At 67.7% G+C, this 41,092-nt stretch carries 36 protein-coding genes and 1 pseudogene (1 of these 37 running past the window's edge); 13 read left to right on the top strand and 24 right to left on the bottom strand.

All coding sequences use genetic code 11. The features are described from left to right. Positions 1 to 112 precede the first annotated feature (112 nt). Positions 113 to 748 carry an antibiotic biosynthesis monooxygenase gene (locus tag AB0M15_RS39420; RefSeq protein WP_363831485.1) on the bottom strand — a complete coding sequence of 212 codons (636 nt, stop codon included), beginning with the start codon at positions 746 to 748 and terminating at the stop codon, positions 113 to 115. Positions 749 to 955: 207 nt separating this feature from the next. Then, complete coding sequence (locus AB0M15_RS39415) at positions 956 to 2,146, bottom strand: homogentisate 1,2-dioxygenase (RefSeq protein ID WP_363831482.1); 1,191 nt, start codon at positions 2,144 to 2,146, stop codon at positions 956 to 958. Positions 2,147 to 2,215: 69 nt separating this feature from the next. Here AB0M15_RS39415 and AB0M15_RS39410 point away from each other — a divergent pair, with 69 nt between their 5' ends. Beyond that, a complete protein-coding gene (locus AB0M15_RS39410) occupies positions 2,216 to 3,067 on the top strand; it encodes a hypothetical protein (protein ID WP_363831479.1) in 852 nt (283 codons plus the stop codon). After that, the gene (gene fahA / locus AB0M15_RS39405; protein WP_363831476.1) at positions 3,064 to 4,266 is read left to right on the top strand and encodes a fumarylacetoacetase; all 1,203 of its coding nucleotides are present in this window, start codon (positions 3,064 to 3,066) and stop codon (positions 4,264 to 4,266) included. Before AB0M15_RS39410 ends, fahA begins: the two co-directional genes overlap by 4 nt. 51 nt (positions 4,267 to 4,317) lie before the next feature. On the opposite strand, the gene AB0M15_RS39400 is transcribed toward fahA, so the two are convergent. Next, the gene (locus AB0M15_RS39400; protein ID WP_363831474.1) at positions 4,318 to 7,926 is read right to left on the bottom strand and encodes a S8 family serine peptidase; all 3,609 of its coding nucleotides are present in this window, start codon (positions 7,924 to 7,926) and stop codon (positions 4,318 to 4,320) included. 197 nt (positions 7,927 to 8,123) lie between these two features. Here AB0M15_RS39400 and AB0M15_RS39395 point away from each other — a divergent pair, with 197 nt between their 5' ends. After that, positions 8,124 to 11,897 (top strand): endo-alpha-N-acetylgalactosaminidase family protein, encoded by a 3,774-nt coding sequence (locus AB0M15_RS39395; protein WP_363831470.1) that lies wholly within the window; start codon positions 8,124 to 8,126, stop codon positions 11,895 to 11,897. A gap of 217 nt (positions 11,898 to 12,114) precedes the next feature. On the opposite strand, the gene AB0M15_RS39390 is transcribed toward AB0M15_RS39395, so the two are convergent. From AB0M15_RS39390 to hppD, 7 genes are all read right to left on the bottom strand, one after another. Continuing rightward, positions 12,115 to 12,537, bottom strand: a complete 423-nt coding sequence (locus tag AB0M15_RS39390) for a hypothetical protein (protein ID WP_363831466.1) — start codon at positions 12,535 to 12,537, stop codon at positions 12,115 to 12,117. Between the two features lie 81 nt (positions 12,538 to 12,618). Further along, a complete protein-coding gene (locus AB0M15_RS39385; protein ID WP_363831463.1) occupies positions 12,619 to 13,863 on the bottom strand; it encodes a HAMP domain-containing sensor histidine kinase in 1,245 nt (414 codons plus the stop codon). After that, complete coding sequence (cseB, locus tag AB0M15_RS39380; RefSeq protein WP_363831460.1) at positions 13,863 to 14,528, bottom strand: two-component system response regulator CseB; 666 nt, start codon at positions 14,526 to 14,528, stop codon at positions 13,863 to 13,865. Before cseB ends, AB0M15_RS39385 begins: the two co-directional genes overlap by 1 nt. Before the next feature lie 39 nt (positions 14,529 to 14,567). After that, a complete protein-coding gene (locus AB0M15_RS39375) occupies positions 14,568 to 15,182 on the bottom strand; it encodes a hypothetical protein (RefSeq protein ID WP_363831457.1) in 615 nt (204 codons plus the stop codon). A gap of 150 nt (positions 15,183 to 15,332) precedes the next feature. After that, the gene (locus tag AB0M15_RS39370) at positions 15,333 to 16,706 is read right to left on the bottom strand and encodes an FAD-linked oxidase C-terminal domain-containing protein (RefSeq protein ID WP_363831454.1); all 1,374 of its coding nucleotides are present in this window, start codon (positions 16,704 to 16,706) and stop codon (positions 15,333 to 15,335) included. A 40-nt stretch (positions 16,707 to 16,746) separates the two neighbouring features. Further along, a complete protein-coding gene (locus AB0M15_RS39365) occupies positions 16,747 to 17,217 on the bottom strand; it encodes a hypothetical protein (RefSeq protein WP_363831451.1) in 471 nt (156 codons plus the stop codon). A 155-nt stretch (positions 17,218 to 17,372) separates the two neighbouring features. Then, positions 17,373 to 18,575, bottom strand: coding sequence for a 4-hydroxyphenylpyruvate dioxygenase (gene hppD / locus AB0M15_RS39360; protein ID WP_363831448.1), 1,203 nt, complete (start codon positions 18,573 to 18,575; stop codon positions 17,373 to 17,375). Between the two features lie 154 nt (positions 18,576 to 18,729). Between hppD and AB0M15_RS39355 the strand changes: the two genes are divergently transcribed. Further along, the gene (locus tag AB0M15_RS39355) at positions 18,730 to 19,203 is read left to right on the top strand and encodes an Lrp/AsnC family transcriptional regulator (protein WP_328320444.1); all 474 of its coding nucleotides are present in this window, start codon (positions 18,730 to 18,732) and stop codon (positions 19,201 to 19,203) included. Positions 19,204 to 19,465: 262 nt separating this feature from the next. Here the strand turns inward: AB0M15_RS39355 and AB0M15_RS39350 are convergent, their stop codons facing one another. Beyond that, positions 19,466 to 20,110, bottom strand: a complete 645-nt coding sequence (locus AB0M15_RS39350) for a helix-turn-helix domain-containing protein (RefSeq protein WP_343980335.1) — start codon at positions 20,108 to 20,110, stop codon at positions 19,466 to 19,468. A 55-nt stretch (positions 20,111 to 20,165) separates the two neighbouring features. Here AB0M15_RS39350 and AB0M15_RS39345 point away from each other — a divergent pair, with 55 nt between their 5' ends. Further along, complete coding sequence (locus AB0M15_RS39345) at positions 20,166 to 20,900, top strand: hypothetical protein (RefSeq protein WP_363831441.1); 735 nt, start codon at positions 20,166 to 20,168, stop codon at positions 20,898 to 20,900. A 15-nt stretch (positions 20,901 to 20,915) separates the two neighbouring features. Here the strand turns inward: AB0M15_RS39345 and AB0M15_RS39340 are convergent, their stop codons facing one another. From AB0M15_RS39340 to AB0M15_RS39330, 3 genes are all read right to left on the bottom strand, one after another. Continuing rightward, positions 20,916 to 22,151, bottom strand: coding sequence for an MFS transporter (locus tag AB0M15_RS39340; RefSeq protein ID WP_363831438.1), 1,236 nt, complete (start codon positions 22,149 to 22,151; stop codon positions 20,916 to 20,918). A 65-nt stretch (positions 22,152 to 22,216) separates the two neighbouring features. Next, complete coding sequence (locus AB0M15_RS39335) at positions 22,217 to 24,013, bottom strand: DEAD/DEAH box helicase (protein ID WP_363831435.1); 1,797 nt, start codon at positions 24,011 to 24,013, stop codon at positions 22,217 to 22,219. 51 nt (positions 24,014 to 24,064) lie between these two features. Further along, positions 24,065 to 24,634, bottom strand: coding sequence for a Uma2 family endonuclease (locus AB0M15_RS39330; protein WP_363831430.1), 570 nt, complete (start codon positions 24,632 to 24,634; stop codon positions 24,065 to 24,067). A gap of 141 nt (positions 24,635 to 24,775) precedes the next feature. Between AB0M15_RS39330 and AB0M15_RS39325 the strand changes: the two genes are divergently transcribed. Continuing rightward, entirely contained in the window at positions 24,776 to 25,036 is a 261-nt protein-coding gene (locus AB0M15_RS39325) for a DUF3039 domain-containing protein (protein WP_328320430.1), read from the top strand. A gap of 3 nt (positions 25,037 to 25,039) precedes the next feature. Here the strand turns inward: AB0M15_RS39325 and AB0M15_RS39320 are convergent, their stop codons facing one another. The 3 genes from AB0M15_RS39320 to AB0M15_RS39310 are packed head-to-tail and all read right to left on the bottom strand — an operon-like array spanning position 25,040 to position 27,453. Beyond that, on the bottom strand, positions 25,040 to 25,597 hold the full coding sequence (locus AB0M15_RS39320) for a YqgE/AlgH family protein (RefSeq protein ID WP_343980313.1): 558 nt from the start codon (positions 25,595 to 25,597) through the stop codon (positions 25,040 to 25,042). 7 nt (positions 25,598 to 25,604) lie between these two features. Continuing rightward, positions 25,605 to 26,006 carry a VanZ family protein gene (locus AB0M15_RS39315; protein WP_363831423.1) on the bottom strand — a complete coding sequence of 134 codons (402 nt, stop codon included), beginning with the start codon at positions 26,004 to 26,006 and terminating at the stop codon, positions 25,605 to 25,607. A gap of 10 nt (positions 26,007 to 26,016) precedes the next feature. Next, positions 26,017 to 27,453 carry an NAD-dependent malic enzyme gene (locus AB0M15_RS39310; RefSeq protein WP_363831420.1) on the bottom strand — a complete coding sequence of 479 codons (1,437 nt, stop codon included), beginning with the start codon at positions 27,451 to 27,453 and terminating at the stop codon, positions 26,017 to 26,019. A gap of 119 nt (positions 27,454 to 27,572) precedes the next feature. On the opposite strand from AB0M15_RS39310, the pseudogene AB0M15_RS39305 reads away from it, so the two are divergent. Both AB0M15_RS39305 and AB0M15_RS39300 read left to right on the top strand, forming a co-directional pair. Further along, positions 27,573 to 27,713 (top strand): annotated as a pseudogene (locus AB0M15_RS39305) (LacI family DNA-binding transcriptional regulator); the annotation flags it as partial. A gap of 27 nt (positions 27,714 to 27,740) precedes the next feature. Beyond that, on the top strand, positions 27,741 to 28,574 hold the full coding sequence (locus tag AB0M15_RS39300) for a substrate-binding domain-containing protein (protein WP_363831491.1): 834 nt from the start codon (positions 27,741 to 27,743) through the stop codon (positions 28,572 to 28,574). 6 nt (positions 28,575 to 28,580) lie between these two features. Here AB0M15_RS39300 and AB0M15_RS39295 read toward each other — a convergent pair whose 3' ends face one another. The 4 genes from AB0M15_RS39295 to AB0M15_RS39280 form a co-directional block, all read right to left on the bottom strand. Continuing rightward, on the bottom strand, positions 28,581 to 29,588 hold the full coding sequence (locus tag AB0M15_RS39295; RefSeq protein ID WP_363831417.1) for a substrate-binding domain-containing protein: 1,008 nt from the start codon (positions 29,586 to 29,588) through the stop codon (positions 28,581 to 28,583). A 13-nt stretch (positions 29,589 to 29,601) separates the two neighbouring features. Continuing rightward, positions 29,602 to 30,636 carry an ABC transporter permease gene (locus AB0M15_RS39290; RefSeq protein WP_363831414.1) on the bottom strand — a complete coding sequence of 345 codons (1,035 nt, stop codon included), beginning with the start codon at positions 30,634 to 30,636 and terminating at the stop codon, positions 29,602 to 29,604. Continuing rightward, positions 30,633 to 32,168 carry a sugar ABC transporter ATP-binding protein gene (locus AB0M15_RS39285; protein WP_363831411.1) on the bottom strand — a complete coding sequence of 512 codons (1,536 nt, stop codon included), beginning with the start codon at positions 32,166 to 32,168 and terminating at the stop codon, positions 30,633 to 30,635. The genes AB0M15_RS39290 and AB0M15_RS39285 overlap by 4 nt, the downstream gene beginning before the upstream one ends. Before the next feature lie 302 nt (positions 32,169 to 32,470). Further along, positions 32,471 to 33,616, bottom strand: coding sequence for a CoA transferase (locus AB0M15_RS39280; protein WP_363831407.1), 1,146 nt, complete (start codon positions 33,614 to 33,616; stop codon positions 32,471 to 32,473). A gap of 44 nt (positions 33,617 to 33,660) precedes the next feature. Here AB0M15_RS39280 and AB0M15_RS39275 point away from each other — a divergent pair, with 44 nt between their 5' ends. Next, a complete protein-coding gene (locus tag AB0M15_RS39275) occupies positions 33,661 to 34,059 on the top strand; it encodes a DUF6855 family protein (RefSeq protein ID WP_363831401.1) in 399 nt (132 codons plus the stop codon). 160 nt (positions 34,060 to 34,219) lie between these two features. Here AB0M15_RS39275 and AB0M15_RS39270 read toward each other — a convergent pair whose 3' ends face one another. Genes AB0M15_RS39270 through AB0M15_RS39260 form a run of 3 tightly spaced genes read right to left on the bottom strand, consistent with a single transcriptional unit; the run spans position 34,220 to position 37,775 of the window. After that, complete coding sequence (locus tag AB0M15_RS39270; RefSeq protein ID WP_363831398.1) at positions 34,220 to 35,146, bottom strand: alpha/beta hydrolase; 927 nt, start codon at positions 35,144 to 35,146, stop codon at positions 34,220 to 34,222. Between the two features lie 2 nt (positions 35,147 to 35,148). Beyond that, positions 35,149 to 35,967 (bottom strand): SDR family NAD(P)-dependent oxidoreductase, encoded by an 819-nt coding sequence (locus AB0M15_RS39265; RefSeq protein ID WP_363831395.1) that lies wholly within the window; start codon positions 35,965 to 35,967, stop codon positions 35,149 to 35,151. Next, entirely contained in the window at positions 35,964 to 37,775 is a 1,812-nt protein-coding gene (locus AB0M15_RS39260; protein ID WP_363831392.1) for a hypothetical protein, read from the bottom strand. Before AB0M15_RS39260 ends, AB0M15_RS39265 begins: the two co-directional genes overlap by 4 nt. 85 nt (positions 37,776 to 37,860) lie before the next feature. Between AB0M15_RS39260 and AB0M15_RS39255 the strand changes: the two genes are divergently transcribed. From AB0M15_RS39255 to AB0M15_RS39240, 4 genes are all read left to right on the top strand, one after another. Then, complete coding sequence (locus AB0M15_RS39255) at positions 37,861 to 38,619, top strand: MerR family transcriptional regulator (protein ID WP_363831389.1); 759 nt, start codon at positions 37,861 to 37,863, stop codon at positions 38,617 to 38,619. Between the two features lie 14 nt (positions 38,620 to 38,633). After that, on the top strand, positions 38,634 to 39,194 hold the full coding sequence (locus AB0M15_RS39250) for a GNAT family N-acetyltransferase (protein WP_363831386.1): 561 nt from the start codon (positions 38,634 to 38,636) through the stop codon (positions 39,192 to 39,194). Between the two features lie 19 nt (positions 39,195 to 39,213). Continuing rightward, positions 39,214 to 39,918 (top strand): hypothetical protein, encoded by a 705-nt coding sequence (locus AB0M15_RS39245; RefSeq protein ID WP_363831383.1) that lies wholly within the window; start codon positions 39,214 to 39,216, stop codon positions 39,916 to 39,918. Between the two features lie 86 nt (positions 39,919 to 40,004). Continuing rightward, positions 40,005 to 41,092, top strand: the 5' portion of a protein-coding gene (locus AB0M15_RS39240) for a fibronectin type III domain-containing protein (RefSeq protein WP_363831380.1). The gene runs 442 nt beyond the window's last position; 1,088 of the gene's 1,530 nt are visible here — the first part of the coding sequence; it begins with the start codon at positions 40,005 to 40,007; the stop codon falls past the right edge of the window.

Below are 41,092 nucleotides of genomic sequence, written 5' to 3'. Positions count from 1 at the left end.
GGAGCAGAAGGAGTCGCAAAGCGCTCCAGCATCCCGACCCGCCAACACCAAGTCTACGAACCCTCCGGCAGCTTGACATCCCTTAGGAACTCAGTCCCCCCAAGCCCGCGAATCAACTGGAGCGGGGTTGGTGGTAGAGCCAGGGGTGGAGGAGCTTGGTGGTGGCGGGGAGGATCAGGTAGGTCAGGAGGAGGGCGATCAGGGCGTTCGTCAGGATGTTGGTGGCGAAGAAGGACCAGGTTTCGGGCAGTACGGCTCGCTCGATCGGGATGATGATCGCGGTCAGGGCGTAGACGATCACAAAGGTGAGAAGGGCCATCTTCCAGCGCGGGGGTACCGCGGGTGATGACGGGCCGCTGAGGGTGAACCAAGCCTCCATACCGGTCGCTACCTGGCGGTGCAGGGTTGAGAAGGCTTCGGCCTCGGTCAGGAGTGAGCGGAGGGTGTCGGAGTGCTCCCACGCCGCCAGCGATGCCTCGTCGGCGAAGCGGTGGACGAAGCTGAAGACGTTCGATGCCGACGCTTCCGGGCTCAGCACGACCACGCCGAGATTGTTCGGTGCTGCTTCGGCCGCGGTGATCATCCGGATCAGCCAGCGCCGGTAGTCGTCCTCGCGCCCAGGGGTGACGGCTCGCGAGCACGGACCGGCGGACAGGTAGTAGTTGGCGCCAACTAGTGCACTTGAGCGTGTTGCGCTTCCTCGCGTACAGCGTAAATGAGGTGCACTACCTGTCCTTCGGTACGTCACCTAGAGGCACTTGCACCGCCGGATCGGGGTGACCATGGCGGCTCGCGTGGGAGTCAGGGCAGAGGTCCACCGAGAGCACGGACAGTCCTCCCGCCCGCAGGTGGTCATGCCAAGCGGGCGGCGCAGCAAGCCCGCGCCCGGGGTGGACGGGAGCCTGGCGGTGAGTGAGTGACGTAGGAGCGAGCGGGGCGGCTGGCGTGGGGAGTGCTACAGGCGGCGGCCGGCCCAGGTCCAGGCGTAGACGCCGTCGTCGACCGCAGCGCCGCCCTCACCCAGTTCCAAGGGGCGGAAGGTGTCGACCATGACTGCCAGTTCCTCGAAGGATTCGGCGCCGAGGGAGGCTTCGATGGCGGACGGTTGGGGGCCGTGGGCGTAGCCGCCGGGGTGGAGGGAGATGGAGCCTAGGGCTATGCCGGAGCCCTTGCGGGCTTCGTAGTCGCCGCCGCAGTAGAACATGACCTCGTCGGAGTCGACGTTCGAGTGGTAGTACGGCACCGGCACCGACAGCGGGTGGTAGTCGACCTTGCGCGGCACGAAGTTGCAGATGACGAAGTTGTTGGCTTCGAAGACCTGGTGCACGGGTGGCGGCTGGTGGATGCGGCCGGTGATCGGCTCGAAGTCGCTCACGTTGAAGGTGTACGGGTAGAGGCAACCGTCCCAGCCGACGACATCGAAGGGATGCGTCGCGTACGTCATCCGGCTGCCGACGATGCCGCCGGCCCCGTTGCCGCGATGCTTCACCAGCACCTCGACATCGTTGTCCTCGACAACAAACACCGACGCGGGCGCATGCAGATCGCGCTCGCAGTACGGTGCGTGCTCGAGGAACTGCCCGAATCGGCTCAGATACCGTTTAGGCGGCGCGATGTGGCTGTTCGCTTCGATGCAATAGGCCTGTACGCCGTCCGCCCCCGGCAGCCACCGATGCGTGGTGGCCCGCGGGATGATCACGTAATCGCCCTCGACCGCCGACAGCACCCCGAAGACGGTCTCGACCGTAGCCGACCCCCGCTCGATGTACACACACTCGTCACCGATCGCATTGCGATAGTACGGCGAGACCTCAGAAGCGATGACGTACGAGATCCGGACATCCCCATTGCCCAGCACCAGCCGGCGATGCTCGACGACGTTGTTGCCCTCGCCGCTCAGGAAGAGGTCGTGCAGCTTGAGATGCCGCGGCGTGAGCGGATGGTTCGCGACAGTCGCCAGGTCCGGCAACTCCCAAACGACAGAGTCGACGATCGCCGACGGCACCCCCGCGTGGTACAGCAGCGACGAGTCCGACGAGAACCCCTCCTCGCCCATCAGCTCCTCGTAGTACAGCCCGCCGTCCGGGTTGCGGAACTGCGTGTGCCGCTTCGGCGGAATCTGACCTGCCTGCCGGTAGTACGCCATAACACCCAACCTATCCGATATCCGAACACAAGTGTCCGCTTACCGAAAGCATCCGTTAGGCTCGGAGCCATGTCAACCATCCCTGCCCTGTTCCGGCACCTGGTCGACGACGCGGCGATGTTCCCGCCCGGCGACCTTCCCCTGGTCGAGGCCGTGAGCGCGCACCGGGCCCACCGCCAGGCGCCGTACGCCGAACTCGTCGGCCCACTGATCTGTACCGACGACAACCTGATGAAGGTCGCCGCCGAAGCCGCGAAGGCCGGCGATCCGCTCGAAGTCTCGGTCGTGATCACCGGCGGCGCGGGCGGGATCGAACCGGCCATCCGGTACGGCGACCGCTCGCCCGACCTCGTCGTGGAGTCGATCGAGGTGCGGCTGCGCGACGAGGACGACCTGTCCCGCAACGCACTGCGCGTGGTCCGCGCCTGCGATGATTGCGTGGACGAGGAGAGCGCCTTCGTCGAGATCGGCCTGGACGGCGCCTGGGAGCGCGCGCTCGACGTCGTCGCCGACGCCGGGTACTACGCCAAGCTGCGTACCGGCGGCCTCGACGCCTCCCTCTTCCCGACGGCCGACCAGGTCGCCGCCTTCATCACCGCCTGCCTTGACCGCGAGGTCGCCTTCAAGTGCACGGCCGGACTGCACAATGCCGTCCGCCACACCGCCGAGGACACCGGCTTCGAGCATCACGGCTTCCTCAACGTCCTGCTCGCCACCCGCGCCTCACTCGACGGCGCCGGCCAGGACGAGGTCGCCGCGATCCTCGAGAACCGCAACGGCGAAGACCTGGCAACCACGGCAGCCCAACTGTCCGAGGAGCAGGCCAACGGGACCAGGCGCTGGTTCACGAGCTTCGGCTCCTGCAGCATCGACGAACCCCGCCACGACTTGACCGCACTGAAGCTTCTGGAGACCTCGTGACCTGGATCGACATCCCCGCGAACGCAGCGTTCGGACCGGAGACCCTGCCGCTCGGCATCTTCCGGACCGGCGACGAGGAGCCGAGGGTCGGCGCGGCGATCGGCGACCACGTGATCGACCTCGCCCCGGTCGCGTCCGCGCAGATGCTCGACGGTGCCCAGATCTTCACCGAGCCGACGCTGAACGCGTTCCTCAAGCAAGGGCGGCCGGCCTGGCACGCGACCCGGGAGTGGCTGCTCGATCTGGTCCGCAACGAGAACAACCGCGACGCCGTCGAACCACATCTGATCCCGCTGGATCAGGTGACGATGCAGTTGCCGTTCGAGGTCGCCGACTACGTCGACTTCTACGCCTCGGAGCACCACGCGAGCAACGTCGGCAAGCTGTTCCGCCCGGATGCCGAACCGCTGCTGCCGAACTGGAAACACCTCCCGGTCGGGTACCACGGCCGCGCCGGTACGATCGTTGCCAGCGGCACCGACATCATCCGCCCGAGCGGTCAGCGCAAGGCGCCGGGCGACGACAATCCGACGTACGGACCGTCCCAGCGGCTCGACATCGAGGTCGAGCTCGGGTACGTCGTCGGCAAGCCGTCCCAGCTCGGCAGCCGCGTCGGCGTCGAGGACTTCAAGGATCATGTGTACGGCGTGGTGCTGCTCAACGACTGGTCGGCGCGCGACATCCAGGCCTGGGAGTACGTCCCGCTCGGCCCGTTCCTGGGCAAGTCGTTCGCCACCTCGATCTCCCCGTGGGTCATCCCGCTGGAGGCGCTCGAGTCGGCCGAGGTCGCTCTCAGCAAGCAAGACCCCCAGGTGCTGGACTACCTGGCCAGCGAGAACCTGACCAACCTCGACATCACCTTCGAGGTCTACTGGAACGGCGAGCTGGTGAGCAGCCCGCCGTACCGCGAGATGTACTGGTCACCCGCCCAGATGCTGGCCCACTTGTCGGTCAACGGCGCCTCCGTCCGCACCGGCGACCTGTACGCCTCCGGCACCGTCTGCGGCGCCGACAAGAACCAGCGCGGCTCCTTCCTCGAGCTCAGCTGGGGCGGCCGCGAGCCCGTCACTGTCAAGGGCGAGGACCGCACCTTCCTCCAGGACGGCGACGAGGTCACCATCACCGCCTCCGCCGCCACCTCGGCCGGCGCGACCATCACCCTCGGCTCGGTAACCGGCCGCATCCTCCCCGCCAGCTGACTCCGCCGACTGACTGGCTGCGGGCGGCCGAAAGACCGCCCGCAGACCAGCTCACTTCAGTCGGTATGCGCGGATGGTGGTCTGAACCACGCTGTTGCCCTTGGCATCCATCGCGCTGGAACGCAGCGACACGAACCCGCTAGCCGGGTGCTTGATCGTCGCCGTCCACCCCGATCCCGCCTTGCGCAGGACAGCAGCCTGCCAGGTCGCGCCATCGTCGTACGACGCCTCGACACTCTTCAACCGACCACCAGGAACGCCGACCGGGATCGCAAACCGGCGACCGCCCGGCGCATAGTCCAGCAGGTCAAGCCGAGGATCAAGCCGCACAGCAAGCAACGGCAGCGCCTCCGGCCCACCAGTCGTCGACGACCGGAACGCCCACTCCGCCGACACCTGAGTAGCCAACGGCCACCCCGGATTGTCCCGCCGCACAGACGTCACCAGCTTGTACGCCGCATCCCCGGTCGGCACCTTGAACACGCCATCCCCCGGTACGTCGCTCTGCCCGACCACCTTGCCATCGGCGGACAGCGTGGTCGTCCCCTTGTCAGCAAAGCTGTACGACTCCGGCCGGGTAATCCCCGTGTGGTTGGCCGAATCGCTGAACAACGGCAGCAGAACGTCGATCGCATCGCCGTCCCGGTACGCCTGCAACGGCCGGTCCCGATCGCTCGCTGCCAACGCCCCGAAGCCAGGCCCGAAGACCGGTTTGGCCCAGTCGACCGAGATCTTCTCGCCCGGCTTGTAGACGTGCGGTAACCCGAGATAGCCCTGCTCGCTCTGCTCGGACCCCGCCGCCGCACGAAGCGAGGTCCCCCACCGAACGCCGGGTGAGTAGTACTCGGTCCGTGCCGTCGGCAACTTCACCACCCCCGACCACAGGGAGCCGCCCATGTCGAGATTGCCCGCGACGGTGTCGTAGTCGAGGTACCCGACACCACCAGGACCGAACGCGTGGTACTTCGCCTGAACAGCACCGAGGCCGCGGTTCGGCAACCGATAGGCCAGACTGCCCGGGCTCTTCCCGAACGACGGCAGCGCGATCTCGTACCGGTAAGGACTCCCCGCATTCCCGGCCAGCGTGACCCGCTGCCCCGCAAGGCGACCGGCCGACGCGTCGTCGAGAAGCAGCGTCGGGAGCTTGGTGCCATCCGTCGACACCCGCACCTCGTCCTTGAGGTAGAACAGCGCCGCAGCGGCCCCAGCCTCTCGCAGCAGTTCGACCCGCTCATCGAAGCTCGCCCCTTCTTCACCCGACAGCGTGAACAGAGCGAGCTTGCCCAACAGATCCTTGCCCGCCAGATCCTCCGGTCGCGCATGCCCGGCGTCGACCACTGTCAGCTTCTTGACCCCGACAAGCTGCGCTGTGGACGGCACCCAAGACGCTCCGACGTCCTTGCTCCCGGCCGTCAGCCGGACCAGCGGACGCTCGAACTGAGCGCGGGTGTAGTACCCGAAATGCTGCACCGATCCCTTGGTGGGGACCGCGTAGAGATCGCGCACCATCGGGTTGATGAAGAGAGAGTCGACAGTGCCGGTATGGATGTCCTGACCCGCCGTCCCGGCCACCACCTTCGCATCCTTGGCGTCGAGGGCGATGCTGGTTCGCTTGCCCCGCCGAGCGTCGAACGGTACGACGGTGTCGTGGTGCAGGTCGATCTCCGGCTCAGAGGCCGACGTGACGGAGGGCTCCAGCCGGCCGGGTACCGGAGTGTTCATCGAGCCCAGCACCGCGTACCGGCCGGCCGGCAACCGCAGCTTGTCCCCCGGCAACACCGGGAAGTACTGCAGGTCCTGGTCCTCGAGGCTGACCACGACCGCGATTCCGTTCCCGGTCGACGGATCGATCGGCGTACCCGTCCGGTCTTTCATCGTCAGGCTGAGGTCGTAGCTCTCGGGCTCGACATAGACGCCGAGCGGCGTCTGCACGACCGTCTTGCCATCGGCCGACGAAGCAACCAGCCGGCCACCGTAGGTCTCCGGCGCGACGTTGCCAGGAGCAACCGAAACATCCACCGCTGCCTGCCCGCCAGCCGGTACCACGACCTGCTCCGCAGACGCCTTGAACAGACCGGCCGGCGCCTCGGCTCCAGCCGAGTTCCGCACGTCGAGCCGCAGCGCCAACGTGACCGCCGCCTGGCCGTCGTTGCGATAGACAACCTGCTTGCTCTGATCCTGCGGCTTGTCGTGTGGCCAGGACGCGGCCGCGAAGCTCAAGCTCGCCGGCTCAGCCAGCACCTGCTGACCGATCCCCCGGGCCAGATCAAGCCGCCCCGCACCCTGCGCGTACACATCGGCCGAGATCGGATGCGCGCTGGCCATCAGCGCTGCCTTCAACTGCGGCGCCTTCCATCCCGGGTGCTCCCCAGCGAGGATCGCAGCACCACCGGCGACGTGCGGCGTCGCCATCGACGTACCGGAGATGCGGGCGTAGTACTCGTCGACCGCCTCGTCCGCAAGCGTCCCGGCGGCGCGGGCCGCGACGATGTCCGAGCCGGGAGCCGCCAGGTCGGGCTTCATCGCGTGGTCGCCGACCCGCGGGCCGATCGACGAGAAGTCGCTCAACTCGTCCAGCTTGGTGACCGATGCAACCGCCAGCGCGGCATCAGCTGTAGCCGGGCTGGAGACCCGACCGGCCGGCCCGTCGTTGCCCGCCGCGATCACGAACAGCGTGCCGGTCGCGGCGGTGAGCCGGTTCACCTCTGCCGACAACGGATCGGTACCGTCGGTAGGCCCGCCGCCGAGACTGAGATTCACCACCTTCGCACCACTGGCCGCCGCCCACTGCATGCCCGCGATGATCGCGTCGTACGGACAGCCGTCGACGCCGCAGACCTTGCCGATCAGTAGGTCGGCGCCCTTGGCGACACCGGTGTATCTGCCGCCCGACGCAGTACCGCGACCCGCCACCGTCGACGCGACATGCGTCCCGTGGCCGACCTCGTCCTTCATCCCGCTGCCGTCACCGAGGAAGTCCTTCGAACCCTTCACAACCCCCTGGAGATCGGGGTGCGCGGCGTCGTACCCGGTGTCCAGTACTGCGACCTGCACCCCTGCGCCGGTGTAGCCGGCCTGCCAGGCGGCGGGAGCGCCGACCTGCGGGACACTGACGTCGAGCGTCGGCTTCGCCCGTCCGTTCAGCCAGATCTTCGTCTTCCCGGTGAGCTTCGACAGCTCGAAAGGCTTCGAGACAGAGACGGCCGCGAGCTTGGCGGCCGGCAGCTGCCGGGTCACCTTGCCGAAGGTTGCCGCGGCTCGCGTGTTGCTGCTCTGGACCAGCAGCGGCAACTCCTTGCTGTGGGCGTCGTCCAGTTTCTGGCCGATCAGGCCGGTGACGTCGAAGAGCGCACGATCCAGTACGCCGGACCGCACGAACGGCAGCGCGCTCGCCGGGATCACGGTGACCCCGGCCGGTGTGATCTGCCGGAAGAATCCTTCCGGCCGGCCGACCCGCCGGGCCGGCTCGACGCTGACGGTCCAGGACTTGCCTTGCGGGGTGACGGTCACCTTGTCACCCGTGATCAGGGTGACCGTCGACGACGGTTTCGCCGACGGTCCACTAGTGGGCGGTGTCGCGGCCTGCGACGGAGCTGCGACCAGGCCTGCGGCCATCGTCGTGCACACGGCCGTGATCAACCAGTGCTTCCTGCGCACCATTGGTCTCCTCCGGTTGCTCGGTTACGGAAGGGACACACCTCCCACCACGGAAAAGTTGCATCGCCAAGGCAGGCAAAACGGAGCAGCGGGCTGAAACGTTCACCAATCTTGTTCATTAGTGTTCGTTTCTCTTGACTAATTAGCGGTTATGTACGCAGAATCCGTGACACAGTGACCCGCCCGTCAGGAGTCCTACCGTGTCTCGACCCGTACTTCCGTCCCTAGCGGCAGCCGCGCTGACCGCCGGTCTGCTCGTCGCCCTACCGACGTCTGCTGCCACCGCAAGCCCCGCGGCAGCCACCGACCTCACGCTCACCTCACCCGAGCTGACCGTCACCGTCGCCGCCGATTTCCCCCGCGTCATCCGGTACGCCGACAACGCCACCGGCCAGGCCCTGGGTGGCCAGCCCGACGCCATCTCGACCGTCACCGTCAACGGAGTCGCCCGCGCGGCCCACCTGACCGGACCGCCGAACGTGACCGCCGGCAAAGCGCAGTACAAGCTGGCCTTCGACGCGCTCCCCGGCGTCGAGCTGGACGCCAGCCTCGCGCTGACCGGCCGGGTGATCACCTTCAGCATCGACGCGATCCGCGACACCGCGACCAGCAAGGTGAACACGCTCGACATCCCCAACCAGGACCTGGTCTCCGTCGCCAGCACGGACCCGGGCGCGACCACCGCCTTCACCACGCTCGACCCCGACTCCACCCGGACCGCGGACAAGATCACCCCGGTGACCGCGGCGACGGCAGCGGAGCCGGCCGCCACCGGAGCGGCGTACGCGTTCGTGAACACGAACGGTCTGGCCGCCGGGATCGAGTCCAACTCGACGTACGACAAGCCGTCCGGGCAGTCCGTCGACGACGGCGCGCGCTTCTGGCACCAGGCCCGCAAGGCGGCCGACGGGACCAGCCGGGTCGGGGTGTGGAGTGGCCAGTGGACCTACCGCGCCGACACCTCGCCGTACACCGAGCCCCTGCCGTGGGCGAAGGTCGTCGTGACTCCCGACGCGAACAACGACAAGACCGTCGACTGGCAGGACGGCGCGATCGCGTTCCGCTCGATCATGGTCGAGCCGAAGGGTGGCGACCAGGTCAAGGACCGGGTGATCACCCACATCCCGTTCAACTTCGCCAGCCAGGCGACGCATCCGTTCCTGCGCACCCTGGACGACGTCAAGCGGATCTCCCTCGCGACCGACGGCCTCGGCCAGATGGCGCTGCTCAAGGGCTACGGCTCGGAAGGCCATGACTCGGCCCACCCGGACTACGGCGGCAACTACAACCTCCGGGCCGGCGGGCTCACCGACCTCAACACGCTGCTGAAGCAGGGCAAGGACTACAACGCCGCGTTCGGCGTCCACGTGAACGCGACAGAGTCCTACCCCGAGGCCAACGCGTTCAGCGAGGACCTGGTCGACAAGTCGAGCAAGGGCTGGAACTGGCTGAACCAGAGCTACTACATCAAGCAGCGCCCTGACCTTGCCTCCGGCAACATCGTCAAGCGGTTCCAGCAACTGCGCGATGAGACGGACAAGAACCTGCAGGAGCTGTACATCGACGTGTACTACCAGTCCGGCTGGCTGGCCGACGGCCTGACCCGACAGCTCGCCGACCAGGGCTGGCAGATCGCCACCGAGTGGGCCGACCGGCACGAGCGCACCTCGCTGTGGTCGCACTGGGCCAACGACCTCGACTACGGCGGCCCCACCAACAAGGGGCTGAACAGCAAGATCATCCGGTTCGTCCGCAACCACGAGAAGGACGTCTGGAACGCCGACCCGATCCTCGGCCAGTCGTCGATCGTCGAGTTCGAGGGCTGGACCGGCGAGACCGGCTGGAACAAGTTCTACGCCAACATCTGGCAGAAGAACCTGCCGGCCAAGTTCCTGCAGCAGCAGAAGATCGTCGACTGGAACCCGAACCAGATCACCTTCACCGGCAGTGTCAGCGGAGCCGTCGCCAACGGCAAGCGCAGCATCAGTGTCGGCGACGCGAAGGTCCTGGACGGCGACAAGTACCTGCTGCCCTGGGACGGCAACAAGAAGCTCTACCACTACAACCCGGCCGGCGGCACGACGACCTGGCAGGTCCCGTCGGCCTTCACCACCGACCGCTTCACCGTCTACAAGCTCACCGACACCGGCCGCGTCCGGATCGGTACCGCGCCCGTCCGCAACGGCTCCGTGACACTCACCGCCACAGCCGGACAGCCGTACGTCCTGTACCCGACCCAGGCCCCGCGGCTGGCCGACCCGCAGTGGGGTCAGGGCAGCCACCTCGAGGACCCCGGCTTCAACGCCGGTGACCTGCGAGCCTGGAAGCCGACCGGCAACGCCTCGATCGCCACCCTCGAGAACGGCCAGCACGTCGCCGAACTCGGCGCGGAGCAGACCACGCTCAACCAGCGCATCCGTGATCTCACGCCGGGCAAGACCTACAGCGCCTCCGCCTGGATCGAGGTCGAGCCGGGCGAGACCCGCCCGACCACCCTCGACGTCAACGGCACCTCGGTGGTCGTCAATCGCTCGACCGCAATGAACCGAGTCGCCTCCGACGACAAGCAGGACCTGTACTACCAACGCGCCCGCGTGGTCTTCGAGGCCAAGGGCACGACGGCCGATCTCACCGTGAGCGCGCCGGCCGGAGCAGCCCGGGTCCGGCTGGACGACGTCCGAGTCGTCGAGACGAAGCGCCCGGCGGCCGGACTCGTCGACGACTTCGAGAACGTCGACCAGGGCTGGGGTCCGTTCGTGAAGGGTGACGCGGGTGGCACGACCGACCCGCGGACCGTACTCGCGAAGAAGCACGCGCCGTACACGCAAGCCGGCTGGAACGGGAAGCTCGTCGACGACGTGCTCGACGGTGACTGGTCGCTGAAGTCCCACGAGGAGAACGAGGGGCTTGTTTACCGGACGACGCCGGCGAGCGTTCCGTTCACGCCGGGCCACAAGTACAAGGTCAGCTTCGACTACGAGAACGGCGTGGCTGGTCAGTACACGTGGGTGCAGGGCGTGGATCGCCCCGACTCCGTCGAGGTCAAGGCGACGCCGATCGGAGTGCAGCGGACGAAGGCGACGTTCAGCCAGGAGTTCGTGGCCGGTTGCGGCGGCGACTACTGGGTCGGTCTGCGCAAGCTCTCCTCCGGTGGCGACCAGGCCGACTTCGTGATCGACGACTTCGCCGTCACGGATCTCGGCGCGTCGACCGAAGCAGCGGACTGTACTTCGCTGAGCCTCAGCGGCGCCGGCCTGAACGGCATGGTCTCCGGCGAGGAGAACACCGTCGTCAGCACCTTCACCAACGACGATGTGGTTGCCGTCGACAACATCACGCTGGCGCTCACCGCTCCGGCGGGCTGGACGGTCACCGCCACCACGCCGGCGACGCACGCGACGGTGGCCGCCGGCGCAAGCGTGACCACGAATTGGTCGGTCATTCCGCCGGCCGGTACGCCGGAGGGCAAGTACGTGCTCACGGCAACCGGTGGCCAGGCGACCACTTCGGCGGAGGCGACGTTGCTGCCGCCGGGGATCGTGCCGCAGTCGCGGATCACGGTGGCCGATGTGAGCAGCGAGGACGTCGCCACGGACGGCGGCGCGACGGAGGCGCTGGACGGAAACCCTTCCACCGTTTGGCATTCGGCCTGGTCGCAGGTGTCCACGCCGGCCACTTATCCGCATCACATCACATTGGACCTCGGTACGGCGTACCAGGTGAACGGGTTCAGCTACCTGCCGCGGCAGAGTGGGACGAACGGGATGTTCAAGGGCTACGAGCTCTACGTCAGTACGGACGGGCAGAACTGGGGTACGCCGGTGAAGACCGGCCAGTTCCCCAACTCGACCGCCGTCCAGCGGCTCGACTTCACCCCGAAGGCCGGCCGCTACGTGAAGCTCGTCGGCACCAGCTCACTGAACGGCGCGGTGTTCGGCTCTGCTGCTGAACTGAACGTCTACGGCACCAAGTAAACAAGAGAAAAGCGGCGCCATCTCCCCCGAGGGTGGCGCCGCTTTTCTAGTGCCCTGCATCCTTGGTGGTTTGAGTGATTGCGGTGTTCAGGTGCGTGCATCGCGGTGCTTGAGGAGCGTCCTCGATGCGGAGCATCGTGGATGGTTCTCAAGTGCCGTGAGGTGCGTGCCTGGGCGCCGCAAGCGCCAAACCACCAAGGATGCAGGGCACTGCGTTTCACTTGGTGATGTTGACCGAGACGGCGGCGCTGGTGGCCTTGGCCGTCACGACGCGGAACTTGTTGACGCCGACGCGGCCGCTCTGCACCCAGACCGAGTAGGTCGACTTGCTGGTCACCTTGGTGGTGGCCGGGAAGTTGACCCACTTGCCGGACTGCAGACGCTGGACCTGGACGACCGAGCCCTTCGCGATCGCGGTGGTCTTGCCGGTGAAGGAGACCTTCGCCCACGCCTTCGCGGTGGCCTTGTCCGACTTGATCGTGATCGCCGGCTTGGCCGCGACGGTGGTGGAGGCGGTGGTGGTCTGGTTCGGCGCGGCGTTGGCCTGCAGGGCGCCGGCGATGCCGACCCCACCGGCGGCCAGAGCGATACCGGCGACAACGGCGGCGGAACGACGAACGACCAGAGAGCGAGTGCGCATGATTGGTGGTTTCCCCTCGTGTGTAACGGGTTCTGGTGAACCCGACACAGTGGAGACGCCCCCACCTCGCGAAAGGTTGTGTTACGACTCCGTCTCAGGACTATCGGGCAGAACCAATCGGGCACAGGCCCCACCGCCGGGTGCGATCCCGAAGGTCAGCTCGGCGCCGAGCACCTTCGCGTGACCGGCCGCGATGGTCAGTCCGAGGCCGTGCCCGACACCCCGCTCGGCCACCCCGGACCGGAATCGACGGGGGCCCTCGGCAATCAATTCCTCGGGATACCCGTTGCCGTGGTCCACCACTTCGATGGTCCGGCCCTGGACGGTCACCTCGACCGGCGGGCGGCCGTGCCGCAGTCCGTTGACGATCAGGTTCGCCAGGATCCGCTCGATCCGGCGCGAGTCGGTGGAGATCGTCTCCTCCCGGCCGAGCCGGTGCACGACGACGCTGTCCGGCGCGAGCGACTGCTGCATCCGCAGGCGGCCGACAGCTGACCCGACGAAGGCGCCGAGCCCGACGTGCTCCAGATCGGCCTGCTCGACACCCGAGTCGAACCGGGCGATCTCGAGCAGGTCCTCGACCAGTCGCCGCAGGACCTTGGCGCGGTCTCGTACGAGCTCACTGGGCCGGCCAGGTGGCAACAGCTCAGCGGCGGTCAGCAGGCCGGTGACCGGCGTACGGAGGTCGTGGGCGACGTCGGCGGTGAATCGTCGCTCGGCTTCCAGTTGGCCGCGCAGTGAGCTGGCCATCGTGTCCAGAGCTGTCGCCAGTGCCTGTACTTCATCCTTGCCCTTGCCCGCCGCGCCCGCCGCCGAGGCGTCGAGGTCCCCTGCGGCGATGCGGCGCGCAGTACCGGCTACCGCGACGATCCGGCGGGACAGGCTGCCTGCGGCGATGACGCTGCCCAGCGCGACCAGCGCGACCGTGCCGACTCCACCGATGATCAAGGCCCGGCGCAGGGCGTTCATCGACGGGTCGTTGACGTCGTAGTCCTGCACGATCGACAGGATGCGGCCGTTCTTGACGCCGACCGCCGCCCACATCTTGGCGTTCGGCGCCGCCGTCTTGAAGGTGGCGCGCTTGCCGTTCATCACCGCGTCGCGCAGCTGCGGCGGCAGATCAGGGTCGTCCAGCCGCGCCCCGAACACAGGTACTTCGCTGCGGTCGTAGCTCTCCGCGGCAGCCTGGATCCGCTCGTCGGCGAAGCTGCGGGTGCGGTCCAGCCGGGCCGACTGGGCCTGGGTGTAGACCGCCACGCACAACACCAGAATCGCCAGCGACGAAACCAGTACGAAGATCAGGCCGAGCTTGCTGCGGAGGCCCATCAGGCGCGCAGCTTGTATCCGAATCCGCGCACGGTCTCGATCCGGTCGGCGCCGATCTTGGTCCGGAGCCGTTGCAGGTGGACGTCGACCAGGCGGCCGTCGCCGCCCCACTCGTAGTCCCAGACGCGTTGCAGCAGGGTGGACCTGCTCAGCACGACGCCGGGGTTGTTGGCGAACTCGATCAGCAGCTTCAGCTCGGTCGGGGTGAGCTGGACCGTACTACCCGCCCGCCGCACCTCGAGAGCCTCACGGTCGAGCTCCAGGTCGCCGAACGACTCCACGGTCGAGCCGGTGGCCGGGGTCGGCCGCTCCGGGTCGGCGACCGCCCGCCGCATCACGGCTCGCAGCCGGGCCACCAGGACCTGGGTGTCGAACGGCTTGGTGACGTAGTCGTCCGCGCCGGCCTCCAGGCCGAGGACGACGTCCAGCGCGTCACCACGGGCGGACACCATCACGATCGGGACCGTGCTGGTCTCCCGGATCCGGCGGCACACGGAGATGCCGTCCAGGCCCGGCAGCATGATGTCCAGCATCACCGCGTCCGGATGGATCTTCTCGAAACTCTCGATCGCCTCCAGGCCGTCCTCGGCCGTCGTGACGTCGTAGCCATGGCGTTCCAGGGTCAACTGGGTCGCCTCACGGATCACCGCGTCGTCCTCGACCATGAGAATGCGCGCTGCCGGTTCTTCCGGTACCACTGAAGTTCAGTCTCCCTTTTGATCCGTCGAGCTGACCTTGGTCATCCGACCACCGGCCCAACGGTAGACCTCGACGCGACTTCCGGACGGGCAACAGGGCCTGTCGGTCAGCGCGAATATCTGTGTCTCGACCACCAGGTCGCCCTGCTGGCTGGGACTGATCTTCAACTGATCGGCCTTCAAACTCCAAACCCGGCGCGGCCCCTTCGGCGAGTCGGCCATCAGAACGGCCCCGAAGACGAAGTTGTCGACCGTGTGCACCAGCACCACCAACTGCGGCGTACCGGTCTTCATCACGTCGACGGCCACGCCCCGGGTGAGGCAGCGCGTGACGATCGAACAGCTGCCGACGATCGTCTTCATGTACGGGTCGAGGCCCTTGTCGACCTGCAGGCTGTCCCGCACCTGCTCGAGCGTCATCGCCGACTGGGCGATCCGGCCCGTCTTCGGGGCCGGCGTCACGGACGGGGCGAAACCGTTGTTGGGGGTCACCGACGGCGTCGCCGACGGGGTGGCCGGATCGGCGCCCTCGACCCGCAGGCCGGAGCCGTTCGCACAGCCGGAGCCGACGACGAGAACGGCCAGCGCCAGTGCGGCGGGCAGCAGCTGCCGTGCTCGCATAGGTGACCTCCTGCCTCGCCTCACGGTGTTCCCCCCGGTTTCAGACAACTGCCTTCCATAGTGCGGCCGGCACGTCACATTCGACGGCCATGAACGTCCAATGGCCCCGGCAGTTGCGTTGCGGTTGAGTCACAGAAGATGAACAAACCCTCACGAAACCACCTTGCCCGGATTCAGCAGGTTTTTCGGGTCCAGCGCGGCCTTGATCGCGCGGTGCACCGACACCGCCACCGGGCCGATCTCCTCGACCAGCCAGTCGCGCTTCAGCATCCCGATCCCGTGCTCGCCGGTGATCGTGCCGCCGAGCTCCAGACCGACCTCCATCACCTTGTCGAACGCCGCCTGGGCCCGGGCGGCCTGGTCCGGATCCTCCGCGTCGAACACCACGGTCGGGTGCATGTTGCCGTCGCCCGCGTGGCCCAGCACGCCGATCGTGATGTCCAGGTCGAGCGAGATCTGCTCGACCGCGCCGATGAAGTCGGCCAGCCGCGAGCGCGGTACGCAGACATCGTCGATCATCGTCGTGCCGAGCTGGTCCAGCGCGACCAGAGCCGCCCGCCTGGCCTCCAGCAGCAGCTCGCCCTCGGCCGGGTCGTCCGCCTCGATGCACTCGATCGCACCGTACTGACGGCAGAGCTTCGCCACCGTCGCCACGTCGGCCGCGCCGGCCTCCCCGCCCGCGTCGGACTGGGCGATCAGCATCGCCGCGGCCTCGGTCGGCAGGTCCATCCGCTTGTAGCTGTTGACCGCCATGATCGTGGTCCGGTCCATGATCTCCAGCAGCGACAGCGAGACGCCGCTGCGGATGATCTCGACGATCGCCTCGCCGGCCGTTCGGCCCGAGTCGAACAGGGCAGCCATCGTGCGTGGCCTGGCCGCCTCCGGGCGCAGCGCGAGGGTCGCCTCGGTGATGATGCCGAGCGTGCCTTCACTGCCGACGATCAGCTTGGTCAGGTCGTAGCCCGCGACGCCCTTGACGGTGCGCCGGCCGGTGCGCAGGACCTGGCCGTCGGCCAGTACCACCTCGAGGCCGAGCACGTAGTCGGTCGTCACGCCGTACTTCACGCAGCACAGGCCGCCCGAGTTGGTCGACAGGTTGCCGCCGATCGAGCAGAACTCCCAGCTCGACGGGTCGGGCGGGTAGAACAACCCCTGCTCGGCGACCGCGCGGGACAGGACGGCGTTGAACACGCCCGGTTGCGTCACGACGTACCGGTCGACGGTCTCGATCTCGAGGATCTTGTCCATCTTCTCGAGCGAGATGACCAGGCAGCCCTCGATCGCGTTGGCCGCGCCGGACAGCCCGGACCGGGCACCTTGGGGCACGACCGGAACGCCCGCGTCGGCGGCGAGCTTCACCGCCGCCACGACGTGGGCTGTCTCCCGCGCGAGCACCACCGCGATCGGCTCACCGGCCGGGCAGAACATCGCCCGGTCGTACCGGTAGCTCTGGATCCGGTCCTGGTCGGTCACCAGCGCCTCCGGCGGCAGTACTTGCCGAAGGCGCTCGACTAGATCGTTCATAAAGGCGAGCCTAGGCGGTTTTCTGTTGTGTGGCAGGGCCTCAGCGGGTCCTGCTGGTCGCGTTCTCCGAGATCTCCTCGTAGCCGCTGCCGTAGTTGTGGAACTCGCGCGCGATCGCGATGAAGGTGACGCCACCGTCGGTGGACCTCACCTTCGGCGTCCGGCAGGTCCGTTGCCCGGCCGTCACGGCGCCGTTGCCACCACTGCTGTCACAAGACAGCGTGCGGCCGCCGTTGCTGCCGCCGTACTGCACCAGGTAGGCGTTGGCCCGCTGGTTCGCGGTCAGTCGCGGATTCATGGTGATCTCGGCCCAGTACTGCGAACAGCTGTCCCGGACGAGCCGGACAGTGCCCCAGGTGGGTGGTCGGTGGTCGCGCAAGATGCTTGCGGACGAGATGGATGTCGCACCGCTGCAGCTCGCGGCAGGCGCCGCCTGAGCTGAGGTGGCCAGGGCGAATACGCCCGCTCCGGCCAGTCCCACGGTGCTGAGCACAATGCCCAGTGTCTTCATCGGAAAACCCTTCCTGAGCGCACGCCCCGACGTGCACTCATTGGGCAGAGTAGTCCAACCTCACCTGACCTGACAGTCAATCCGATAGTCGGACACTGAGACACGCCCGCAACGGTGTGTCGCGGGCGTGTCACGGTAGGTAGATCAAACAGAGATCAAAGATTTCCGCGGCGCTCTTGTTCGCGCTCGATCGCCTCGAACAGGGCCTTGAAGTTGCCCTTGCCGAAGCCGAGGGAGCCGTGGCGCTCGATCAACTCGTAGAAGACGGTCGGGCGGTCGCCGATCGGCTTGGTGAAGATCTGCAGCAGGTAGCCGTCCTCGTCGCGGTCGACCAGGATCTTGCGCTTCTGCAGCTCCTCGATCGGCGCCCGGACGTTGCCGATCCGCTCGCGCAGCTCCGGGTCCTCGTAGTACGAGTCCGGCGTGTTCAGGAACTCGACGCCGTTGGCCCGCATGATGTCGACGGTGCGCAGGATGTCGTTGGTGGCCAGCGCGATGTGCTGGGCGCCGGCGCCGTCGTAGAACTCCAGGAACTCGTCGATCTGCGACTTCTTCTTCGCGATGGCCGGCTCGTTCAGCGGGAACTTGACCCGGTGGTTGCCGTTGGCCACCACCTTGCTCATCAGCGCGGAGTAGTCGGTGGCGATGTCGTCGCCGATGAACTCCGCCATGTTCACGAAGCCCATCACCTTGTTGTAGAAGGTGACCCACTCGTCCATCAGCCCGAGCTCGACGTTGCCGACGACGTGGTCGACCGCCTGGAACAGCCGCTTCGGGTGCCCCTCCGGCCGGGTCACCGCGGTCTTCGCCTCGACGAAGCCCGGCAGGTACGGGCCGTCGTACTTGCTCCGGTCGATCAGCGAGTGCCGCGTGTCGCCGTACGCCGCGATGGCGGCCCGGCGGACCGTACCGTGCTCGTCGGTGACGTCGTGCGGCTCCTCGAGCACGATCGCACCCTGGGCGCGGGCGTGCTTGATGCACTTGTCGACGTCCGGCACCTCGAGGGAGATGTCGGAGACGCCGTCGCCGTGCTTGCGGTGGTGCTCGTTCAGCGGGCTGGCCGGGGTGACGCCGCCGGTGATGACGAAGCGCGCCGAGCCTGCCTTGAGTACGAACGCCTTGTGGTCCTTGTTGCCGTTCTCCGGCCCGGAGTACGCGACCAGGTCCATCCCGAAGGCGAGCTGATAGTACTTCGCGGTCTGGGTGGCGTTGCCGACCACGAACACGACGGCGTCCATCGCCGTGACGGGGAACGGGTCGGTGCTCTCGTCGTACGGCACCAGGCCGACGAGCTGCTTCAACTGGTCGAGGTCGAGATCGGCGTCGAGCTCTGCCGGCGTGAGGTCGGTGCTGGTCATCGGGGTCCTCCCGGTCGGTGTCGGCTTGCCCGGCCGAGCTTCGCCGCAGGAGGACAGGTTGCGCAACAGAACCGTTTTTCAATGAGCACTCTGACCAGTATTCTCAGCCTTCTATCGGACTATTTGGTCACCCTGACCACACCTGGAGGACCCCATGGCCGGAGTGGACGCGCTGGACGCCCGCATCCTCGACCTTTTCGCCGCCGAACCCCGGGTAGGCGTCCTCGAAGCCTCCCGCCGCCTAGGCGTAGCCCGCGGCACCGTCCAGGCCCGCCTGGACCGCCTCTCCCGCGACGGCGTAGTCCGAGGCTGGGGCCCCGACGTCGACACCACCGAAATCGGCTATCCCGTCACCGCCTTCGCCACCCTCCAAATAGAACAAGGCTCCGGCCACACCACGGTGGCAGCCGCTCTGGCCGCCATCCCCGAAGTCCTGGAGGTCTACACAATCACCGGGGCCGAAGACCTCTGGTGCCGAATAGTCGCCCGCTCCAACGCCGACCTCCAACGAGTAATCGACCAGGTAGTAATCGTCCGAGGCATCCAACGCGCTTCCACGGTCATAGCCCTAGCCGAACAAGTCCCCCACCGAGTCCTCCCCCTACTCCACGCAGCCACCCGCCCCTGACCACCCCCTCACCTACCAGCCGGTCGCCCTGCCGCAGATCCGCCCGCTGTGTCCCGCTCGACAGGAGGTAGTCGGCTGTATGCACCCTCCGCACGCTCAGCCAGCAGCCAACACACGCCCCGCAGCCGACTACCTCCTGTCGAGCGGGACAAATCACCCCAGCCGACGGCGACCCCTGGCTCACAGCCTCCGGTGCGCGAGGTGACGCGAAGCGTCACGAGGCTGGTTGCAGCACAACCTCGCCGGGCTGTTGGTGAGTGGGTCAAGCGAGGCGTTTGGCTACTTCTACTGCGGCTCGGGCTACTCGGGGGCCGACGAAGTCTCGGTCTAGTTTGCCGAGGACTACTACGCCGATGGAAGCTTCTACGCCTGGTACGCCGAGGACGGGTGAGGAGACGCCTTGGGCGCCGGCCTGGAGTTCGCCGGCGGTGATGACGAAGGGGCGGCCGGCTGGGTCGGGCTTGCGGCGGCCGGCGAGGATCGCCTTGCCGGCGGCGCCCTGGTCGAGCGCGTGCCGGGAACCCATCCGGTACGAGACGTGGAAGTCGGTCCAGCTCGGCTCGATCACGGCGATCGCGAGCGCCTCGTCGCCATCCGCGACGGTGAGGTGGGCGGTCGCGCCGGTGTCTTCGGCGAGCGAGCGTAGTACCGGCAGAGCGGCGTCTCGCAGGGTCGGCTGGACGCGGCGCGAGTAGTGCAGGACGGCGAGGCCCAGGCGGGCGCGGCCTTCGCTGTCGCGGCGGACGAGCCGGTGCAGTTCGAGCGTGTTGACCAGGCGGTACACGACCGTCCGGGAGACGTTCAGCGAGGCGGCCAGCTCGGTGATCGACAGGCCGTCCGGGGCGTCCGCCAGCAACTCGAGGACGGTGAGTCCCCGGTCGAGTGTCTGGGACGTCTCTGCGGGCACAGCCGAAGCGTAACCTTTTTCCGCCCGCGGCCCGATGTCCCCGTATCTTGCTTCCGTGCGAAATTACTGGGCGCTGCTCCCCGCCATCGCCGTCTGCGTCGGTCTGATCCTGCTGTACGCCGTGCCGACGCTGGTCAATCCGCAGTGGACGAGCAGCATCCTGGGCCTGTTCAAGCAGCTCCCCGGCGGCGAGGAAACCGAGGAGGCGGCGCCGCTCGGCCCGAAGCAGCTCCGTTCCCGGCGGATGCTGGCCGGCGCGCTGGTGCTCGGCGCGCTCGGGCTGGTCGGGTTCAACGTCGTGCTCAACCGGGAGGCGAACGGCTGCTATCTGGTCGCCAAGGCGTGGGGCGCGGCCGATGACCCGAAACAGGATGGCGACCCGTGCGTCAACAAGATCTTCGGCGCGTTCTTCAGCAACGGGAAGGGCGAGGTGCTGGAGAAGTCGCAGCAGCCGGTCGCCGGGTACCAGCTGGTGAAGGGCAAGCGGCCGTCGTACCTGAAGTGGATCCAGAACCCGCCGAGGCCGGACGACGTCGCGATGGTGTTCGGCGTCGGCTTCAACTGCTCGAGCGATCTGAAGGTGATCGAGTCGGCCGACAAGATCACCGCGGTGATCGACGACACCGAGCCGTGCCCGCCGGACAGCCAGATCGAGGTGGTGCCGATCAAGCTCGACAAGCCGGTCGGCGATCGCCCGGTCGTCACCGTCGGCGGCCAGCCGATCCCCCGCATCAACCCGGACCTGCCGTCCTGGGGCACTGTTCTCAAGAAGCTCGCCACCGGCGGCTGAGTCTTCCGGCTCGGGTTAGCGGAGGGCGCGCACCTGCGAGTCGTACTGGCGGAACGGGCGGTTCGTGGCGAGCAGGATGAGTAGGCCGGTGATGCAGACCGCGGCGCCGCCGAGCAGGGCGATCGTCGGGGTGCTGAGCGAGGCCGTAGTACCGGCCACGAAGTCGCCGAGCCTCGGGCCGCCGGCGACGACCACGATGAAGACGCCCTGGAGCCGGCCGCGCATCGCGTCCGGGGCGGCTGATTGCAGGACGGTGTTCCGGTACGCCGAGCTGACCATGTCCGCCGCACCCGACAACGCGAGCAGCGCGACGCCGAGCCAGATCGTCCGCGACAACCCGAACAGCCCGACCGCCGCGGCGTAGACCGTGATCGCCGCGACGATCGCCACCCCTTGCCGCCGGATGCGGCTCACCCAGCCGGAGAACAGCACCCCGACGAGCGCCCCGATCGCGGGCGCCGCCTGCAGCAACCCGACAGTCCTTACGCCGCCCGCGAAGAACGCACCCGCCACGGCCGGGAACAGCGCCCGCGGTTGCGCGAACACCATCGCGAGGATGTCCGCGAGGAAGGTCGCCAGCAGTGCTGGAGCTGCTCGGAGGAAGGTGAAGCCCTCCAGCACCGAGCGCAGCCCGGCCCGGCGTATCAGACCTGTCGGTGGTACCGGAGGCAGCCGGAAGAGCGCGTAGAGGGCGGCAGTGAAGGTGATGACATCCACCAGGTACGCCGCACCGAACCCCTGCCACGCGATCACCACGGCGCCGAGCAATGGTCCCGCCGTGAAGCCGAGGTTGAACGCGGCCTGGCTGAGCGTGTTGGCGGCCGGGAGGAGCTCCGGACGGATCAGCCGCGGCACGATCGCGGACCGCGCCGGTCCGTTCACCGCGAAACAGGCCGACTGGACGGCGATCACGGCGTACAGGATCCAGACCTGGTTCCAGTGCAGCTCGGACTGGGCCACCAACACCATCGACAGCAACCAGAGCCCACCCGACGAGACCAGCGCGAGCGTCCGCCGATCGATCGCGTCCGCCATCGCACCGCCGTACAACCCAAAGACAACCAACGGCACCAACGCGAACAACCCAACCAGCCCCACCGCGAAGGTCGAGTGCGTCAACGCATAAACCTGAATGGAAACCGTCACCGCAGTCATCTGCTGCCCGAGCTGCGACACGGTCGACCCAACCCACAACCGCCGAAAATCCGCCGACTCCTTGAGCGGACGGATGTCAGTCAGCAGTCGGGCCACAGCCTGAACTTATGTCACGACTTACAACCACCGACAGCAGGGCACACCACTTTCGGTACCTACCGTCAGGCGCGGCGTTGGGTGGCCCAGTCTCGGATTAGTTCTATGCGGTCTCGGAGTTCTGTGGAGGAGGCGTGGGCGGCGGCGGGGCCGCCTAGTTTGCGGCGGAGGTCGTTGTGGATTACGCCGTGGGGCTGGCCGGTGCGGTGGTGCCAGGCGGCTACCAGGCCGTTGAGTTCGCGGCGGAGTAGGGCGACCTGCTCGTGTGTGGCCAGCTCGACCGGGGTCGGCTCTTCGCGGGTGGTGGACTTGCCGCGCCGCTTCTCCTGGGCCAGTGACTTCGCCTGTCGCTTGTTCAGGAGTTCGCGGACCTGGTCGGGCTCGAGCAGGCCCGGGAGACCGAGGAAGTCCAGCTCCTCGTCCGAGCCGAGATCGCCGCCCATGCCGTAGTCGCCGCCGTCGAAGACGACCCGGTCGAAGCTCGCGTCCGACCCGAGCGCCTCGAACTTGGCGTCCAGGTCGTCGCTCGCGCCCTCGGCCTCGTTCGCCTTCTTCAGCAGGTCGTCCTCGAGGGCGAAGATGTCGCCGTCCTCGGCAGAGTTCTTGCGGCCGAGGACGTGATCCCGCTCGACCTCCATCTCGGCCGCGAAGCTCAGCAACCGGGTCACCGACGGCACGAACACCGACGCCGTCTCACCCCGCTTGCGCGCTCGTACGAACCGCCCGATCGCCTGCGCGAAGAACAGCGGCGTCGAGGTCGGCGTCGCGTAGACCCCGACGGCCAGCCGCGGCACGTCGACGCCCTCACTCACCATCCGGACCGCGACCATCCAGCGCTGCTCGCCGGCCGAGAAGGTCTGGATCTTCTTGCTCGCCGCCTTCTCGTCGGACAGTACGACGGTCGGCGCCTCACCGGTCAGCTCGCGCAGGACCTTCGCGTAGGCGCGAGCCGTGTTCTGGTCACCCGAGATGACCAGCCCACCCGCATCCGGCATGTGCCGCCGTACTTCGGTCAGCCGCTTGTCAGCAGCAGCCAGTACTGCGGGCATCCACTCGCCCGTCGGGTCGAGCGCAGTACGCAACGCCTGCGCCGTCAGATCCTTCGTCAGCGGCTCGCCCAGTCGCGCGGCGACCTCGTCACCGGCTTTGGTGCGCCAGCGCATCTCACCGGAGTACGACATGAAGATGACCGGCCGGACGACGTGGTCGCGCAGCGCGTGCCCATAGCCGTAGACGTAGTCCGCCCGACTCCGCGCGGCGCCGTCGTGGCCGTGCTCGTACGTGACGAACGGGATCGGGTTGTCGTCGCTGCGGAACGGCGTCCCGGTCAAGGCCAGGCGACGGGTGGCCGGGTCGAACGCCTCCCGGATGCCCTCACCCCAGCTGAGCGCGTCACCGCCGTGGTGCACCTCGTCGAGGATCACCAGGGTGCGGAACTTCTCGGTCCGGACCCGGAAGGCGAGCGGGTTCACGGCGACACCGGCGTACGTGACGGCGACGCCCTGGAAGTCCTTGTTCGTCCGGCCCTTGCCCCCGGCGAACGTCGGGTCGATCGCGATCCCGGCACGGTCGGCGGCCTCGGCCCACTGGACCTTCAGGTGCTCGGTCGGCGTCACCACCGTGATCCGGTCGATCACCCTGCGCTGCAGGAGCTCGGCGGCGACGGTCAGCGCGAACGTCGTCTTGCCGGCGCCCGGCGTGGCGACCGCCAGGAAGTCCTTCGGCTGCTTGTCCAGATACAGCTGGAGCGCCTCCGCCTGCCAGGCCCGCAGCTTGCTCGCAGTTCCCCACGCGGCGCGGTCCGGATAGGCCGGAGGTAGCACGGCTGGTGGTGCGGGCACGTGCGAATCCACGGACGGCATACTCCCCCGATAGTCGACTGTCGGCCGTACAGGAACGTTACCCGAGATCCCTCACAAGGTCAGATCGGCAGGCACCACACTCACCTCGAACGGCACGGTGAACCGGGCGATCTCCTCGCCGGTGACCTTCGCCACCTGCGCGTATGTCCCGTCCCGCAGTTCCCAGCCAATCAACTCCGGCGTGTCGGGATCGATCACCCAGTACGACGCGCAACCGGCCGCCTCCAGCCGGGAGAACTTCAGCATCAGGTCGTAGCGCCGAGTGCTCGGCGAGAGCACCTCGACGGCGAGCAACGGTGCCATCGGAAGATCGCGCTCGGTGAAGTCCTCTCGTCGCGCCACCAGCAGATCGGGCTGCATCACGGTGTCTTGACTGATGACGACATCGGTCGGCGCCACCAGCACCTTGAGGTCCGGCGGACAGGCCGACTTGAGCTTCACCAGCAGATTGACGACGACGTCCTGATGCCGGATCGACGGCGCCGGCGTCATGATGAGCAGGCCGTCGATGAGCTCGTAGCGGTGCCCGTCATCGGGCATCCGGTCGAGGTCGTCCCGGGTCAGCGGCCGCGACGGTCGCCAGGGTAGGGAGTAGTCCGGTTCGGGTTCCACAACTGACATGGTGCCTCCTCTTGGTGGTCATACCGACAAAGTGCCGTGGTCTGCCCCGGTCCGGCCGGTTGTCCACAGGGGGATTTTGGCGGAGTCAGCCTGTGGAGAACGGCTGGGACTTGGTGGGGCGGGCGACCTACACTCTGGGTTATGAGTACTCAGTTGAGCCCGGGTGCCGAGACTGTCATCGACGAGCGGACCAAGCCGTCGTTGGACGAGGGCGATCATGAGCGGTTCTCGCACTACGTGCCGAAGGACAAGCTCACCGAGGCGATGGTGATGGGGACGCCGGTGGTGGCGTTGTGCGGCAAGGTGTGGGTGCCCAGTCGCGACCCGCAGAAGTTTCCGGTGTGTCCGGAGTGCAAGGAGATCTGGGAGTCGCTGCACCCGGGCGACGACGACAAGGAGTAGTCGTCAGTTCTGGGTCGGGTCGTCGGGGTAGGTGGCCAGGTAGGCCATCTCGTCGTGCTGGCGCCGCAGGACGCGGCGCCACAGGCCCTCCGGCTGGAGGCTGAAGACGTCGTCGGGCTCGGACGGTACGACGTACCAGGCGCCCTCGGTGATCTCGCCCTCCAGCTGGCCGCTCGACCAGCCGGCGTACCCGGCGAAGATCCGCATCCGCTGGATCGCGCCCTCCAGCAGCGCCGGTGGTACGTCGAGATCGATCAACCCGATCCGGCCGAAGCACTCCCGCCACCCCGGCGGATCGGCCGACTCGATCACCTCGGCGACCGCGAGGGCGCTGTCCGTCCCCACCGGCCCGCCCATGAACAGCACACCCGGCTCGCTCACCGTCTCGGACCAGTCGGCCAGCACCCGGTCGACCTCGAGATCGGCGGCCCGGTTGACGACCACACCCAGCGCACCGTCCTCGTCATGATCCAGCAACAGGATCACCGACCGCCGGAACGGCGGCTCGTCGAGCAACGGGGTAGCCACCAGCAAGGAGCCGGTCAGGGTCGTGGCCGTCATGCACCCATCATGTCGTGCCCGGCACCTTTTGCGTACGGATGGCGCGGAACCCGAGCCACGCGCCCAGCGCCAGCCCGCACAGGTCCGCGACCGAGTCGAACGGATCGCCCGACCGGAACGGCAACCAGTAGTACTGGACGATCTCGCTGATCACCGCGTTGGCCGCGACCACAGGCAACAAATACCGGGCCGGTACGCCGGCCCGCAGCCCGAAGTACGCGACCGATCCGAACAGGAACAGATGCGCGAGCTTGTCGGAGTACGGGATGTCGACGCTCGACGCGGCCTGGTGCGGTGAGTACACCCCGTACAGGTGGATGCCGCAGGCCACCACGAAGGCGACCCGCCACAGCCACACGGCACGGGACGACGTACGGACCTCAGTTGAAGTAGTGATGGAGTCAATCAAAGCAAGTGACTCAAATCAGCGCGCCCGGGGAGTCGTCCGGGAACATCTCCGCCGCCGGCGCCTTGCCGCCCGCCGCGTCCCGGACGGCGTGCGCCACCCGCGTGTGCACCTCCGGGTGGAAGACGCTCGGCACGATGTAGTCGGCGTTCAGCTCGTCGTCGGTGACGACGCCGGCCAGCGCCTTCGCGGCCGCGAGCTCGGTCTGGATCGACACCTTCGACGACTGCGCGTCGAGCAGACCGCGGAAGACGCCCGGGAAGACCAGCACGTTGTTGATCTGGTTCGGGAAGTCGCTGCGCCCGGTCGCGACCACGGCCGCGTGCTCGTGCGCCGCCGCCGGGTCGACCTCGGGGTCGGGGTTGGCCAGCGCGAAGACGATCGAGTCCTTGTTCATCGTCGCGATGTCGGCGCCGGTCAGGATGTTCGGCGCCGAGACGCCGATGAACACGTCGGCGCCGGCCAGCGCGCCCTTCAGGTCTCCGCTGTACTTCGCGGCGTTGGTGTTCTCCGCGATCCAGCGCAGCTCCGGCGACAGCCCCTCGCGCTCGGAGTGGATGACCCCGGCGATGTCGGCGACGATCGTGTCCTTGACCCCGGCCTCGATCAGCAGCTTGAGGATCGCCGTACCGGCGGCACCCGCGCCGGACAGCACGACGCGGACCTCGCTGATGTCCTTGTTGACCACCCGCAGCGCGTTGAACAGCGCGGCCAGTACGACGACCGCCGTCCCGTGCTGGTCGTCATGGAAGACCGGGATGTCGAGCTCCTCGCGCAGCCGGGCCTCGATCTCGAAGCAGCGCGGCGCGGAGATGTCCTCCAGGTTGATCCCGGCGAAGCCCGGCGCGATCGCCTTGACCACGGCGATGATCTCCTCGGTGTCCTGGGTGTCCAGGCACAGCGGCCAGGCGTCGATACCGGCGAAGCGCTTGAACAGCGCGGCCTTGCCCTCCATCACCGGCAGCGCGGCCTCCGGGCCGATGTTGCCCAGGCCCAGCACCGCGGATCCGTCGGTGACGACCGCGACGGTGTTGCGCTTGATGGTCAGCCGGCGGGCGTCCTCGGGGTTGGCGGCGATCGCCAGGCAGACCCGGGCGACACCCGGGGTGTAGATCATCGAGAGGTCGTCCCGGTTGCGGATCGGGTGCTTGGCCTCCATCGAGATCTTGCCGCCGAGGTGCATCAGGAAGGTCCGGTCGGAGACCCGGCCGATCTCGACGCCCGGTACGGCGCGCATCGCCTCGACCAGCCGGCCGGCGTGCTCGGTGTCGGCGGCGGCACACGTCACGTCGATCCGCAGCCGCTCGTGACCGGATGCGGTCACGTCGAGGGCGGTGACGAGGCCGCCGGCCTGCTCGACCGCGGTCGTCAGTTTGCTCACCGTGGAGCCACCGGCGGGGACCTCGAGGCGGACGGTGATGGAGTAGGAAACGCTCGGCAAGGCAGTCACGCGGGTGATCCTCTCATGTCACTGGTCAGGTCCGGAGGTTCTGTTCTTAAAGTGCACGGCGAACAGCTGGGTAATCCATTACCCGCCCGCTACGCTGAGCCCTCTGACGCAGTCGACGGGAGAGCGCGATGGCGACGATCAGCGAGGTCGCGGCCCTGGCCGGCGTCTCCACGGCGACCGTCTCGCGGGCACTGAACGGCAAGTCCACGGTCGATCCCGACCTGGTCGTCCGCGTACGCCGGGCCGCCGAGGAACTCGGATACCAGCCGAACGGCCCGGCCCGGAACCTGCGCCGTCAGGAGGCCGCGGTCGTCGCGCTGATCATCTCCGACGTCGAGAACCCCTTCTTCACCGCGATCGCCCGCGGCGTCGAGGACGTCGCGCACGAGGTCGGCTACTCGGTCGTGCTCTGCAACTCCGACGAGAACGCCGACAAGGAGAACCGCTACATCGACGTCGCGATCCAGGAACGGGTGGCCGGCGTCATCCTCTCCCCGTCCGGTACGACGACCAGCGTCGAGAAGCTCAGCAAGCGCGGAACCGCCTTCGTGGCGGTCGATCGGCCGCTGCCCGGGCAGTCGAGCGACGTCGTCCTCGTCGACACCCGGCTGGCCGCCCGGGAAGCGACGGCTCACTTGATAGACCAGGGCTATCAACGGATCGGGTGTATCACCGGACCGGCCGGGGTTCGGACTGCGGATGACCGGCTCGCTGGGTACCGGGACGCGTTGAAGGCTCGGCGGCTGCGCAGTACGACGAAGTTGGTTCGGCGTACGGAGTACAAGGCTGCTGGTGCGCATCGGGCGGCGCAGGAACTGCTCGACCAACCGGAGCCGCCGGATGCGCTGCTGGTGGCGAACAGCGCGATGGCCGTTGGCGTGCTGCAAGCCCTGCAGGAGCACGGGATCCGGGCGGGCAAGCAGGTGGGGATCGTCGCATTCGACGACGCACCGTGGGCGGAGCTGGTCGATCCGCCGTTGACGGTTGTCGCGCAACCGGCGTACGAGATCGGTACGGTGGCCGCCCGGCTGTTGCTGGCCAGAATCGGCGGCAACACCAGGGCGACCACCACGACCACGCTCGCCGCCCGATTGATCGAGCGTGGCAGCTCCAGGAGGTAGCGTCGATCAGCCGGTCGGGTTCTCCTCGGCGTAGATACTGGCCGCGTTCTCCTTGTCGATCAGACGGGTCTTCAAGGTCTGCGTCTTCTCGATCGTGCCGCAGTCGACCAGGATCTTCTTGGCCGCGGCGATCGCTTCCTTGCCGTTGGTCGGATAGGTGAAGGTGGCCGACAGCCGGCCCTCTTCGACGGCCTTGATGCCGCCGGACGGGATCGGCAGCGCGTCGATGCCGATGAACTTCATCTCCTTCTCGCGGTGCACCGCCTTCGCCGCCAGGTAGGCGCCCTCGGCCATCGGGTCGTTGTGGGCGTAGACGAGGTCGATCTTCGGGTTGGCCTTCAGCAGGGCGTCCATCTGCGCCTGGCCCTTCTCGCGGAGCCAGTCGCCGCTGGCGTCGGCGACGATCTTGATCTTCGGGTTCGCCTTGATCGCGTCGACGAAGCCCTGGTGACGCTCGGCCTGCGGAGTCGCGCCGGCCAGGCCCTTGAGCTCGACCACGTTGCCGCCCTGTGGCAGGAGCTTCTCGGCGACGTACTTGCCTGCCTCGGTACCGATCTCGACATTGTCGCCGCCGATGAAGCCGGTGTACGCGTCGCCTTCGACCTTGCGGTCCAGGACCAGTACGGGGATGCCCTTGTCGTACGCCTTCTTCACTACCGCGGTCAGCGGTTTGGCCTCGTTCGGGCTGATGATCAGCAGGTCGATCTGCTGGGTCAGGTAGTTCTCGACGTCCGCGACCTGCTTGGCGTTGTCCTGCGCGGCGTCGGCGAACTTCACGTCGAACTGCGGGACGTCCTTGGCCGCGGCCTTGATGTCGTCGTCCATCCGCTGCCGGTAGGGCTCGGCGACGTTGGCCTGGCTCATGCCGATCAGATAATTGCCATCGGCCCCTTTGCATTGCTTGGAGGCGCCAGCCTGAGGCTTGTCGGAGGTCCGGTCGTTCGTGGTGCCACAGCCGGCCAGGACCAGGGCGGCGACGGCCGCGGCGGCGAGAGGTGCTTTCGAGTTGCGCATGGTGAGCCCTTCTTTAAGAGGCAGGACGGAGCCGTTGCAGCGCGGCCGCGGCGACGATCACGAGTCCCTTGATCAGCAGCTGGATGTTGGAGTCGATGTTGTTCAGGGCGAGGATGTTGTTCAGTACTCCGAGCAGCAACGCGCCGGCCACAGTGCCCGCGACCGAACCGCGGCCGCCGGCCAGGCTGGTACCGCCGATCACCACCGCGGCGATCGCGTCGAGCTCGTAGCCGATGCCGTCGTTCGGGCTGCCCTGGTTGAGCTGGACGGCGTGCACGATGCCGGCCAGTGAGGCGAGCAACCCGCAGATCGCGAAGACGGCGATCTTCACCCGGATCACCGGTACGCCGGACAGCCGCGCGGCCTTCTCGTTGCCGCCGACCGCGTACAGATGTCTCGAGAAGGCGCTGACTCTCAGGAAGACGACGGCTGCGATCGCGACCACCGCGAAGATCAGCACCGGGATCGGCACCAGCCCGCCGAACGTTCGCTCACCGAGAATCGCAAAAGAATCCGGCGCCTCGTGCTGCCCGTTGCCATAGGCAATCGCCACCCCCTGCCCGTCGGACCAGATCCGCGCCAGCCCGCGCGCTATCTGCAGCCCCGCCAGGGTGACGATGAACGACTGGATCCCGATCATCGCCGTCGCCATCCCCTGCAGCCCACCGAACACCAGCCCGATCGCCAGCACCACCAGCACCGACGGCAGAAACCCCCAGTCGCTCTCCACCATCAACACCGCCGACCCGACCGCCGCCAGCCCCAGCACGGCCCCCACCGACAGATCGATCCCCCCGATCAGAATCACGAACGTCATCCCGACCGCGATGATCCCGATCTCGGACACGGCCCTGACGACGTTGGCCAGGTTGTCCGCGCTGACGAACAGAATCTCCCCATCCCGCCGAGGAGAGAAAATGATCGCCGCGACGAACACCGCCAGCAATCCAAAAACACTCTGAAACCTGAAGAGGGTCGCCACCACTCCACCGGACGTCTCCGCCACCGCGGTGGGTGCCGGCACTGCGCTGTCCTGTACGTCGGTCATTGGAGCGCTCCTTCTCCCATGGCGGCGGCTAGTAGGTCGCCTTCGGTGGAGTCTGTGGTGGTGAAGGAGGCGACGTCGCGGCCGTCTCGGAGGACTACTACTCGGTCGCAGACCCCTACCAGTTCGGGGAGTTCCGAGGAGGCCAGGAGGACGCCGATGCCTTGGGCGGCCAGTTCGCCCAGGAGGCGGTAGATCTCGGATTTGGCGTTGATGTCGACGCCTCGGGTCGGCTCGTCCAGCAACAGGAGCTGTGGATTGGTCAGCAGCATGCGGCCGAAGACGACCTTCTGCTGGTTGCCACCGGACAGGGTGCCTACTTCGTCTTGGAGACGCCCGTACTTCAGCCGCAACCGGTCCGCCATCCGCACCGACGCCGCCCGCTCCATCCGTCGTGCGATCACGCCCAACCGCCCGTACGCCGGAAGGCTCGAGACCACCGTGTTGGCGAGGATCGAGTGGAACAGCACCAACCCCGACACCCGCCGGTCCTCGGGCACGAACCCGATCCCCTGCCTCAATGCAGCTCGCGGACCGGACGGCTGGATCTCCTTGCCCCGCAACACGATCCGCCCCGATCGCGCCCCGCCCGGCGCAACGCCGTACAGCGTCTCTAGCAACTCCGTACGACCGGAGCCGAGCAGCCCGGCCAGTCCGACGATCTCCCCGGCTCGCACGCTGAGCGAGATACCCGCCGGATCGCGTCGCCCCGGACGCGGCCGCCGCGGAGTCAGTACAAGGTCCTCGACTCTCAGCAGTTCGTCCCCCGTCGCCACGTCGGGCGTCGTGAACATCGTCTGCACCGGCCGCCCGACCATCGCCTCGACCACCTCCGCGGTGGTCAGCGACCGCGGGTCGAAGCTCGCCACGTTCTGCCCGTTGCGCAGGACCGTCGCGCGGTCGGCGACCTGGGCGATCTCCTCCATCCGGTGCGAGATGTAGACGATGCCGACCCCGCTGCGGCGCAGTTCGCGGATCACCACGAAGAGCCGCTCCACCTCAGAGGTCGTCAGCGCGGAGGTGGGCTCGTCCATGATCAGTACCCGTGCGTCGAGCGAGATCGCCTTCGCGATGGTGACGAGTTGCTGCTCGCCGACCCGCAGTTCGCCGACCGGACGGCGCGGGTCGAGGGCGACTCCGCTGCGCATCAGCAGCGTGCGGGCTTCGCGTTCCATCCGCCGGCGGTCGACCGTGCGGAGCGGAGTACGGAGCTCGCGGCCGAGGAAGATGTTGTCCGCGACCGACAGTCCCGGAACGAGGTCGAGCTCCTGGTGGATCATCGCGATCCCGGCGGCCTGCGCGTCGGTCGGGCCGCTGAAGGAGACCGGCGACCCGTTGATCTCGATCTGCCCGTCGTACCCGGTGACGTCGCCGGACAGGATCTTCATCAGCGTGCTCTTGCCGGCGCCGTTCTCCCCGAGCAGCGCGTGTACCTCGCCCGCGCCGAGGGTGAAGTCGACCTCACGACAGGCCTGTACGCCGCCGTAGCGCTTCCCGATCCGCGTCATCCGGACCAGGGCCGCGGCCTGTGGCATGGCACCTCCGCGATCGGGTGAGTAATCGATTTCCCGGACGCTAGACCCGCGCCCCGCGCACCGTCAACCCTTCACCGACCTTAGGCGCCCATCGGTACTGATTGGCAGCCTTTCCACCGCCCTCGAAACACCCCCACCCCGGGCGCACCGGCGCGCCGGCGTTGGCACCTTGAACACCAAACGGCGACCTTGAACAAGTAATAACGTGTTCAAGCCCACCGCTTGGTGGTCAAGGTCGCCATTTGAGGTGCGAGCCCAGATGATGTGGGCTCGCCACAGATAGGGGTTGGGGGGGCGGGAGGTTACTCGTCCAGCCAGGCTTGGACGGAGTTGTTGTGCTCACCGAGGCGAGGTGGCGGCAGGTTGGTCTCGCGGGCACCGGCGTGGGGGTTATCGTCGAAGCGGAGGGGTGGGCCGGGGAGTTGGATGCGCCCGAGCGTCGGGTGGTCGACGTCGATCAGCAAGCCCTGCGAAACCGTCTGGTCCCATTCGTAGACCTGCTGGAAGTCGCGGACCTTGCCCGCCGGGATGCCTGCCTCGGCGAGGCTGCGCAGCCACTCGTCGGCCGGCTCCGCGCTGAACGCCGCCTCGATCGCAGCGGTCAGCTCGTCGCGGTGCGCCACCCGCAGCGGGTTGGTGGCGAAGCGTTCGTCCGCGGCGTCCAACCCGACGAGCGGCGCGAAGGTCCGCCACTGCGATTCGCTGCCGACCGCGACCTGCACGATGTCGTCCTTGGTGCGATACATCCCGTACGGCGCGATCTGCGCATGATGATTGCCGACCCGCTCAGGCAACTCCCCCGCCACCGTCCACTTCGTCCCGTGGAACGCGTGCACCCCGACCACCGATGCCAGCAGCGAAGTGCGGACCACCCGCCCACGACCGGTGACGTTCCGCTCGTGCAGCGCGGCCAGCACTCCGTAGGCGCCGTACATCCCAGCCAACAGATCAGCGATCGGTACGCCGGTCTTGGTCGGCTCCACCTCACCCGTGATGCTCATCAGCCCGCCCTCGCCCTGAGCGATCTGGTCGTACCCGGCCCGCCCACCCTCCGGCCCGTCGTGCCCGAACCCGGTGATCGACAGAATCACCAGCCGCGGATTCAGCTCCTGCAACCGCTCGACCGAGAACCCGAGCCGATCCAGCACCCCCGGCCGGAAGTTCTCCAGCAGCACGTCGGCCTTCCGCACCAGTCGGCTCAGGAACTCCTTGCCCTCCGCCGACTTCAGATCCGCCGTCACCGACTCCTTGTTCCGATTGGCCGACAGGAAGTACGTCGACTCCCCCTCGACGAACGGCGGTCCCCACCCGCGGCTGTCGTCCCCACCGTCCGGAGTCTCCACCTTGATCACCCGGGCACCCAGATCCCCGAGCATCATCGCCGCATGTGGCCCGGACAACGCCCGAGTCAGATCGACAACCACCAGGTCAGACAAGAGGTTCTGCACCACCTCACCCTAGGCGTAGCCTCCGGAGGTAGGAGGGGATTGTGATGGCGTTCACCGGGAGTGGGACGAAGGACGATCCGTGGGTGCTGAGTACGCCGCCCGGCGGGTCGCAGTACGAGATGTACCGGGATGACGACGTACTGGTCTGTCAGGTGGGGAGTACCAAGCTCAGCTATCAGGCGCGCTGCATCGAAGATCTGCACGCGATGCTCACCAAGCACGGAGACTGGATGTTGCTCGGCAACGCGGACGAGCAGAAGCCCGCGGCGCCGGGGACCGTGGAGGCCTGGGCGCGCGCGGAGGACAACCCGGTGGGTGGGTGGTACGGGTTGAAGAAGGGCTTCCGTGGGCGGTTCGCGAACTACGTGCCGCCGGTACTGGAGGCGCTCGGCCTGGCCGAGGTCGAGCACAACGCCCGCAACAACCGCATGCGAGCGCTCTAGTGTCCCGTAAGCGATGTAGCTCGAACGATAGCGGTGTCCAGGTGCGTGCATCGTGGTGCTTGAGCAGTGGCCTCGATGCGGAGCATCGTGGGCGCTGGGCAAGTGCCGCGAGGTGCGTGCCTGGGCGCCGATAGCGTCGAGCTACATCGCTTACGGGACACTAAACGCGGACCTTCCGCACCAGCGACGCCAGCCGTTGAGTTACGTCGCGTGGGCGTTCCTGCATGAGCATGTGGCCGGCACCCGGATACATCCACAGACGCGCGCTCGGCAACAGTTGCGCCATCCGATTGGCATGCCGCGGCGGAATCAGCCGATCTCGCGTGCCATGCATGATCTCGACCGGTATCCCGGCGAGCGCCTGCAGCGCGTGCCCGCGGTCGTGCCGGACGATCTCCTCGAAGAACCCGCCCAGCGACGGACCGGGCAGCCGCGCCACATCCGCCATCAGGATGTCCACCTCGGCAGGGTCCACCTGCTTCCCGAACGCCAACTGCCGCAGCGCAGGCCGGCGCGCCGCAACTGACAGCCCCTGCCGCCATGGAGCCAGTACCTTCTGCGCCCGACGCTCGAAGCGTGCGCCTGCCACGTTCATCGCCCGTGGCGCCAGCACCGCCGCAGGAGTATCGAACCGCGCCGGCAACCCGAAGGCCCGCGAAGCCAGCTGCCCCGAGGAGGTCGCGACCAACACAGCCGCACTGATCCGAGAGCCGAACAACTCCGGCCGCTTCTCGGCCAGGGCCATCAACGTCATCCCACCCATCGAGTGCCCGGCATAGACCACCGGCCCGTCCCCGACCACCTCGTCGAGCACGAAAGTCAGGTCGTCCGCCAATTGGTCGATCCGCGTCGTCCCATCGGGCGCAGCCGAAGATCGCCCATGCCCACGATGGTCATAGGCAACAACTCGCACGCCGTCAGCACCCAACACCCGAGGCAACCCGGCCAACTGGTGATGCCAGCTCCGCGTCGAACAGGTCCACCCATGCGCAAGCACCACCGTCACCGGCGCGTCCGCCGACCCGGCCGTTTCGACATGCAGCCGCACGCCATCAGCCGTGACGACTTCAGATCGTTCTGCTTGCATCGTCATATCTTCCCCAGTCTTTCCGCCAACTCGCCCAGCCCACCCTTGCGACGCTGCTGGTTGGTCCGCCACCGAACCACCCGGTCCGCCACCGACGGTAGATGCCGGGCGAACCCGACGGCCAAGCCGGTCGACCGCGTGGAGGCCCGGTTGCGCGGTGGGCGAGCAGCACCCGCGACCTCGACGATCGTGCCGACTACCTGATCCACCGTCTCGGCAGGCACGAACAGACCTAGGTCGACGCCGCGCGCAAGAGAGGCGTCGTGGATCGGGGTCGGGACGTAGCCGGGATAGATGACGCTCACGTCGATCGCGCGCCCGTTCTCGATCCGCAGTGCGTCCGCGTACGTGTCGATGGCGCGCTTGGAGACCAGGTACGACGCCGCCAACGGCAGGGTGACGTAGGCGAGCCCTGATGATACGAAGATCACTCGACCGCGGGCGGCGCGTAGTACCGGCAGAGCCGCCGCGGTGACGCCCCAACCGGCGAAGAGATTGACCTCGATCACCTTGCGGGCAACGGCATCCGGCACTTCCTCGGCGAGTGCCGGTACGCCGATGCCCGCATTGTTGATCAACAGGTCCAACCCGCCGAGCCGCTCAACGGCCTCAGCCACGGCCCCAGGAATCTGATCCGCCTGCGTCAGATCGCACTCGATGACGTCATCACTCTTCTGCAGATCAAGCCCGACGACCGAAGCACCCCGAGCCCTCAACTGCTCAACCGTCGCCGACCCGAAAGCCCCGGCGGCACCCGTGACCAACGCCTTCTTGCCGCGCAGATCCCATGGCCCCTTCCGCAACCCAGCGCGCCCGCTCACGCGGACTCCCGCTCACGCCGCGACCCCTGAGCCTCGAGATGAGCAGCGCGCAACCGCCCGCCGCGAGCGCCACGCCCGACCAGCCAAGCGATCCCGGCGATCTCCAGCGACCCGACGACAGCGAGCAACGCGTACCCGCCGTTCCACATCCACCGCGGTACGTCGGTACGCTCCTCCCGCCGCAACGTCGCCTGCTCGCCGATGAACTCGACCGTCTGCCCGTTGGACACCTGCACCGCAGGCTTCTCGATCTTCAGATCTTCCGGCGCGTAGACCCACATCGCGACCATGTCCCGCGCGCCCTGATGCAGCCGGATCATCGACTTCCACTTTCCGTACATCGGCAGCGGCTCGGTCGACCGATAGGTGCCATCAGCAATCTTCTCCATCGCGTGCGTCATCGAACCGCCACCCTGCCAGGCCAGCGCCTCGAACCACCGGGCACCATCGGCAGCATCGACCGGATTCAGCGAAACCGTCACGTACGCCGTCGGCTCCGACCCGGTCGACGCCGGCTCCAGCGACACCGTCGCGCTCACCCCGGGGTCGGCCGATCGAGGTACACAGAAGAAGAGCGCAGCCAGTACCGCGACCAGCCCGACCGCACCGAGCTGATGAGTCAAGCGCACCGGCGGGTTCAGGCGAACCTCGCCCGCAACCTCGGCGTACCGGGTGGCAAGCCACGCCCCGAGCAGACCCGCGCCGAGACCGGTGACGACGCCGAAGCCAATCGCCGAGGGCAGCATCGAGGCCGGCCAGTGGATCGGCATCCACACCTGCGACCAGCCGTACTCCGCGACGACGCCGACCGTGCCGATCAGCGCACCCGAGACGAATCCCAGCCGGAAGCGATTCTTGTTGCCCAAGGCAAAGGCCGCGAGCTCGACCAGGACCGCCTCGGCGATCAGCAGCGGGAAGTGACCGAGGATCTCCCCGAGCGGCTGATCCACCGCCCAGGCGATGCCACCGCGGATCACCAGGTACGTCGCGAGCGCGCCGAACGTCACGAACGGTCCGCGCCGCGCTCGCAGCAAGGTGAAGGCGAGCGTCGACCCGAAGACGATCAGGATCGGCTGCAGAATCAGGGGGAACTGCGGTACGCCGTAGTTGAACTCGGTGCTGAACAGGTCCCACGCGATCAGCAGCGCGCCGACCGCGATGATCTCCTGGGCCCGGCGGCGCAGGTTGAGACCGGCCAGTTGCTCGACCTCGGCCGACGCGAGCAGCCGGGCGAAGATCGAGAAGACGACGCCGCCGATCATCAGCAAGTGGGTCGGTCCCCAGAGCGTGACGTCCTCACCGAACAGCCGGTGCCAGACGTCGTCGAGCGGGAAGCCGACCAGGGCGAACGTTCCGCACACCGTCACCAGCGCCGCGCTGCACGGGATCCGCCAGCCCTTGGTCAGTTTGATCGTCCGGGCCGGCAGCGGCTTGCGGGCCAGCGCGATCGGCAGCACGCCGGAGATGATCACGCCGAGGATGCCGAAGAAGATCGGGTAGTGCGCCGGCGTACCGAACGGGCCGGTGTCCCGGCCGCGGTCGATGTGCACCGCGATGTCCCACCAGACGCCGAAGGCGCAGGCGAGCAGCGAGACGGCGTGCAGGTACGGAGTCAGCGCGGCCCATCGGGGGACTCCGTCCAGTCTCCCGATGGTGTCCGCGAGGCGCCCTACCAGCGTCACCCGCCCGGTGCGTTCCCGCCACAGCAGCACGGCGAGTGCCAGGTACATCAGCGAGACCAGCCCGGTGACGATCGCGATCTGGTCGAATGACGCGGTTCCGGTGGTGGCCGCCAGGGGGACCGTCATGGGAGCTCCTTCGACATACGCCATAGGCAATGTTACATAAGCTATGTAACGTGTAATCTGGGAGACTGTCAAGGTGGGAGGACAGATGCCGGCCGAGTCGGGGCCAGAAGCCGAGTTCACGGTCGACCAACTCGCGGCCAAAGTGGGCATGACGGTCCGGAACGTGCGCGCGTACGCCGGCCGGGGCCTGATCCCACCCCCTCGCCTGGCCGGCCGCACCGGCTACTACGGCGCCGACCACGTCGCCCGGCTGACCCTGGTGCGCGAGCTGCTCGACAAGGGCTACACGCTGGCGGCGGTCGAGCGGATGATGAGCGAGCTCCCCGACGGCACACTGGCGCTGGGCGTGTTCGAGACGCTGGTCAGCCCTTGGTCGCCGACCGAGCCCGAGGTGATCACCGAGCAGCAGCTGGCCGATCGGGCCGGCATCCCGCACAACCCGGACACCATCGCCAAGCTGGTCGAGCTGGGTATCGCCGAGCGGCAGGACGACGGCCGGCTCCGGATCCCGAACCCGGACCTGCTCCGTACCGGTCTCGAGGTGATCAAGCTCGGCGTACCGCTGGAGGCGATCTTCGAGATGCTGCCGAAGCTGTTCGAGCACGCCGACGCGGTCGCGAAGGTCTACGTCGAGCTGTTCCGCAGTACCGTCTGGCGCCAGTTCGCCGACGCGGGTCTGCCGGCCGACGGCTGGCCCGAGATCCAGCGCACTCTGGAGAACATCATCCCGTTGGCCGGCCAGGCTCTGGTCGCGTCCTTCCGCGAGGCGATGGGCCGCGAGATCGAGGTGGTCGCCTACGAAGAACTGGGCCTCGCCCCCGACACGCTCCCCTCCACCGGCTGACCCAGGAGCCCTCGTTGTCTCTGCGCCCCAGCTATCCGATCAGAACCGAGCGCCTCGATCTCCGCCCTCATCGGATGGACGATCTCGACGACCTGCTCGCCTTCCACTCCGATCCGGACGTCGTCCGGTACGTCCCCTGGCCGGTCCGCAACCGCGAACAGGTCCGCGCCGCCCTCGAGGTCAAGCTCACCCAGGACGTCCTGACCGAGCCCGGCCAATGGCTGGTCCTGGCGATCGAACTCCGCGAGACCTCCACCGTCATCGGCGAGGTTCTGCTCAAGTGGGCGAGCGAGGTCAGCCGCCAGGGCGAGCTCGGCTACGCCCTCCACTCCGGCTACCACGGCCGCGGCCTGGCCGCCGAGGCCGCCCGGGCGATGCTCCGGATCGGCTTCGAGGACCTGGGCCTGCACCGCATCCAGGCCAGCGTCATCAACGGCAACACCGCCTCCACGAAACTGCTGGAGAGGCTCGGCATGCGCCAAGAAGGACACCTGGTCGAGAGCCTTTATTTCAAAGGCGAATGGTGCGATGACCTGATCTGGGCCGTTCGCGCGCAAGAATGGCGGTCCGAGTAACAACCAAGAGGGGGAACTCTTGATTCGCATCAAGTCCACGCTGGCCGCATTCGGTCTGCTCGCCGCCGGCCTGGTGGTACCGCAGACGACCGCGATGGCAGCGCCGACCACGGGGGAACACGCCAAGGCAGGCACCTGCTCGATGGTGATGCCGGCCCGCTTCACCATCCGGGCGGCCGTCACCAACTTCACCATCCCGCTGGCGCAGAACTGCCGGACCGCCCAGATGTCCGGCGCCGACTGGGTCGGCGCGACCACCGGTTCGACGGACAAGCAGTTCTTGTTCTTCGACGACACCACCTACACCGCGCGCTTCACCTTCTACGCGCCTTACGACGCGCTCGGCCGCACCACCTGGGTCGGCACCGGCGCGTATGACCAGGACTTCAACGACATCGCCCAGACCAACGCGACCTCGTACACGAAGTACGGATCGTCGGCGACCATCATCGGGGGACGGAAGGGAACGAAGACGGCGCTGGTGGCGACCGTCGGGTACTACAACCCGAAGCTCAACCAGTACGTCCGCTGGCCGAACAAGCCGATCACCTTCCAGTACCACGAGAAGGGCAGCACGGTCTGGAAGTTCCTGAAGTCGGTGACCACGAACAAGACCGGCCAGGCCGCCTACACCTACTACCCGAACAAGACCCGCACCTACCGGGCGTACGTCCCGCAGAACGCGACTTTGTGGGATTACTACACGGTGGCGATCAGCCGCTGACGCCAACTCCGTAACCTCAGGCCGAGCCGACAGTTATCGTTTGGTTGCACTATGTCACGATTGCTCGGCTCGGCCTGAGGACGTACATGAAGAAGGCAGTACTGGTATTGGTCACCGCCGTGGCCGTGATCGCCGCGGCACTGATCCCCTCGGGACGGCCCGTCGTGGCCGCGACCGCCAACCCCGGACCGGGCTTCGGCTCGGCGTTGTCGGCGGTCAAGCAGCTGGCCTGGCAGACCAACGCGAGCGTCAACGCGCTGGGCGTCGCGGGCAACACCGTGTACGCCGGTGGGCTGTTCACCCGGATCCGGCAGCCAGGCATGGCCGCCGGCAAGGGCGAGGCGGTACGGACGTACCTGGCCGCCTTCAACCGCACCACCGGCAAACCGCTGGCCTTCGCGCCGAAGCTGAACGGCGCCGTGTGGTCGATCGCGACCAGCCCGAACGGTCGCTGGGTCGTCGTCGGCGGCGACTTCACCACCGTCAACGGGCTCGCCCGCAAGCATCTCGCGATGTTCAGCGTCGCCACCGGCAAGCTCGTCGTCGGCTGGCATCCGGCGGTCGCGTACCGGGTCTCCGCGCTCGCGATCGGCGGCAACAGCGTGTACTTCGGCGGCTCGTTCGGCCGGGTGGACAACACCGAGCGCAACAATGTCGCCGCCGTCACCCTGTCCACCGGCGCGCTGCTGCCGTGGGATCCGGACGCCGACGACGACGTGTACGCGATCGACCTGTCCGACAGCGGCAGGCGGGTCTTCATCGGCGGCGGCTTCAGCGAGATCCAGGGCGAGGACCACTACGCGCTGGCGATGGTGAGCCCGACGACCGGCGCCCCGATGAGGATGCCGGCCGCGGCCGCGATCCCGGAGCCGTCGCCCGACTGCCAGAGCCGGGTCAAGGACATCGACACGCTCGGCAGCAAGGTGTTCGTCTCCAACGCCGGCAGCGGGCTGGGCTGCTACGACGGCGTACTTGCCGCCGACGCGGCCACCGGCAAGCTGCTCTGGCAGAGCCACTGCCTGGGCGCGACCGAGGCGATCAAGGCGATCGGGAACTGGCTCTACAAGGGTTCCCACGCGCACGACTGCAGCCGTGACGGTGGCTTCAAGGACGGTACCGGCATGCACCACCTGCTGGTCGAGAGCACGATCAACGGCAAGCTCGGCCCGTGGTA

Source organism: Kribbella sp. NPDC051718 (assembly GCF_040681515.1).
GTDB lineage: Bacteria > Actinomycetota > Actinomycetes > Propionibacteriales > Kribbellaceae > Kribbella.
This window is presented reverse-complemented; position numbering and strand designations above follow the sequence as displayed.

Coding starts and splice junctions, on each gene's coding strand:
- AB0M15_RS39415 (WP_363831482.1), bottom strand. CDS start 2,146: ATGGCGTACTACCGGCAGGCAGGTCAGATTCCGCCGAAGCGGCACACG.
- AB0M15_RS39410 (WP_363831479.1), top strand. CDS start 2,216: ATGTCAACCATCCCTGCCCTGTTCCGGCACCTGGTCGACGACGCGGCG.
- AB0M15_RS39400 (WP_363831474.1), bottom strand. CDS start 7,926: ATGGTGCGCAGGAAGCACTGGTTGATCACGGCCGTGTGCACGACGATG.
- AB0M15_RS39390 (WP_363831466.1), bottom strand. CDS start 12,537: ATGCGCACTCGCTCTCTGGTCGTTCGTCGTTCCGCCGCCGTTGTCGCC.
- AB0M15_RS39385 (WP_363831463.1), bottom strand. CDS start 13,863: ATGGGCCTCCGCAGCAAGCTCGGCCTGATCTTCGTACTGGTTTCGTCG.
- cseB (WP_363831460.1), bottom strand. CDS start 14,528: ATGGTCGAGGACGACGCGGTGATCCGTGAGGCGACCCAGTTGACCCTG.
- AB0M15_RS39375 (WP_363831457.1), bottom strand. CDS start 15,182: ATGCGAGCACGGCAGCTGCTGCCCGCCGCACTGGCGCTGGCCGTTCTC.
- AB0M15_RS39370 (WP_363831454.1), bottom strand. CDS start 16,706: ATGAACGATCTAGTCGAGCGCCTTCGGCAAGTACTGCCGCCGGAGGCG.
- AB0M15_RS39365 (WP_363831451.1), bottom strand. CDS start 17,217: ATGAAGACACTGGGCATTGTGCTCAGCACCGTGGGACTGGCCGGAGCG.
- hppD (WP_363831448.1), bottom strand. CDS start 18,575: ATGACCAGCACCGACCTCACGCCGGCAGAGCTCGACGCCGATCTCGAC.
- AB0M15_RS39355 (WP_328320444.1), top strand. CDS start 18,730: ATGGCCGGAGTGGACGCGCTGGACGCCCGCATCCTCGACCTTTTCGCC.
- AB0M15_RS39335 (WP_363831435.1), bottom strand. CDS start 24,013: ATGCCGTCCGTGGATTCGCACGTGCCCGCACCACCAGCCGTGCTACCT.
- AB0M15_RS39330 (WP_363831430.1), bottom strand. CDS start 24,634: ATGTCAGTTGTGGAACCCGAACCGGACTACTCCCTACCCTGGCGACCG.
- AB0M15_RS39325 (WP_328320430.1), top strand. CDS start 24,776: ATGAGTACTCAGTTGAGCCCGGGTGCCGAGACTGTCATCGACGAGCGG.
- AB0M15_RS39320 (WP_343980313.1), bottom strand. CDS start 25,597: ATGACGGCCACGACCCTGACCGGCTCCTTGCTGGTGGCTACCCCGTTG.
- AB0M15_RS39295 (WP_363831417.1), bottom strand. CDS start 29,588: ATGCGCAACTCGAAAGCACCTCTCGCCGCCGCGGCCGTCGCCGCCCTG.
- AB0M15_RS39290 (WP_363831414.1), bottom strand. CDS start 30,636: ATGACCGACGTACAGGACAGCGCAGTGCCGGCACCCACCGCGGTGGCG.
- AB0M15_RS39285 (WP_363831411.1), bottom strand. CDS start 32,168: ATGCCACAGGCCGCGGCCCTGGTCCGGATGACGCGGATCGGGAAGCGC.
- AB0M15_RS39275 (WP_363831401.1), top strand. CDS start 33,661: ATGGCGTTCACCGGGAGTGGGACGAAGGACGATCCGTGGGTGCTGAGT.
- AB0M15_RS39270 (WP_363831398.1), bottom strand. CDS start 35,146: ATGCAAGCAGAACGATCTGAAGTCGTCACGGCTGATGGCGTGCGGCTG.
- AB0M15_RS39260 (WP_363831392.1), bottom strand. CDS start 37,775: ATGACGGTCCCCCTGGCGGCCACCACCGGAACCGCGTCATTCGACCAG.
- AB0M15_RS39255 (WP_363831389.1), top strand. CDS start 37,861: ATGCCGGCCGAGTCGGGGCCAGAAGCCGAGTTCACGGTCGACCAACTC.